The organism is Acidobacteriota bacterium (assembly GCA_016208495.1).
In the GTDB taxonomy this organism is placed as follows: domain Bacteria; phylum Acidobacteriota; class Blastocatellia; order Chloracidobacteriales; family Chloracidobacteriaceae; genus JACQXX01.
Genome location: JACQXX010000077.1, coordinates 1 through 57,671, shown reverse-complemented (window position 1 = coordinate 57,671; position 57,671 = coordinate 1). Strand labels below are relative to the sequence as shown.

Sequence of the window (57,671 nt, the reverse complement as noted above, 5' to 3'; positions counted from 1 at the left end):
TCAAGTGAAGAATGATGCGAAAGGTTGTACTCAATTGCTGGGCGATGCAATTGAGTTGAAGGCTGGATTTCCTGAGGACAACCTGGAAGCATGGGACTTCCAGGTAGCTTGAGACCGGTGGCAAGAACCAGAGTGAGGCAGAAGCACACCACATTCAAGACATTTAGCCAATTCATTCCTATCAATCCTTCGTCGAAAAAAACAATCAATGCAGCCACTTATGCCGATTTGGGCTGAAGAAAACGGGAACTTTGTCTTGAACCCATTGTCTTCAGCCCCGAGCCTTCGAGTCTTCAGCCCCAAGCCCTCAGCCCACATTCTTCAGCCCCAACTCATTTCACCAGCCCGTTATAGCGATAGCTCCCGGTAAAAATCCGCTGGATGCGCGGCCCCAGCCGGGCGAGTAGTTCATAGGCAATCGTTCCACAGGAATCGGCAATTGCTTCAGGCCGAAGGGAATACCCCGCATATTTCCCGTAAATCAGTACATCCGACCCCACAGCGGCATCCGCAATCTGACTCACATCCACAATCATTGAATCCATCGAAACTCGACCGACAATCGGCGCGCGTTGCCCATTGATCAAGACTGTGCCGCGATTGGACAAACTGACCGGAATGCCGTCGTGATACCCAATCGGGACGACCCCGGCGCGAAACTGGTCATGGGGAACTTCAAATGTTCCGCCGTATCCGATGCGGTGGCCTTTCGGGAGCGTGCGGACTTCCGCCAGCCGACTCACTAGCGATACCGCCAGATCCAGGTCAATTGCCTGTGCGACGGCTTCCGACGGATAGACGCCATAGAGCCCAAGTCCAATCCGAACCATATCAAAGTGGGCCTCGGGAAATCGGGCCGCGCCAGCCGTTGCTCCGGCGTGGCAAATCAGCCGGGTAAAGCCAGCATTTTTGAGTTGCGCGACAACCGATTTGAACTGACTGATTTGAAAGCGGGTAAAGTCATCTTTTTCAGGGTCTTCGGCACAGGCAAAATGCGTGAGAACGCCCGCCAGATGCAATCTCCCACTCTGGGCAATAGCCTGGGCAACCTCAAGTGCCTGTTCGGGTTGTACTCCAAGCCGGCCCATCCCGGTGTCAACTTCAAGGTGGACGTTGATGGTTTTTCCTTGAGTTTGAGCGGCAGTCGCCAGCGGTGTAATACCTTCAGGTGAATACACAATCGGAGTCAGCGCATAGCGCACCACTTTTTCGGCTTCATCCGGAGTACACAGAAAAACCAGAATCGGAATATCCACCCCGACTTTCCGTAGCGACACGCCTTCGTCGGCACTGGCCACCCCAACCGATTCAATCCCCATTTTTTGGAGTTCTTTGGCCAGTCGGGTTGCGTCGCTGCCATAGGCCAGCGCTTTGATCATGGCCAGGATTCGGGTGTTTGGCCCAACGTGGCGTTGAAAGCGGGTGATATTTTCGTTGATGGCTTCCAGATCAACAATAAACCGATTGGGCGCCATCGTTTCCGTGATTTCGCGGGCAATGTCGTTGATGTCGGTATTGCGCGGCCCTTTGACCAGAATCGTATCGCCCCACTTCAGACTGGGAAGCAACCGACTTTTGATTTCCTCAAAATTTCGACAGCGGAGCACCTGGCCGGCAGCCTTTTCACGAAACGCATCTTCAGTCTGATCCAGTTGCCGACTTCCAATCAAAACCAGCGTGTCCACATTGCTTTCGGCGGCGATATACCCGACCTGAGCGTGTTCGACAGCTTCAAGTGGTCCCAGTTCGCGCATCCCGCCGAAGACAAAAATGCGTTTACCCCGGTCATTGCTCATGGTGGCCAGTGTCCGCAGGGCAGAGCGAACGGAAATCGGGTCGGAACTGCACGAATCGTTGATCAGCGTCACGCCATTGGGAGATTTCCAGGTTTCCATGCGGGTTGAGCCAGGGTTATACCCGGTTAAAGCTTCAACAATCATGGCTTCCGGAACCGCAAGGAGGAATCCGGCGCAGGCCGCAATTTCAAGATCCGTCACAATTTCCAGCGATGGGGTGTCAACGAAAAATTCAAACGTCGAGTGGTCTGGAAAATGGAGCGTCAATAACTGGCCATCCTTGGAGGGGTGACGCTGTTCGACAAAGGGAAGATCAGGATTTTTCTGGCCAACCCGGTGGATGCGACATCGGAGCAGTGACAGAGAGGGCTCAAGCAACGGTTCATTTGCGGGCACCAACAGCCAGCCTTCAGGTGGGATATTGGCAAACAATTGCATTTTTTCCTGGGCGATGGCCTCCCGTGAACCAAATGAAGACAGGTGAGCCAGACCGATATTGGTCAAAATGCCAAAGTCAGGTCGGATCATCCGTTCGAGCACCGGCATATCGTTTTTTTCGGAAACGCCAGCTTCAACCAGTGCCAGTTCAACTTCCTGAGGGAATCGAAGGAGTGAGAGCGGCACGCCAAGTTGATTGTTATAGCTCCCTGGACTGGCCGAACATTCATACATCCCGCACAGCACCTGATGGAGCGCATCTTTCACAATCGTTTTCCCATTGCTGCCAGTGATGGCCAGGACTTTGCCTCGGAGTTCATTCCGCCACCACCCAGCCAGTTTTTGGAGGCTGGCCAGCGGGTCATCAACCAGGATCAGCCGTTCGGTGGCCAGTTCCGGATGTTGGGCCGCCCAGGACCGCCGGACGACAGCCGCCACGGCGCCGTTGCGGAGGGCATGACCGACAAAGGCGTGACCATCCACCTGGGAGCCTTTCAGCGCAAAAAACAGCGCATCCTGCTGCACCCGCCGCGAATCAGTGCAAATATTGGTAAATATATGATTTTGAATAATTTCAGTTGATAAATCAGCGTGAGTAATTGAAGCAAATTGGGCAAGGGAAAGGGAATTCATAGGGTTCAGGGTTTGGGGTTCAGGGTTCAGGGTTCAGGGATCAGGGTTCAGGGATCAGGGTTTTCGAACTTTTGTCCTTTCCTAATATCCTTTTCCTGGTATTTGTTTGATGACAGCCCCACGACTGAAAATGGATTGACGACTCGCTACTTGCTACTCGCTACTCGCTCTTCAGTCTTGCTACTCGCTACTCGCTCTTCAGTTTCGCTCTTCACTCTAATTCGTCAATTGCGAATCAAACTCGCCGGAATTGTCGAAAAACGAAGCCTGGGAGCGCTGACGAATGGCACGAATGGCACTGGCGGCCCAGCGGCGGGTGCCTTCACCAAATAAATCCAGCACCTCGTCCACCCCGTCTGGGCCAAGCATGTTCTTGATTCCGGCTTCGGTTGTTTCGTCCAGCATCAGGCTGGTTGGCCGCTGGTGGTCATCCACCAGGAGTTGAAGCGCTGGAATGGCTCGTTCGTCACCGCCGCGTTCTAACGCCCGAATGGACAGTTGGCGAATGTGCATATCCTGACTTTCCAGGAGCACGACCAGAACATCAATCGCCCCTGACGTCCCAAGCTCACCCAGGGCTTCAATGATCCAGCCGAACAATGCCTGATCAAAGGGTTGATCAAACAATTTGAGCAACACTTCGAGGGCGCGTTCGTCCTGGGTGTTGCCAAGACCCAGAATCAATCCTCGAAGCAAATTGGGGTTGTCCACCGACTGGTTGATCAATCTCAAAAGTGTTTCAAAGGCGTTGGTCGCCTTGAGTTTTCCCAGTGCGTGGGCGGCATTGGCTCGCAGGTGGTCAGGTCGCCAGGAATCTTTGAGTACTTCAAACAAAACCGGGATAGCGGAAATATGACCGATTTCAGCCAAATCATACGGAATCAGCGGATCATCAACTTCATTAAGGAGTTGAATGAGCGGAGCAATCGCCGGTTCGCCAAATTTCGGTAGGGAGTAGTGAGCGGCCTTCCAGTGGGTGTGATCAACCAGCGGTGGCTTGAGAAATCTCAGGCAGGGTTCTAGCCCTCGAAGGTCACCAATCTCCCCAAGGCAATAAATAATCTCCGTCGTCACAATTCCTGGGTAGAGAGCGATCAGTCGGTCAAGTTCAGCCAGCAGCGGTTCGACGGCACGTGGATCCCCGATTTTTCCAAGCGCTTCAACCGCCCGAAATTCGGGTTCAGACAGATCGTCTTCATCATCGTTGTCAGGGGAAAGAGGGTGATAGTCACTGAGTATTTCCAGCAGATGAACCACGGCACGCGGGTCACCAATCTGGCCAAGCGCACGAGCCACAACGTCCTGCACATAACGGTCAGGATCCCGCAGCTTTTCTATCAGGAGTTCAACGGCTGCTGGACCCAGCAGCGCCAGTGTTTTCGCCGCTTCATGGATCAATTGGTGATCATGAGCGCGGACCGTGTCGCAGGTTTGATCAATCTGTTCCTGAAGTTCGGCTGCTGAGAACATGGATGGTTTTTGAGAATGAGGCATGCCGCCTACCCTTTTGAGGAAATTCAATTCATCGTTCGGCTGGAGGGATATCCCGCAGTTGTTCGAGCCGCGTTTGGTGTTCTTCGAGGTTGACTGGTTTGAACACCCGTTGCTCAGAAGGCGGATATTTTGCAAGCAATCGGTGTGGGCGAATCGGACGTCGAACCAGGCCGCCGCCGCAATTTGGACACACATTGTGCAAAACAGTATCAACACAATCCACACAAAAAGTGCATTCAAAAGTGCAGATCATGGCGTCAATGGCATTGGGGGGAAGGTCTCGGTCACAGTGTTCGCAGTTGGGTCGAAGTTCAAGCATATAGATATTGAGAATGAAGAATTGAGAATGAAGAATTGAGAATGAAGAATTGAGAATTGAGAGTGAAGAATTGAGAATGAAGAAAGTGGTTAGTAGTTATTTGGTGCTTGGTGCTTAGAAATCAATATTTTCGAAGAAGAACCAAGAACCAAGAACCAAGAACCAAGAACCAAGAACCAAGAACCAAGAACCAAGAACCAAGAACCAAGAACCAGGCACCAACCACATTCTTCATTCTTCATTCACTCAGGAAAGCAGCAGTTCCAGGTCTTCGCGGCCCAGATCACGCAAGGTGGCGCTGTTTTCGCCCAGAATCGCATCCGCCAGATTGCGTTTGTTTTCCTGGAGTTTGAGCACTTTTTCCTCGACGGTATCGCGAGTGATCAGCCGATAGGCAAAGACTTGTTCAGTTTGTCCGATGCGATGCGTTCGGTCAATCGCCTGGGCTTCCACGGCTGGATTCCACCACGGATCAAGCAGAAAGACATATTCCGCGGCGGTGAGATTGAGGCCAAATCCTCCAGCTTTCAGACTGATCAAAAACAACTTGCTTTCTGGATCAGTCTGGAATTTTTCCACCAGTTCACCCCGGTTCTGGGTTTTCCCATCCAGGTACAAATAGGGGATCTTTTCTTTATCAAGCTGTTTGCGAACAATCGAAAGAAAGCTGGTAAATTGCGAGAAAATCAGAGCTTTGTGGCCTTCGTCAACAATTTCGGCAATGTAGGGCAGCAGCACATCCAGTTTGGCGCTTGGTTTGGAAGTCTGTTTGGAGTCAATGAGTCCTGGATGGCAGGCTGCCTGGCGCAACCGGAGCAACCCTTCGAGGATTTGCAGCTTGTTTTTTTGAATGCCTTCGGTTCCGATTTGTCCGAGCAACGTGGCCCGGTAATAGTCGCGCAGTTCCAGATAGTGTTTGCGCTGTTCGGGCTCCATTTCACAATAGATGGTTTGCTCGGTTTTGGTCGGCAAATCTTTGGCCACCTGTTGTTTGGTGCGCCGAAGCAAAAATGGCCGAACAGCTTTGGCCAGTAGCTGGCGCGACTCGACCTGGCGCAAATTGGGATCATCCACGAGTTGCTGAAACACCGAGGCCGTGCCCAAAATCCCTGGGTTCAAAAATTCAAACAGACTCCAAAACTCACCAAGGTGGTTTTCAATCGGTGTTCCGCTCATCGCCAGCCGCCGCCGTCCCTGGAGCAACCTGGCGGCTTTGGAGGTCTCGGTTGAAGCGTTTTTGATGGCCTGGGATTCATCCAAAATCACAAAGTCAAACTGAATGTCTTTGAGTTTGAGAATATCACGCAGCATGGTGCCATAGGTGGTCAAAATGATGTCAAATGCCTGAAATGAATCAAATTCCTGGTCACGACCGGTGCCGACATGCGTGAGTATCTGAAGTTGCGGAGTAAACCGACGGGCTTCTTCTGTCCAGTTAAACAGGAGCGATTTTGGCACCACCACCAGTGATGGGCGCGGGCGACCAGGGGCCGCTTCTTTTTGTTCTTTGGCCGCCTGGAGAAAAGCGAGCACCTGAACGGTTTTTCCCAGTCCCATATCGTCAGCCAGACAGCCGCCAAACCCAAACTGATCCAGAAAATGAAGCCAGCCAAGACCTTCCTGTTGATAAGGGCGAAGTTCCCCGATAAATCCAGGCGGTGGGAGTTGAGCCGCCACCTTATCAAACTGGTGCATCTGATCGCGGAGTTTGATAAATGGTTCATCCACGGCAATTTGAGGCTGGGCCGAGAGGAGCGCATCGAGCAATCCGGCCTGTGACCGCCGAAATTTGATCGTATCTCCTTCGGCCTGACCAACCCCGGTCAACAACCCATATTTGGTCAACCATTCTTCGGGAAGCATCCCAAACGAACCATCGCCAAGTTGCACAAACCGTTCACCACGCCGAAGGGCCGCCAGGAGTTTGGGCAGAGAGGCTACCTGGCCTTCAAAATCAACTTCGGCTTGCAATTCAAACCAGTCAAGGCCCGATTTGACCTGGATTGAAACCTGCCCTGGCGTCCGGTACAACTTTCCTTCGGCTTCCACTCGCCAACCCTGAGCCGTCAGTTTCGAGACCAGTCGGGGGAGTTCTTGAGGAGGGAATTGAAACGAGGTGCTTTTGCCTTTGTGGGTGTCGCGGAAGGTGTGCTCTTCAACTCCAGGGTGCTGGGCGAGAACTTGCACCGCTTGTTTTTCAGCCGTCCGATTCCGCCGGTAAAAATGTTTGGCTTGAGGGTCATAGTGTCCGCCTGAGGCATCATCCACTTTAAACCGGAGTTGATCATAGACAAACTCCAGGTCTCCCTTGAGGATGGCTGATGGGTGGTTTCGTCGAATTGAGAGAAACGGAAGCGGTTCCATTTGACTGATTTGAACCTGGTGTGATGCTGGAAGCTGGAGCGGCGGGGCTGACGGAAGCTGAGTCATTTCCTGGAGAAACGCATCGAGTTCGGTCTCAGGAATCACCAGGGGTTCTTCTCCTCGCAGATGGGCAACCAGCGGAAAGGCCCCATAATGATTAAATTTCGACACCTGGGTGCGGGTGAATAAATAGCCGTCGCTCAAAAGCAAAAGAACTTCTGACGGGGATATTTGTTTTTCCTCACGTTTGAGCAGCAACTGGGTCTCAAAGTCCGATGGCTTGTTCGTCACTCGATTGAGGCCAAGATGAAACTCCCAGGGTTTTTCATGTGGATCCCAGGTAAGCGGACCAATAAATTTTCGCTCACCTTTCGGTTCCTGGACGATAAAAAACCGATTGGTGGCACAGAGTAGAGGGAAGACACGTTCCAGATCATGGCCACCGATATAGTACTGAAGTGGTTTATAGGATTCCCGCCCCAGATATGCCTGGAGGCCGCTCAGGGAGAGGGTGTTGCTGCCCAGGGCATTCATCCCAGCCAGAGTGAGCAGCAACTGGCGGTCTTGTGGGTTCGGATGGACCAGGAAATGTTCTCGTTTCAAATGGGTTTGTTTGGCCTTGCCCCAATCGCCATTTTTCTTTCGCTCCTGATAATACAAGTCAACGGCAATGATTCCAGTTGATTTAATGGTTTCAATATCAAGGACATACAGGAGTTGCCAGTTTTCAGGCCAGATTGGCGTTTTATTGACCTGCTCCCGTGCGACCATCATTTCCTTGAGCGGTACAAAATAGTCTTTCCAGGTCGGTGGTGGCGGGGGAAGGTAGCGACTTTTGCTCTGGTGTGCCAGTTTCGAACCTGAAGACAGCCCCAACCTTTGTGAAAGTTCCCGAACCAGACCAGCGTCGCTGGTCTCATTGAAGAACAGGTCCTCATTCTCATCAAAAAAATCATCATCTTCGGTGTCGTCTTCAAAATCATCTTCAAAGAAGTCTGGGCGGAGTGATGCTGTCCGAATTTTTTGTTGAAGCGTGACTGGCAATGATTGATCAATGCCCATCATCAAGGCCCACAAATGCGCACAGGGGCCCTTTTGAAACTTGGGGCAGGAACACCGGGCAAAGGCCGAGAGTTCAGTTGGTTTTTTGACTTCAAACCTGAGGGTAACGGTCTCGGTTTCCCGGCCATCCTGGATGTCGGAAGCGTAATAATTTTCTTCTATCAGGTCAAAGTCAAAGTTGGGATTCCTGGTGAACTGCGCCCCTCGGGTTCGGATTGGCAATGAAAAATAAACGGTAAACAGTTCCGTAAGTTTAATTTGCATAATGAAGTGCCTGGGTGTGTGACTGGTATTAAGGTTTTAAAATCCAAACTGGTCATTCTAACCTAAAAAGACAAAAGAGGCAGCCAATCTTTGGCTGCCTCTTGAAAATCTGGGGCTGAAGAAAACGGGCTGAAGACTATCGGGCTGAAGACGTTCTTTCACGTGTCAGTTTTTGGTTTTGCACCGCGAAGCGTTGCAGTTCGGATAGCCGGTCGGTTGGCCGCTTTGGGCCTACCACCGGACCTCCAGGCTACTACCATTTTTCTTCCCCCGCATCATCCGCGCCCCCTTGGGGCGCGGATGATGCGGGGGAAGGTTGGGGGCGAACCTTTTTCCGGTGGTAGCTCCCAAAACCTCGCAACCACCGGCTATCCGAACTGCAGCCCTTCGGGATGCTCAATCCAATTCACTCCATGGCTTGTCCTGCAGAGCGCAATCAAGAATCTACACGGGAAAGGCTGAAAAATCGGGCTCAGGGTATGAAACCCGTTATTTTCAGCCCCAAGCCCTCAGCTCAATGTCTTTCGCCCGAAGCTAAACCCGCTTTTCCCCGCCGGCTGCCTGGTCGAGCAGTTCGGCGATGTCAAACACTTTGACCTGGGTGTTTTCATGGGCTTTGACGCCATCGGTGAGCATTGTCATACAGAATGGACAGGCCGAAGCGACAACATCCGGTTTGGTGTCCAGCGCCTGTTTGGCACGCTCGACGTTGACGCGGGTACCGACATTTTCTTCCATAAACATCCGGGCACCGCCGGCGCCACAGCACATTCCTTTATCGCGGGAGCGGTCCATTTCAACCAGTTTCATGCCTCCGATCTGGACCAGTGTCTGGCGCGGAGCTTCATAGACGTTGTTGGAGCGGCCCAAATAACATGAATCGTGATACACGGCGGTGGCTTCGATCTTTTGGGTCAATGTAATGCGGCCAGCCTTGACCAGTTCCGAAAGATACTGGCTGTGGTGCATGACTTCATAGTTGCCACCAAAGTCCGGATACTCGTTCTTGATGGTGTTAAAGCAATGTGGGCAGGAAGTCAGGACTTTTTTCACGCCGTAGCCATTCATGGTCTCGACGTTTTCCTGAATCAGCGATTGGGCGAGATATTCGTTTCCAGCGCGACGGGCCGGGTCACCGGTACATTTTTCTTCTTTGCCCAGAATGGCAAATTTGATATTGGCTTTCTGAAGGAGTCGGGCCACCGATTGGACTACCTTGCGGTAGCGGTCGTCGTAGGAACCAGCGCATCCGATCCAAAACAAAACCTCAATATCTTCGTTCTGGGCCTGGGCCATGGTCTTGATGTTCAGGCCCTCTGACCAGTCGGCCCGGGCGGCGTGACTAAACGCCCAGGGCGAATATTTGTTTTCGAGGTTGTTAAATAAGGTTTGCAGTTCCCCAGGGAAGTCGGCTTCGTTCATCACCAGGTTCCGGCGCATGTCCAGAATGGTTGGAACGTGCTCGATGTTGACCGGACATTCCTGCATACACGCCTGGCAGGTCGTGCAGGACCAGAGTTCTTCAGGGGTGATAAATTTTTCGCTGATGAGTTTTTCAGCCAGGATATCTTTGGCGGAATGTCCATTTTTGGACTCGCCATTCCCATTTTCAGCCGATGCCCCGCCCGCTTTTTTCAGATCAACCAGAATCGGGCCCTTTTCCATCAACCGGTCGCGGATATCCATCATGATTTTGCGCGGTGAAAGGGGCTTGCCGGTCAAATTGGCCGGGCACACCGAGGTGCAGCGCCCGCATTCGGTGCAGGTCAGGCTGTCGAAAAGTTGTTTCCAGGTGAAATGTTCAATGTCAGAAGCACCAAAGACCGGTTCTTCTTCGGCTTCCATCGCTTCAAAGTCCATTTTCTTCAGCGTGCCACGTGATTTGAGCGAGGTGAAGAACACATTGGGGACTGAGGTCAGCACGTGAAGGTGCTTTGAGAAGGGGAGATAATTCAAAAAGCCGAACACCGTGAAAATATGCACCCACCACGAAGCTTCAAACAGAATGTGAGTCGTGCTGGGTGACATTTTCGGCTCAATGACTTTAGCCAGTTGTTGCGAAACCGTGCGCCCCGAAATATCGCGGGTGATGCGTTTTTCTTCCGTTGGAGCAAACGAGTTGGCCAGAAACATCGAGACCATCAAGGTAATGATCATCAGAAGCACGATGGTGGCGTCCATCCGGCTGTCCGGCTTCATTTCAACACCACTAAATCGTTTTGGTGGAGCCACATACCGTCGAGCAAGCAACAAAACGGATGCCAGCAGCACGCAACCGCCAAATACTTCCTGGAGCCAGGTCAGCACATAAAACAGGTCGTTGCCCAAAACCAGCCGATAGGAAAACCGACTATAAAATCCTTCAAGGATAGCCTCGATGGTGCCAATGGTCAGAACCATAAAGCCCCAGAAAATCAGCAAGTGCAAAAATCCGGCCAGCGGATCGCGCAAAATTTTCTGTTGAGCGATGGCGATGCTGAGCATATTTTTGATGCGCTCGCCCGTGTTATCAAGACGATTACCAGGCTCAGGTTTGCCAAGTTGTAGAATCTCAAAGATTTTGCGACTGTTGAATAGAAACAGACCAACTGAAGCGAGAAAAACAGCAATGAAAATGAAGTTTCCTGCAGTCATGCGGGGTACTCCGTCCCTTCTCGAATTGGATTGGATTGGATTTTGTAGGTTCTTTGGTAGCTGAATGATGGTTCATTCATCCTACTATAAACCACCACTGCTCTTCCAGGGGCACTATTTGATTTTTTTCCGGAATTGAAACTGTCGGAGAGTTTTTGAAACGCGGCGCAACTATACATCAGCCCGCACTGGTTGTCATACCAATTATGAAGTATGAAGCATAAAGCATGAAGTATTGAACTCTCTGTTTTTGAAAGGGTTAGGTCATAATTTCTATTCGGAAAATATCTGGAAAAACACTGCCGGTTTGGTGCGATGTCGGCCTCGTCGCCCGGTTTTCCACTAGCTGCCAGCGGCAAACCCGGATTCGACTTGCCAGAAGCCCTTGCCACCCTGTACTTTAGCTCTTCTAAGTCAGTCGTCAGTCGTCAGTAGCCAAAACCCGGATAGCTGAATCCGTGGATTTCTTGAAAAGCATTGTTCCTAAATAACTCAAATAGAACCAAATCCACCTGGCAGACCTTCAAAATCCCAACATTTGACTACTGACGACTGATGCCAGTTAAGGGTTGAAGTGGTGGTTGGTCCTCATCCCCGTTGGGATGGAGCCAGGTGAGCCGGTGGTCAGCGTCGCTTTGGGCGCGCCACCACCGGATGCGGGTCAGTTCCAGATTGCCCCCGCCCGGCCAGCCGCCGCCTACGGCGGCTGGCCGGGCGGGGAAAAGGAGGGAAATGACCCGAATTCCCAGGGCTCGAAGACTCGCCCTGGGCTACGAGCCGGCGCCCACTTCGTGGGCTGAGAACCAAAACGGCTTCAACTCTTAACTGGCACTACTGACTACTGACTACTGACCACAATCTTTTTTCAGGAGGAATTCTATGTTTCGTGGCGTCAAAATGCTCGTGACAGCCTTTGGCCTGAGCCTGGCTGTTGTTTTGAGCACAGGAACTGCACTGGCGCAAAAGCAGCGACCAATGGAGTTTGGCGATATGTTGCGCCTCAAGCGCGTCGGCAGCCCGGCCCTGTCCCCCGATGGGAAGTGGCTGGCATTTTCGGTTTCAGCCATTGACCGAAAATCCCAAAGTTCAAATTCGGATATCTGGATTATGCCGGCGGGTGGCGGTCCGGCACGCCAATTAACAACATTCGAAAAAGCTGACAGCGAACCCTGCTGGTCACCTGATAGCCAGTCTATCGCGTTTGTCTCAACCCGTGGCGGTTCATCCCAAATCTGGATGCTCAGCCTGCAGGGCGGCGAGCCGCGCAAAGTAACCGATTTCTTCACCGATGTTTCCGGGTTAATCTGGTCACCAGATGGAAAATCAATGGCCTTCACGGCTGAGATTTATCCAGATTGTCCGCTCAATGATGCCGAATGCAACAAGAAGAAATATGAAGAGGCGGAAGAAAGCAAAGTCAAAGCCAAAACTGCCACGCAGTTGCTCTATCGGCACTGGACAAGCTGGAAAGAAGGCCGTCGCTCGCATATTTTTGTGGTTTCGGCTGATTCCGGTCAGGTCAAAGATGTGACGCCCGGCGATTTTGATTCACCACCGTTTAGCATCGGCGGCGCCGACTATGCCTTTTCAGCCGATGGCAAAGAACTTGCCTTTGCCCGCAACACTGATGGCCGTGAAGAAGCCTGGAGCACCAACAACGACATCTTCGTGGTGCCGGTCACTGGTGGCGAACCAAAGCGCATTTCAACCAGCAAAGGTTCAGACATTAACCCGCGCTACTCGCCAGACGGAAAATACCTGGCCTGGCTGTCACAGGCGACACCCAAGTTTGAAGCCGACAAACGCAATCTAGTGCTCTATGACCGGACCACGAAACAGGCACGAATGTTGACTGAGACCCTGGACCTTTCGGTTGATGAAATCAACTGGTCACCTGACAGTTCAAAAATCTACTTTGGCTGCGAAGAAAAAGGCCAGGGCCCGATTTATGTGGTGTCGGTGAAGGGAAATGACGCCAAACCGGTGTTTTCCAAGGGCTCAAACCATGAATTCAACATTTCGAATGACGGAAAAACGGTCTATTTCACCCACAACACGCTGACCAGCCCGTCAGAAATCTACAGCCTGAGTGCGGATGGCAGCGGCCAGCCAAAGAAACTGACCAGCTTTAATGACGAAGCCCTGGCCGAAATTGACTTCGGCAAGGTCGAAGAACTCTGGTCGGAAGGTGACGGTGGTGCGAAAGTCCACTCCTGGGTGGTCAAACCGCCGAAGTTTCGTGAGGGAAAGAAATACCCGACGATTTTCCTGATTCACGGCGGACCGCAAGGCGCCTGGAACAACGGCTGGAGCTACCGCTGGAATCCGCAATTGTTTGCTGCGCCCGGCTACGTTGTGGTCGCGATTAACCCACGTGGTTCAACCGGTTACGGCCAGCAATTCACCAATGAAATCAGCAAGGATTGGGGTGGTAAAGTTGTTACAGACATCAATGGCGCGATTGATGCGGCCATCAAACAGGGCTCTGTTGATCCTGACCGGATGGGCGCGGCTGGCGGAAGCTACGGCGGCTATATGGTCAACTGGTTGCTGGGTCATTCAAACCGCTTCAAAGCGCTGGTGTCGCACGCTGGCGTCTATAACCTCGAAAGCATGTATGGCGTGACCGAAGAACTCTGGTTTGCCGAATGGGAATTTAACGGCAACCCGTGGGACAATCCGGAACTGTTCGAAAAATGGTCGCCGCACAAATCAGCCAAAAACTTTAAGACCCCGACACTGGTTATCCACGGCGAACTTGACTATCGCGTGCCGATTGACCAGGGAATGCAGTTGTTTACCGCGCTCCAACGCCAGGGGGTTCCATCAAAGCTGGTCGTCTATCCGGATGAAGGCCACTGGATTTTAAAACCAGCCAACAGCCGATTCTGGTACAAAAACGTCCACGAATGGTTTGCAACCTACCTGAAACCGTAACCAACATCGAGGAGCAAATTTCGAACTGGGATTTGCTCCTCGTTTCCTTTTTGGAGTGCGTGAATTTGGAAAGGAAAAAGAGATGTCAAATTTTCACCCCCAACACGTTCCAATTGCTTTTCCCGATTTTCATGGAAAGGCAAAGATTCAAATTCCTATATCAAACAATCTATTTATTTTAAGCATCGTTTTTTGTCTAACGATTGGATGTGTTCACAGTGTATTTGGACAAACTTCGCCAGCAAGCAGTGCCAATTCAACAGGACAACCGGCTCTGTCGGATTCAGATGAAGCCAGTCAAAAGGCGACCAAACTGGTCGAAGAAGCCAAACAGATCCTTCAGGAACGGACGCGACCCAATTTAGAACGGGCGGTCACGCTGTTTCAGCAAGCCCTGACCCTCTGGCAAACCGCCAAAAACCGTGCCGAAGAGGCCCGAACACTCAATGAAATCGGATTGCTCCTTGACGAGTTAGGGAAAAAGCCCGAAGCCCTGGAGGTGTATGGACAGGCACTCCCCATCTGGCGTGAAACCGACAATGACCAGGGGCAGGCTGAGGTTCTGGCCAACTCAGGCAAGGTTTTTGATGATATTGGCCAGAAACAGAAGGCCATTGAAAACTATGAACTTGCCTTGCCGCTCTTTCGCAAAGTCGGTGATAAAACCGGTGAGGCCATTACCATCAATAACTTAGGCAAGGTTTACAACAATCTGGGCGAAAAAGTAAAAGCCCTGGAGTACTACACCCAGGCGCTTGAAGCCCTGCAACAACTTGGTGAATTGCAAACCGTGGCCGCCGTCAGCATCAACCTGGGCGTGATGTATCGCTCAGTTGGTGAATTTCAAAAATCGCTCGAATCCTATAACCGGGCACTGGCAATTTTGGAAAATACCAAAGGGTCGCGGCCCAAAGCCTTTGCACTTGACGCGAAAGGCTATCTCTTTGATGCACTTGGAGATAAAGAAAAAGCGTTTGAGTATTACGAAGATGCGCTGGGAATGTGGAAGGCAATTGGCAACAAACAGGGCGAAGGGGTGACGCTGGCACATATTGGGAATTACTACGCCAGCCAGGGATTTACGGCCCAGGCGCTTGATTACTACAAGCAATCACTGGCTTTGAGCGAGGGCGCCAAAGATCGCAAGTGGATTATGTTCACCTTGAATTTTATTGGCCAGGCTCTCCTGAAAGAGCAAAAAGCCCAGGAAGCGGTTTCCTATCACGAACAGGCACTCGGGATTGCGCGTGAAGTTCGGGACGTGAATTTGCAAGCCTTTTCTCTCAACCGGCTTGGAATTGCTTTGCTCACCCAGGGAAATCTGGAAAAAGCCGCCGAATCATTTCAAAAGGCGCTTGAACTCAGTCAACAAGTCGGTGACCGGGCGGAGCAATCTGATTCGCTGTTTGGGTTGGCAAAAGTGAACCTGCGACAGGGAAAACAGGAGGATGCTCGCACCAGACTTGAACAGGTCATTTCACTGGTCGAAAACACACGGGCCCAACTGACCCAGGAGTTTCGGACCAGCTACTTTGGGAAATCTCAACCATATTACCGGCTTTACATTGATGTGTTGATGCAACTTCACAAGGAAAACCCGAAAGTGGGCTATGACCGTCAGGCATTTCAAGTGAGCGAACAGTCGCGGGCGCGGAGTCTGCTGGAGTTGTTGTCGGAAAGCAATGTGAACATTCGCGAAGGTGTTGACCCAAAGCTGGTGACTCGGGAAACCGAACTCCGGCAACGGTTAACGGGCAAGTTTGAGCGGCTGGCACGATTGCTTACCACTCAGTTCACTCCTGAACAGGAAATCGCCGCCAAGAAAGAAATTGACGAAGTCACAGCAGAATACCGGCAGGTACAGGATCAGATTCGCGCTACAAGTCCCCGCTATGCCGCCTTAACTCAACCGCAAACCCTCAACGTTGAGGAGATTCAGGATTCATTGCTTGATTCTAAAACGGTGCTGGTCGAGTACGCACTGGCTGAGACCCGCAGTTACGCGTGGGTGATTACCCCAACCGAATTTCTGAGCTTTGAATTACCGAAACAGTCCGAGATCGAAGCGCTGGCCGAAGAAGTCTATCAACTCCTCCGCCGCCCAACAGCCGAACTGTCAGATTTCTTGCCTGATCGAAAACTTGTGTTGTCTGGCTCGACCCTTCACGTTCCAAAAGAGAAGCAAAATCTCAAAAAATACAGGGATGAGTTATCAATTGTGATGACTCAGGATTTGGAACAACTTGCCGGAATGGTGCTTCAGCCACTGGCGGGGAAGCTTGGTCGTGGACGGGTGCTGATTGTGCCGGATGGGGCGTTGCAATACATTCCGTTTGGCTGCCTGCCGGTGAAGAAAGCGTCGCGTTCCAGGCAAACTGCTTCCCGGTTGCTGGTGGCTCAGAACGAAATCGTGATGTTGCCATCGGCTTCCGCACTCTCAATTCTGAGAAAAGAAACAGCGGGAAGAGTCGCCCAACCGGTGTCGGTGGCTATCGTGGCCGATCCGGTCTTTGACCCACGGGATGAACGATTTCAAGGAAAGTCAGTGACTGACTCCCAGGCATCAGCCGAATCGGTGACGCTTTCAGCCCAAAAGCGCATCTACAATCGCATCTTGGAGCGCGAAAAAGAGACTGGTAAAGCCGAAGGGGCGCAAGGGGTTGTGAACCTGCAGATTCCCCGGTTGCCATTTACCAGGGTCGAAGCTGATCAAATCTCAAAGCTGGTCGGCGCCAAAAACAGCACCCGTCTGGTGAGCTTTGCCGCCAATCGTCAGGCAATTACCAGCGGAGAATTAAGTAAATATTCCTACATCCATCTGGCAACTCACGGGTTAATTGATGCTGATCGGCCTGATCTTTCAGCCCTGGTTTTTTCACTGATTGATGAAACTGGAAAGCCGGTGGACGGCTATTTACGGGCGCTTGATATCTATAACCTGTCGCTTCCAGCCGAACTGGTGGTGCTTTCCGCCTGTGAAACCGGGCTTGGGAAACAGATTAAGGGCGAAGGGATGGTTGGATTGACGCGTGGTTTTATGTACGCCGGTGCCAAACGGGTTATTGTGAGTCTCTGGAGCGTCAATGACGAAGCCACTGCCAGCTTGATGACCAGTTTTTATCGAAAAATGATCAACCAGAAACAATCTCCGGCAGCGGCTTTGCGAGCGGCTCAACTGGAAATGCTTAAAAATCCAAAGTGGAAAGCCCCGTTTTACTGGGCGCCGTTTATGATTCAGGGGGAATTCAGATAAGTCAGTACCACTTGTGTCAGCGAGTGGGTTGAGAAAAAATCCCCACCCGCTCACGCAGGCGGTACTGACTTTTTGAGAAGGGGAATAGCAGCGATGGCACCGACTGCCGCGAGCCAGAATGGCGCGTTAGGGCTGATGTAATCCCACAGAATTCCAGCGACCAGACTGGCAACGAGCGTCCCAAAGCTGGCAAGCATGGTTTGCAGTCCAATCGCTTTGCCACGGTCTTCGTTCGGTACAAGATCTGCCATCCAGGCTTTGGCAATTCCTTCAGTTGCTGCCGCATACAGACCATAGAAGGCAAAGAGCACCCAGGCGTGCCAGGATTGGGTCAACAAGGCGAAGCCGGCATACACCACGGCGTAGAGAACCAGTCCACTCACCAGCACGCGTCGTTTTCCAAATGAATCCGCCAGTACGCCCAGTGGATAAGCCGCCAGTGCATACACCAGATTATAAAAGACATACCCGCCAATCGCCGCTGCCGTCGAAAATCCAACTTTTCCAGCTTTCAAAATCAAAAACACGTCGCTGCTGTTGACGAAGGCAAAGAGCGTCAGGCCAATGACGATGCGTTTATAGGCCGCCGGTGACGCTGACCAGTAGGAAAAAACCGCAAACGGAGCAAAAGGTTTGGTGTCGGATTTGGGAGTGAAGGGAACTTCGGAGACAAAAAAGGTGGCGATTACCGCCAGAATCGAGGGGATAAACGCCAGCAGGTACAATTCACGAAAGGCGTTTGGATACAGGACTAGAAACCCAAGCGCCAGAAGCGGTCCAAGTGCGGCGCCCAGCGTATCCATTGCCCGATGAAATCCAAAGACGGCGCCTTGAGATTTCTTCCCTCCATAGCTGGCCAGCAGTGCATCCCTTGGCGCCGAGCGCATCCCTTTTCCAAGCCGGTCAGTGATTCTTCCGGTGACGACACCTCCAACTGTTGTCCAGATGCCTGGAAGCGGCTTGGCCAGTGCCGACAGGGCATATCCAGCCCGGACAAATCCGGCCCGCGACCCTTTACGGTCTGAAAGTGCGCCGAAATAGCCTTTCAAAAGCCCGGAGATAAATTCAACAAACCCTTCCAATGCACCAATTAAGACTGTTGAAGCACCAAGACTTTTCAAAAAAAGCGGTGCCACCGGATAGAGCATCTCACTGGCAATGTCAGTAAAGAGGCTCACCAGTCCGAGAATCAGGATGGGTTTGGTGATGTGGGGAAAGTATTTGCGCACAATGAAAAACCCATTGGGCTGAAGAACGGGGCTGAGGGTATAGGGCCATAAGCGCCAGGATAAGGGTTTGAGGCCCGAAGGGTCGTCGTTTAATAGCCGTGGTGCGAAGCCCACGGTCCCGGTCAGATCGAGATCCAAGCCCTGCAAGGGCGACATAAAAGACAAACGGATGGTTCAAATTTTCCTTATCCTGGCGTTTATGGGGTATAGGGCTGAGGGCTAAAGGCACCGGGCTGAAGAAATCGGGCTGAAGCATTGGTTTTATTTCATCCCTCATCCTTCATCCCTCATCCCTTCAATTGCCCCAAGTCTGCTATTCGCTGCCAAGCTTCTCAATTCCCATCAGATCCAGCATGCGTTCGTCATTGCGCCAGTGTGGTTGAACTTTGACAAAGAGTTCGAGGAAGATTCGGGTGTCGAGCATTGCCTCAATGTTTTTGCGAGCCGCAATGGCGATTTTTTTCATATTGGCACCGCCTTTGCCGAGCACAATGGCGCGTTGGGATTCGCGTTCGACATAGATCACACAGGCCAGATGAACCACGCCATTTGGGCGGGTTTCCCATTGTTCGGTCATCACGGCAATCGAGAAGGGAAGTTCCTGTGAGAGCGCCCGCAGGGCCTGCTCGCGAATCAATTCGGCCACCAGCATGCGGTCGGTCTGGTCGGTCAGCGCATCTTCTTCAAACAAGTGCGGCCCAACTGGCAGGTATTCAAGGATTTTCTGGGTCAGGAGTTTGGTATTGTCGCCTTTGAGACCTGAAAGTGGAATGAATTCCGCAAATTCGTATTCATTTCGGTAGAACTCCATCAACTTCAAAAGGGCGGTTTTATCAACAACCTTGTCAATTTTGTTGAGCAGCAAAAATGTCGGTTTGCCAGCCTCTTTGACCATTTCCAGGACAAACTTATCGCCATTGCCGGTTGAAACCGACGCATCACGCAGCAGGAGCAAAAGGTCAACGGTTTGAATGGTATCAAGCACTGCCTGCATCATTCGTTTGTTGAGTTTATAGCCTGGTTTGTGAACGCCGGGCGTGTCCACAAACACAATTTGACCTTCATCAGGCAAGGTCACAATGCCCTGGATTCGCGTTCGGGTGGTTTGGGGTTTATCGGAAACAGCGGCGATTTTTTCACCGACCAGGTGGTTGATCAGCGTTGATTTACCAGCGTTTGGGCGGCCAAGAATGCCAACAAAGCCAGATCGAAATGAAGCCGGAGTGGTCTCCTCATCCTCATCCATTTCAACTTCTGAGGGTTCATCTTCATCTTCGAGATCCTCAGCCTCAGCCTCATCAGCGTCATCGGCCTCAACTTCAATTTCCTCGGTTTGGTCGGGTTCAACTTCGAGTTCAACTGCTGGTTCGGTGTCAGTGAGTTCGACTTCGGGTGAATCATTCGGTTGTGGAGGGTTCGTCATGGATTTCCTGGGAAACTGATTCAAAGACTTCGTTGAATCGGGTTGAGGCTGTAACCGGGGTCGGCGGTACCATTTCGGCTGGAATTGCAGTTCGGCTGCCAGCCGCTTTGGCGTCAGCGTTAAGTTCATAAAACATTTCAATCACCCGACTCCAGCACGCCTGGGCAAACCGATCAGCCGTCGGATAGTCGGCACATCGCATGGGGGGATCCAGCTTGATGCGGACATCACTGGTCAAGTCGGTGAGCACATTTTTTGAGCCATGAATGGCCATGGGAATCACATCAACCTTCTCCGTCCAGGCCGCTGCCATCATCGAGAGGTACGGTTCAGCTTTGGGAATTCCGGTTTTGCTGCGGGTGCCTTCAGGGAAAATATAAATCGAATTTACATTTTTGATTCGCCGGAGGGTTTCATAGACTACCTTTTTGCGGGCAATCGGGTCTGATCGATCAAACGACACATTTCCCGACATCCAACCCGCCCAGCCAATGATCGGCACCTTCATGACTTCTTTTTTTGCCACAAACGGAAGTGGGTACACCGTGACCAGAATCGGGATATCCGCCATGCTCAGGTGGTTGCAAATATAGAGGTGATGTTGTTCATACTCGCCTCCGATATATTCGCGACCCGTAACCTGAACCGTGGCTCCAAAAAGCAGCTTTAATGAATTGGCAAATCCAAACCACGGGTAAAACATGACTTTGCGCCGCCCTTTAGGCGAAAGAGGCAGGGCAATCACCAGTGGAATCGAAAAGAAGATGGCCGAGAGCACCATCATAACCGCGAGTCGGATGGCAGTAATGAATTTCATGTGATTCCCCCTGTATGACAAAGTGACAAGGTGACAAGGTGACAAGGTGACAAGGTGACCAGGTGATTTGTTCTGGCTCTTTGATTGACTACTCGCTACTCGCTACTCGCTATTTCGCTATTTCGCTCAATTTAGTCAAGTTCCGGCGTAATGTCGCCCCAATGCCTGAGTTTGGCCAGTGCCTGATGATCGGTCAAATCATTGCGAAGCGGCGTGATTGAAATAAAGCCCTCGTGAATGGCTTCAAAGTCAACGCCAGGCACTTCGTGCCAGGATACACTGTCTTCCCCAATCCAAAAATATTTCATCCCACGCGGGTCACGACCTTCAACAATCGCGGTGGCGGCGATTTTGCTGCCGGTTGGGGTGATTTTCACGCCTTTGATGTCACCAGGTGGAATGTTGACATTGAGCAGGGTGCCTTTGGGTAAGCCTTCGGTCAGGACTTTTTGGGCAATCTGGCGGGCAAATTTGGCGGCCTTTTCAAAATTGAATTTCTCACGCCCAACCTGTGAGATGGCAATGCTGGGGAGGCCGTAAATCGAACCTTCAAGGGCACCCGCCACCGTGCCAGAATAGGTCACGTTGTCACCCAGATTGGCGCCCCGGTTGATTCCCGACACCACCAAATCCGGCCAGGGCTGGTCTTTCAAAACTTGATTGAGGGCTAAAACGACACAGTCCGTGGGAGTGCCGTCCACCCGATACCAGTTGGGGCGAACTTCAATAATCCGGAGTGGCCGGATCAAGGTCAGCGAATGCGAGGCGGCGCTCATTTCAGAAGAAGGCGCCACCACCATGACGTCTCCGAGTTGTTCCAGTTCCTGAGCCAACCGGACAATGCCTTCAGAAAAAATCCCATCGTCATTGGTAACCAGAATGCGAGTCATCGAACACCCTTTGAAAGTAAAAAAGGTGAGCCGCGCGAAGAATTGCCCGTAGCTCACCTCAAGAAAACTACCACTGTTGTGTGTGCAAATTTGATGGTCGGGACGACTGGATTCGAACCAGCGACCTCACGCACCCCAAGCGTGCGCGCTACCAGGCTGCGCCACGTCCCGACAAGGAAAATCCAGGATGACAAAGAGAACTTTGGCTTATAGCACTCCTACCTCAGCAATGTCAATAAAGCTTCCAGTTCGGTCCGAATCTTGCGTAATGCGGCTTTTTGTTCTACCGAGAACTGGCCTGGGGGTGTTTCCTCAAATTCCGACCCTACAATCGTGAGTGTTTCCAATTCAGCCGGAGGTGTGGGCAAGGGAGGTTCACTGGCGATTTCAGCGACTGGTCCCGCCATTTCAATCGTCACTGGCGGTGGCGGCTCAACTGGCGGTGCCGGGCGGGCAACTTCTGTTGGGCGCTCCATTGGGACGACCTTCAGTTTTGAGCCAGACCGCATTTCCTGCGCCAGCCGTTTTTTCGCGCCGGCGATGGTAAAGCCTTCTTCTTCGCGCAATGCCTTGATTCGCATGGCGATTTCGACATCACGCCGCCGATAGACCCGTTGTCCGGCCTGATTTTTTTGTGGTGTGAGTTGCGGAAACTCCTGTTCCCAATAGCGGAGCACGTGTGGTTCAACCTCAACCAACTCGCACACTTCGCCGATTTTGAAAAACAGTTTGTCCGGAATCTGCTTATTGATTTGCACTTTGGGTTGCGTCATGTCGCACCTGTGTTGGATGGTGAATATGATGAGGGATAAGTGATGACCCCTTGTACGACATAAGGCTAAATCTGGCAGGATGTTACGGAGAGTGATAAAAAATGTCAATGGGGACTTGGGATTGATCTTCCCCTGTCTTTCAGCAAAGATACCTGGCTCCCCGGTTTTACGTGTATGGTGGTAAGAGTTTCTTATGTGGAGTATGTGTTTAGATAAGGAGTATTTATGAATTTTCCGGTATATCTGTATCGTGCCGAATTGACTCTGGAGGTTGAAACGATACGAACTTTTTTTCAAAACCAGGCGATTCGCTTCACTGAAGTTGATGTCCGCGAAGACAAAAACGCTCAGGCCAATGTCGAGCGCTGGACCGAAGGCCAAAGCGATGTTTTCCCACTGGTTCGAGTCGGTGAAAAAATCCTGGCACTTTTTCTGCAGCCAGCACCAGATGTATTGTCGCGGATGTTTGAGCGGGGAAGCCTGGTTGAAGACAGCGACATTGACCGGCTACCGATCACGGTTTTTAGCGCCGGATGGTGCCCGGACTGCCGATTTTTAGAAAGCTATTTGCAACGGGCTGGAAAATCGTTTGCCAAGGTGGATATTGAATCAACACCAGGAGCGCCAGAAAAAATCATTCAATGGAGCGGTGGCCGGCGGGTCATTCCAACCGTTCGGCTAGGGGAGAAAATCCTCTTCTTTAATCCTGGGACCCAGATTTTTGGGAATTTCCTGGGGATGAGATAGAAGGCGAATGAAGAATGTGGTTGGTGGTTGGTGGTTAGTGGTTGGTGGTTGGTGGTTGGTGGTTAGTGGTTAGTGGTTAGTGATTCGTTTTTGGTTCCTGGTTTTTCTTCGAAATTATTGATTTCTAACCACTAACCACTAACCACTAACCACTTTTTTCATTCTTTAGTGAACATGGCCTTCGTCGTGGGCGCCGGTCATTCCAGAGCGCTCTTCATCGAGTTCGCGCAAGACATCCAGAATCAAGTTGGTGTTGCTCATGGCATTGATGTTTTGCTTAAACTCGACGGCGGACTTTTCGACTTCAAACATTCCTTCGTTGACGTCAACAAATTTTCGGAAGGCGTCAATTCCACGCAGGTTTCCGGTATCTGCATCGGCAATTTGACCGCTATTGAAGTAAATGCGTCCCACCACCTGAGGTGAGTGAAGTCCAAGGATACCTGTAATTCGGCTGTTTTCAATCACTTGAACCACATCAAAAAGGCTGACGCTGCTCAGGTCGCCAGAAATAACCTTCACGCTTGGCCGGCCATACATCCCAGCCATGGGAATGGGAGCGGCGTATCCAGGCATCACCAGTCCGGGTTGGGGGTGTTGAGGCATCATTTGACGAGGACGGGGATTTTCAGCTTCCTTAATGGCGTTGAGTCGGGCGGTAATAGACAGTTGCGGGTTGAGCCGTTTGGCCTGCATCAGAACATAATTCGCTCGATCCAGTTTTCCGCCTTCCAAATAGAGGGAAGAAAGCGCCAGCAAGTGCTCAATCGCCTTTTCTTTCAGCCCCTGGTCCACACAGATTTCACAGAGTTTTTCGCGTAAAGGGATACTCCGAGGCAAATCGGCCAATGCACCCTCAAGCGTTGTCAGGGCACGATCAAACATTCGGTATTTCAGAAGGAGTTCAGCATCAAGAATGACTCCTTCGGCATCTGGGCGATTGGGTTGCATGAAAGTTAATCCTCTTCTCGTCTTTTATTGCTTTCTCAGCGTGCAGCGGGGCAAAAACAGATCAAGCTTAAAAAAGTTGACTCATGAAGCGAATGACTGGTGGTTCAGCCGTCATTGATTATTGCCCAGATGGGTCAGTTGCGCTCAATTTGGAGGTGTCCCCAGACTGAGGTGTGACCGATGTAATCACCCAATCGGCATAACCTTGAAATACCTGACTTACCGGAAAAGCCAGAATTTCTGGCGTGGTGTAAGGATGGTTTGCGCGGACCGCGACTTCAAGTTGTGGAAACACCTGAGCCGTGGTTTTGGCGATGAGCAGAACCTCGGGGTCCCGGTGGAGCGATCCTTCCCAAAAATAAATTGATTCAATGGCGGGAATGATATTGACACAGGCGGCAAGATGATTGGAAACAAGGTGTTCTGCCAGTATGCGTCCTGCTTCAACTGAATCAATGGTGATAAAAACAAGTCGTAATTCGTGAAGTTCCATTTGAAGTGTATGTTCATTTCCGGGATAGTGGTTTCACGCTGGTGCCTGGCGACTGGAACTGATTCAAATTGAACTGGGTCCGACGATTGAAGGCCCAGGAGGGCCAGTTTTGGCACAGTGAAAGGGCCTGATGACCAGGGTGACCGTACACTGTTCAACTGTGATTGACCAGAGGAGCGGGTGCTCAATTGCCGGGTTGCCGGTTACAAAGAACAGCCAATCGCAACTCAGTAAGGAATCTGATTGCTTTGTGAAAATTCGCCGTACACAATTTTGATAAAAATTTGGATCCGCAGGAGACAAACTGAGCAAACGCATTTTAACAATGAAATCACGCTGAAGCACGAAAGAAAAGCAGTAAAAACAAATCTCGCCGCATTAAAAAACAACATTCGTATGACGCAAGATTTTTCTAGTTATGATGAAAAAGGAAGTGCGTCCAGCCTGGATGCCCGTTCCGGTTTAAATCCGGTACAAGTCCTTATCGAGCAACTCAATCGGGTTGGAGCCGAATTGAACCGGCCAGGCTGTTCACGAGCACGGCTCAATCGGGTTTTAGGGCAATCAACTCAAACATTGCTAGCGATACCTGAATTTGCTTCCTGTCGAAGTGGACAGGTGAAGCGCAATTTACTCTGGGGCGCCCTTGAAACACTAACTGACCAGACTCCAACCAGAAATTCTGGATCCCAAACGACTGCAGCTACTTATGAGGAAATTGAATCCAAAATCAAGCAGTTTTTTCCAGGTCGGCAATTGAGGGGTACAAAGAGGTTAACGGATATGGAACCCGGAACCCGGAACCCGGAACCCGGAACCCCATCGTTGTGGGTTGTCTCCGGAATTCCAGGCAGCGGCAAAAGCACCTGGATCTCAACCTTTACCGCAACAGCCACTTCACCGATTGTGATTGTTTCAACTGATGATTTGCGGGCGGAACTCCTCGGAGATGCCACTGACCAGGGTGCTAATCTCAAAATCTTCAAGACCGCCCACTCACGAGTTCGGAGGGCGCTTCGTGCCGGGATATCAGTCATCTTTGACGCGACCAACCTTTTGAAAAAGCACCGGTCACAAGTCTGGCGAATTGGGCGTACCTGTGGCGCCAGGTCAATTGCCGTGGTTTTGGCTACGCCATTCTCTGAAGCGCTTCGCCGCAACCAGACCCGAAGTCGTCAGGTTCCCGAAGCGGTCATCGCACGATTTTTCCTTCAGTGGCAACGTCCCACTCTCTCTGAAGCCGATGAGCGATGGGTGGTTGAAACCTAGGGCTGAAGACTCGCAGGCTCGGAGCACAGAAAGGGATGAGGGATGAAGGATGAAGGATGAAATAAAACCAATGTCTTCAGCCCTCAGCCCCAAGCCCGTGTTTTCTCAGCCCCAACCAAAGAAAAACCGCCAGTAACTGCGTGCAACCAATCGCAATTACTGGCGGTTTTCGAAAAACTTACTGCAAAGGCACAAACGTCTGATTTCGTCGTTCCTGGTTGAGTTATCCCAACTTACTTGAGGGGACATCCAGGTGCTTGTTAATCATACGGGCAATATTATCTTTTGATGTCGCTCCGACCAGTCGTTCCTGTTCAACACCAGCTTTGAAAAGAATCAGGGTTGGAATCCCTTGAACTTTATAATTTCCTGGTGTGATGTTGTTTTCATCAACATTCATTTTTCCGACGACGGCGCGGCCTTGATAATCATCCGCGAGAGCTTCGATAGTTGGGGACAGCATCCGACAAGGCGCACACCACGGCGCCCAGAAGTCCACCAACACCGGAATATCTGAGGCTAACACTTCATTTTTAAAGGTGCCGTCAGTAAGTTCTACAATGCTACCACTCATGGTTCATCCTCCTAATATTGTTCAAATCCAAATTGATTGCGAATTGCTCACCTGCCGTTCAAAAGCTGTGCCGTAACCCTGGAATCCAGATCATTTGCGAAATTCAAACATGGATTTGAATTCGGGAAAACGCAGTTGGAAAGGATTTCGACCCAGCTCAACCTTTCCAGGCTTTTTCAATAGCGGTTGTGCATGATGTTGCATACAAGATTTAAGGAATGAACGCAAGAACTGCACGCAGGCGTTACATGCGTTCACGAATCGTGTGTTTCAAGATCCGATAGACATCCAAATACTCATGAGCCGCCACTTCCCAGGAGTGATTGGCTTTCATCCCATTGAGCATAATTGACTTCCAGAGATCCTGATCGTTATAGAGCAGCAAGGCTTCGTAAATTTTTTCAATCAGCCGATCTGCCCGGTACGCACGGAATTTAAACCCGTTTCCAGTCCGGGTTATTCGGTCAAAATCCTGAATGGTGTCATCAAGCCCGCCAGTTGCACGCACAATCGGGATGGTGCCATATTTAAGACTATAAATCTGGTTGAGGCCACAGGGTTCAAACCAGGACGGCATCAAAAAGATATCCGCGCCCGCTTCGATCCGATGCGCCAGCTCATTGTTGAAGCCAAAATAGACCCCAACGCGGTGTGGAGCAAAGTCCCGCAGGCGTTGGAAGAAGTTCTCATATTGGGAATCCCCCGACCCCAGCAGTACAAAGAAGGCCCCAGCCTGCAGCATTCGACCAGAAACATCCCGGATTAAATCAAACCCTTTCTGATCACTAATGCGCGATACCACCGCAATCAATGGGCGATCCAGTTCGTGGGGCAGGTGAAAGTGGCTTAACAGATCAGCTTTGCACATCCGTTTGCCTGACAGGTCTCCCATCGAGTAATTGGCGGCGATGTTTTTGTCGGTGGCTGGGTTCCAGACGTCATAATCCACGCCATTGAGAATGCCAATCAGGTCATGGCGGCGGGCATGGAGCAGTCCTTCCATTTTAAAGCCGTATTCAGAGGTCTGGATTTCCTGGGCATATTTCTTGCTCACGGTTGAGATGGCGTCAGTTGCCACCAGCCCACCTTTCAGCATGCTGGCCGTGCCCCGGAATTCAAGGCCGCCATCCGTGGTGTTGAGTTCCATTGACAGACCAAACCTGGGTAACTGTGATGGGCTAAACAGTCCCTGAAACGCGAGGTTGTGGATGCTGAGCAGTGTGGCCGTCCCGGCAAAGTATGGATCCGTGGCATATACCGTCCGCAAATACACCGGGATCAGGCCCGTCATCCAGTCATTGCAATGAATGATATCAGGCGGGGTTCCAAGCCAGCGGGCAACCTCAAGAACGGCGCGACAGAAGAAAGCAAATCGTTCCGGATCATCCGATTCACCATAAATGGCTTTTCCGCGTGAGAAATACTCTGGGGTATCAATCCAGTAAATGGTGGCTTTGCCAAGGCTTTCCCGAAAAAGGCGGATGTGTTTGATGGTGTGGGCAAATGGCACCGGCAGGTTATACCAGACTTCTTCGCCGGTATGGATGAATCCATAGCGAGGCATGACCACCGTGACCTGTTCACCCAGAGCGGCCAGCGCTTTGGGCAATGCTGAGGCAACATCAGCCAGTCCACCAGTTTTTGCATAGGGAGCAACTTCAGAAACCGCAAGTAAAATGTGCATAGGTGGTGTTTTGTACCTGGTACGTGGAGCTTAGGAACCAATATTTGCGAAGAACAAAGAACAAAGAACCAGTTTTAGGTATTCATTGAAGCCAGAAATTCAGTGTTGCTCTTCGTCCGTTCAAGTCGTTCGGTGATCAGTTCCATTGATTCGACACTTGAAAGCGGGCTGAGCACCCGACGCATCACAAAGATTCGGTTCAGATCTTCCTTCGGAATCAGCAGTTCTTCCTTACGGGTTGCCGACTTGTTGATGTCAATCGCCGGGAAGATGCGTTTTTCAACCAGTTTGCGATCCAAGTGGATTTCCATATTGCCCGTCCCTTTGAATTCTTCAAAGATGACGTCGTCCATTCGGGATCCAGTGTCAATCAGGGCCGTGGCAATAATGGTCAGGCTGCCACCTTCTTCGAGGTTTCGGGCGGCACCAAAAAACCGTTTGGGCCGTTGCAGGGCGTTTGAGTCAACGCCGCCGGAGAGGATTTTTCCTGATGGTGGGACGGTGGCATTATGGGCGCGGGCCAGGCGGGTAATGGAATCAAGCAAAATCACCACATCGCGACCGTGTTCGACCAGGCGTTTGGCCTTTTCAATCACCATATCCGCCACCTGAACGTGACGGGTTGCCGGTTCATCAAAGGTTGAACTGATGACCTCTCCCTGGACGCTGCGCTGCATGTCCGTCACTTCTTCGGGACGCTCGTCAATCAACAACACAATCAGCATAACTTCTGGGTGATTTCGAGTGATCGAATTGGCAATGGTTTGGAGCAACATCGTCTTCCCGGTTCGAGGTGGTGCCACGATGAGTCCACGCTGCCCACGGCCAATCGGGGTGATCAAATCCAGCACCCGAGCCGACAGGTTATCGGGGCTGGTTTCCATCACCAGTCGCTGGTGGGGATAGAGTGGAGTCAGGTTGTCGAAAAAGATCTTTTCGCGCCTGACTTCTGGTGGTTCAAAGTTAATTGCCTCAACCTTGATCAGCGCAAAATAGCGTTCGCCTTCTTTTGGGGGGCGGATTTGTCCAGAAATGGTGTCTCCGGTCCGCAAATCAAATTTCCGGATTTGCGAGGGTGAGACATAAATATCATCCGGCCCCGGCAGGTAGTTGTAATCCGGGGCACGGAGAAAGCCAAATCCGTCCGGCAAGCATTCCAGCACACCTTCTGAAAAGATCAATCCGGATTTTTCAGTCTGCGCCTGCAAAATCTTAAAAATCAGCTCTTGCTTGCGCATCCCGGTGGCGCCGGGAATGTCATACTCCTGGGCAATTTTGGTCAACTGGGAGATGTTCATCTCCTTGAGCGTTGCGATATCCATTAGCCCGTTGGTAGATGTGTCAATGGGTTCATCCATATACAATTCAAGCCCTTGAACAATTAATTTGGTAAATGGTTTCAGATTGCAGGTTTCAAGACTGAAATCGTGCGAAGTGGAACTTGGTATTCAGGCAGGTCACAAGTTCAAACAAGGTAGGCGAGGTTACTGATGCCTTTGACGTTAACGTGAGATGGTCTGCGTTTTACGGACGCATAAACAATGGTGTTGGGAGATCACAAATCGAATTCCGCGAGCAGCACATGGGGTGCCAGTTGAGTGGTCTGGGTATCAGGTGCAAACGGTCTGGTGCTTTAACTGGTGGCGGTGATGACTGCGGGTGGTTTTGGTTCGCCCGCCTGTCGAATCATCCGCCAAACTTCATCGGCGCCCTTTCGGGTTAAAGCAGAGTATGGGATGACGGATTGGCCAAATGTCTCTCGGAGTACTTTTAACTGAGTCGCCATCTGGTTGTTTGAGAGCTTATCCGCTTTGGTTGCCACCACGCACAGTGGAACGTGTTGGGCATCCAACCATTCAACCATTTGCCGATCCAGATCCATTGGTTTCAACCGACTGTCAACAATCACAATTCCCAGCGCCAGTGGGGCCCGGTCAATGAGATATTTTTCAATCATCGGTGCCCATTGTTGCCGAATTTCGGTGGGAACACGGGCATATCCGTACCCAGGCAGATCGACAAAATACAATGCGTTGTTAATGCGAAAGAAGTTGATGAGCTGTGTTCGGCCTGGGGTGCTGCTGGTGCGAGCCAGTCCTTTGACCCGAAGCAGGGAATTGATCAGGCTTGATTTGCCAACGTTTGAGCGTCCAAGAAATGCAATTTCAGGAAGTCTGTCTGTAGGGTATTGGTGCGGAGAAACGGCGCTACACACAAACTGCGCAACAACTGGTTTCATAACCTTTTTATTTTGAGTGGTGTGGGGAGTCAACGGCAGTTGGGAAGCGGATTCTCGACGCAAATGTACTCTGCACTCGAAAATTTTTCAAGGAGGAAGGCAGAAGTGCGTGAATTTTGCCACGCACTTCTGTCGTGAAGTTATTCAACCGGCGGGGGTGAAATTTGATTGCTTTCCGTCACACTGGGATTCCACAAGGGTGACACTTCGGCGGTTTCATTTTTGGTCTTACCTGGTTTTAAGGCCAGTCGCAGGACCTGATCAACGTGGTCAACCAGATGAATGGTCAGCAGTTCCAGGATTTCCTTGGGCACCTCAACCAGGTCTTTCTGATTTTCACGTGGGATGATCACCGTTCGAATGCCAATCCGGTGGGCGGCCAGCAGTTTTTCTTTCAAGCCACCGATGGGGAGCACCTTGCCACGCAGGGTGATTTCACCGGTCATCGCCACATCCTTGCGGATGGGGGTATCGGTCAAAATTGACACAATTGACGTTGCCATTGTGATTCCGGCGGATGGTCCATCTTTTGGAATGGCGCCCTCCGGAATGTGGATGTGCAGGTCATAACGTTTGTAAAAATTGGGGGAGATGCCAAGCTGATTGGCCCGCGAGCGAACATAACTGATGGCGGCTCGGGCTGATTCCTGCATCACTTCGCCCAATTTTCCAGTCAGTGTGAGTTGTCCCCGGCCCGGCATCAGGGTGGTTTCAATATGCAGCACTTCACCACCGACTTCAGTCCAGGCCAAACCGGTTGCCAGCCCAACTTCACTTTCTTCTTCAATCATTTGGGATCGGAATCGGATCGGACCTAGATAGTTGAGGATGGCTTCAGAGGTGACTGTTTCGTGAAAGGCTGCTTTTTCCGGCGTCACCACAACTTTTCGGGCGACCTTGCGGCAGACTGAAGATAACTCACGCTCCAGGCTTCGCACCCCCGCTTCACGAGTGTAGTTCTCGATGACGGTGGTGATGGCGCCTTCGCTGAAGTCAATCATATCCGACTTCAACCCGGTGGCTTCCCGTTGTTTGGGCACCAGATAGCGTTTGGCAATCTCAATTTTTTCGCGTTCGGTATACCCTGAGAGTCGAATGATTTCCAGGCGATCCTGCAAGGCGGCAGGAATGGTGTGCAGGACGTTGGCCGTGCCGATAAACATCACCTTGGACAGATCATATTCGACATCGAGGTAGTGATCCTGGAACGAGTTATTTTGTTCTGGGTCAAGGACTTCAAGGAGGGCTGATGACGGGTCGCCACGGAAATCCATGCCGAGCTTGTCGATTTCATCAAGCAAAATCAACGGGTTGACGGTGCCGGCTTTCTTCATCATCTGAATGATTTGGCCGGGCAGAGCGCCGATATAGGTTCGACGGTGGCCGCGGATTTCGGCTTCGTCACGCACGCCGCCCAGCGACAGGCGCACAAACTTGCGGCCAGTGGCACGGGCAATTGAGCGACCCAGACTGGTCTTTCCAACGCCTGGAGGGCCAACGAAGCACAAAATGGAACCTTTAGGATTTTCAATCAACTGGCGGACGGCCAGGAATTCAAGAATGCGTTCCTTGACCTTTTCCAACCCATAATGGTCGCTTTCGAGTATTTCTTCGGCAAATTTCAGGTCGGTCACTTCTTCCGAACGCTCTTTCCAGGGCACGGCCAGCAGCCATTCCAGGTAGTTGCGCGACACGGCGGATTCAGCCGACATTGGGGGCATTTGCTCAAGACGGCGCAGTTCCGTCATGGCTTTGTTGTAGGCGTCAGTGCTCATGCCAGCCGAGTCAATTTTCTTTTTGAGTTCTTCGAGTTCGGCTTTTTCGTCCTTGCGCCCGAGTTCCTTGTTGATGGCCTTGATCTTTTCGTTCAGGTAATACTCTTTCTGGGCCCGCTCCATCTGCTTTTTCACTCGATTTTGAACCGAACGATCAACCTGAATTTTTTCCAGTTCGATGTCCAGGATTTCAATCAACCGGTTGAGTCGGTCCGAGAGCGAAAACAGTTCCAGGACGCTTTGTTTTTCCTCGACACTGATCTTGAGGTGATTGGCAATGGCATCAGCCAGGCGTGACGGATCCTCGATCTGAAGATCCGCGTGCAGGTTTTCCGGATTTTCCGGATTTTGGCGGGCATACTGATCAACCAGGGAGGTGAGCTTGCTCATCAGGGCGTTGACTCGCGGGCTCCGGTCAACCATTGCCGGTGAGCGTCTGACGGTTGCCACCCAATAGCCATCCGGATGCTCTTCAAAGCGGACTGACTTGGCCCGTTCAAGCCCTTCGAACTGGACCTTGATGTTGCCATCGGCCAGTTGGAGGTGATGTGAAATACGAGCCAGTGTTCCGATCTTGAAGACCTGCTCCATGCTAGGTTCTTCGATGGTCGCATCGTGTTGAGTGGCGAGAAAGATAATGCGATCCCCTTTCAGGGCCTGCACCATGGCGTTGACTGAGGGTGGCCGACCAATCTTGAACCGGACGACTGTATGCGGGAAAACCACCACATCCCGAATTGGCACCATGGGGTACAGGGCCACATCTTCCGGCGTACTGTCATGATATTCTTCCATAAATCTCTCTATCAATTTTTTTTCTAATAGTTCTTCCACATCAGGCAGACACGGTGTGTGATTGACAACAGCAGGTGTTTGGCCCGAATGGATCTGTCAAAGAAAGCAAGTGAGTGCTTGATTGATATGTACCAGTCGGCACGGATGCGCCTTCCCTTATTATCCAGCTTTTTCAAGCAAGGGTAAGGTAATGCGCCGGGTTTCCACCATTTCACGGGTGATGGTAAATTCCTTGATTTTTTTCTGGCTCGGCAGGCTATACATCAAGTCGAGCATCAACTCTTCGAGGATCATCCGCAAGCCACGGGCGCCGACTTTGCGTTCACACGCCATGCGGGCAATGGTTTGCAAGGCTTCCTCGGTAAACCGGAGTTTGACGTTATCCCATTCAAACTGCTTTTGATACTGCTTGATCAACGCATTCTTGGGTTTGGTCAGGATATCAACCATGGCGGCTTCATCCAGTTCGTGGAGCGTGCCCATGACGGGAAGGCGTCCGACGAATTCCGGAATCAATCCATACTTAATCAAGTCTTCCGGTTGCGTGAGTTCCAAAATCTGAGAGTTGCGGTGAAACCGTTTGTACTCCAGTTTGGCATTGAATCCCAGCGATTTCTTCCCGACCCGGCGTTCGACGACCTTTTCGATGCCCACAAACGCCCCACCGCAAATAAACAGGATGTTTGACGTATCAACCGGATAAAACTCCTGATGTGGGTGTTTGCGTCCGCCCTGGGGTGGAACGTTGGCAATGGTGCCTTCCAGAATTTTCAACAGTGCCTGCTGGACCCCTTCGCCCGAGACATCGCGAGTAATGGAGGGGTTTTCATCTTTGCGGCAGATTTTATCAACTTCATCAATATAGATGATCCCTTGTTGAGCTCGTTCGATATCGCCATTGGCCGCCTGCAACAGTTTCAAGATGATGTTTTCGACATCTTCACCCACGTACCCGGCTTCGGTCAGCGTGGTGGCATCAACGATGGTAAAGGGCACGTTGAGCATCCGGGCCAGGGTTTGGGCGAGCAATGTTTTGCCCGTGCCGGTCGGTCCAATGAGCAAGATGTTGCTTTTTTGGATTTCAACATCGCCCGAGGTCCGGCGCTTGAGCATATCCATCCGCTTGTAGTGCTGATAGACGGCCACTGCCAGTTTTTTCTTGGTTTCATCCTGCCCAATCACATAATCATCGAGAAAGGCTTTGACCTCGACCGGTTTGGGAAGCTGGGGACGCTGGGCGGTGGCTTCCTGATGGGCGTCATCAGAGATGATTTCGTTGCAGATATCAATACATTCATTGCAGATATAGACGGTGGGCCCGGCGATGAGTTTTTTGACTTCATTCTGGGTTTTTCCACAAAAAGAACAGCGGAGTGTCTCTTCTCTTCTCACACGTAGCTCCAGGGGGAAGAATAATAATTAATGAACCGTGAAAGTCGGGTTTAGCGTCAAAACGCCCACCCGAATGGCCCCCGGCTGGCAATCAACCAGGGACCGCGGGGGCAAGCCAGGGTTGACTATTCGCGATGGGCTAAGACCTGATCAATCAAACCGTATTCTTTCGCCTGGACGGCTGACATAATCCGGTCGCGTTCAACGTCGCGTTCAATCACATCGAAGGGCTGTCCGGTGTGCTTGGACAAAATGTTGGAGGTGAGTTCCCGCATGCGCAGGATTTCTTCGGCCTGAATCCGGATGTCGGTGGCCTGGCCCTGGGCGCCGCCGGATGGCTGGTGGATCAGGATGCGCGAATTGGGCAGGGCAAAGCGTTTGCCTTTCGTTCCGGCAGCCAGCAGCAACGCACCCATCGAGGCGCACTGGCCAACGCAAATCGTGGTCACATCAGGCCGGATAAACTGCATGGTATCGTAAATAGCCATTCCAGCGGTGATGGAGCCGCCAGGGCTGTTGATATAGAGCGAAATGTCCTTGTCCGGATCCTCGGCTTCCAAAAACAAAAGTTGCGCAACCACCAGATTGGCGATCATGTCGTCAATTGGGGTGCCGATGAAGATAATGTTGTCTTTCAACAACCGGGAGTAAATGTCATATGCACGTTCACCACGACCGGTTTGCTCAATGACCATGGGAACGAGGGTTTGTACAGGGGTGATCATGGACGTCTACCTAAATCAAAAGTGAGTGGAGTGGAGAACCAAAATAAGTGAAAGAATGCAGAATGAAGAGGCTATCCCATTGAAGGAAAAATGGTTTGCTGATTCATAATTCTCATTCATTCCACATAATTTCAAAAAATGTTCAATGGGCGTTGGCCCCATCATACATAATATTTTGGTTCCCTTGTAGGTTATTCGGCGGATGCGGAGTGGGCGTCTGCCGGGCTGGATTCTTCGGCAGATACGGGCTGGTCGTCAGCCGAGCTGGCTTCTGTGGCGGGAGTGATCGTTTCGGTGGTTACCTGGGCCTGATCGTAGAGGAGCCGCAGGGCTTTTTGATGACGCAGGACCTGACGGAGCCCATCCAGTTCGCCCTCTTTGACCAGGCGCTGTTTGGCCTGAGCCGGGGTTTCACCGGAATGTTCGGCCATGTGATGGATCTCATGGTCAACTTCCTTGTCAGTTGCTTCGATTTGCTCTAAGTCGGCAATCTTGGCGATCAGCAGCGTGTGTTTGATGTCACGGGCGGCTGGTTCGGCCTGATCTTTGGCGAAATGATCCCAATCAAGCTTGAGGTTTCGAGGGTCAACTCCCTGGGAGACCAGGTTTTGAACAAAGGATTGGGCGCGTTCCTGAACCCGCTTCTGAATCAGAAACTCGGGAACTTCAATGCCGGTTTGTTCAACCAGTTGATCCAGCAAAGCCTCTTGCGCCTGTTCGGTGGCTTTTCGATCAGCGTTTTTCTCAAACTGCTCACGCATCTTTTGGCGCAATTCCTCAAGGCCGGCAAATTCACCGGGCAAGCCTTGAGCAAAGGCATCATCCAATTCAGGCAATTCCCGGGCGCGAAGTGCCAGCAGTTCGATCTTACAGAAAACACGTTTGCCGCGAATTGACGTCGAGAGCTGGGGGTTGTTTTCCATCTCAGTCGCAAATTCACGGGTTTCCTCGGGTTTGAGGCCGCGCAGGTTCTCGCTAAAGACCGGCAACACGTTTGGTTCACCAATCTGGATTTCCTGAACCTGGCGATCAAACACGGGCGAGGCGTTTTCCGCAGGGGTGTCCTGACCTTCAGCCAGGTTGAAGATGGTCAGAGCAAATTCGGCGAAATCACCATCCTGGGCCGGGCGGTCTTCCTCGATTGGCATCAGCGATGCCTGGGACTCACGCATGCGGTTCAGCGTTGACTCGATCATGTCATCGGTCACCGCCTGAACTTTCTTGGTGACTGCCATTCCGCGATAGTCTTTGACTTCAAACTCAGGCAGCACTTCCACCTGAAGCTGGATTTTCAATGGCTGCCCATCAGACAGCACCAGTTGATCAATCACTGGTTCGCCCACGACGGCGAGTTTTTGTTCGACGAATGCGTCCTGCACCACGCGTGGGAGCAGGGTGCGCATGACTTCGTCGCGCGCCTCTTTGCCATATCGGTTCCGGATCACGCTCTGGGGAGCGCGCCCAGGGCGAAACCCTGGAACCGTCACTTTGCGGGCAAATTGCGCATAGGTTTGGTTGAATGCACGTGAAACTTCCTCAGCCGGAAGCTCAATGTGTACCTGTTTTTTGCAAGCGGATGTAGAACTGACTTCGACTCTCAACGATTTTCCTCTATTTATTGAAACGGATTAAAAGTAGGTAAGTGCCTGGCATTATAGGCACAGCCGTTTGCACTCTGCAAACCCCAACTCCGCAGTTTGGGGTATAAATCGGGGAAAATAGGGTTCGGGGTTCGGGGTTCGGGGTTCGGGGCAGAAAGGGACAAAAAGGACGAAAAGGACAAAAAGGACGAAAAGGACATAAGTTCGAAAACCCTGAACCCTGAACCCTGATCTCTAAACCCCGGACAAGATGACAAGGGGACAAGGGGATTTTTTTCATCCCTCATCCCTTGAAAGAACCCTGAACCCGGTTCTTCAGGATCGAATCGCGGTTGCCATAAAGGGCGTGTTTTGGTGGGCAATGGCATTTCCCTGATGGTCAATGGCAATTAAACCAGCAAAGCTGGCCAGTTCATCAACTTCAGCCAGGACCATCTGGCCTGCCGTCTCAAGCGATTTTCCGTCCTTCACCAGATCACTCAACCGCTTGGCCGAGAGCAGGACCATAATCCGTTCGCCAACCCCGGTCAGTGACACCCCAACCTGTGGGGTGCAATAGGTTCCAGCACCAATGATGGATGTATCGCCAATTCGTCCAGGGTAGCACTGACCCGTACCACCAGTTGATGTTCCGGCGGCCAGGCGGCCTTCTGTGTCGAGAGCAACACAGCCGACCGTGCCCAGGCGTGGGTTTTCAGATTTCCAGTTATCAGCCATTTTCTGGTAGTCAAGCCGTATGTTGTGTTCGGTCAAATGCTCCCGCCAGTAGGTAATTTTGGCTTCGGTGGCCACCACCGCCGGGTCAAACCCCAGGCGCAGGGCCAGATTCAGGGCTTCCTGGCCACAAAGCATGACGTGGGCATCCTGCTCTAATAAATACCGTGCCAGGCGAATTGGATTTTTGAGCCCTGGAATCTGGGCCACTGACCCGGCTCGACCATCGCTTGCCATCAAACTGGCGTCCATGCGGGCGACGCCGTCAGCCTGCAAATAACTACCAGTACCAGCGTTTAACAGTGGTTCGTCTTCAAGCTGGCGGATAGCGATCTCAACGGCTTCAATCGCACTCCCGCCCTGACGTAACACCTGCCATCCGGCATCAGCCGCCCGTTCGCAGGCATCCATACGTGGTTTTTCTTCTTCCGGAGGTGGCGTTCCACAGCCACCGTGAACAATGAGAACTGGCTTCATGAGATTCTCCTTCGTCTATGATGATGATGACACCATCTTCAAATCACCGCCCTGGATGAGCAAAAGGCTGAATGATTGAACAATTTATTTTTCCCTGAGCCCGGAGCCCCAGGCCCCGAGCCCGAAACAAGATGAGTCCTGGTCGTGGATGAATTTTCATCGCCTGCTCACCGTCAACCACCGGTAATCAAGTTTTTTCCCTTTGATTTCAATGGATTCCCCTTGATTGCCCCAGATTGCCAGCACCTGAATAATTTATCTTGACAGTAAGACAAAAGTTTCTATACTTGTAATGAACATTACGGAATATAGCTCAAGCGTAATGTTTAATTCAAGTATTGATACAGACTTTTCTCAGTCCTCCAAGACTCATCTTTCACTCCATCTTTCTTTTCGGGAAGTGTCCCATGAAATCCTTTCGGTTGTGGCCGTTGGTTGCCGTTTTCTGGTGTTTTGTGTGTTGCCTGATGCTGGTGGCGTCTCCCTGTGTGCTGGCCGGCGAACGGCTGGTCCTGGTTGGTGGTGGAAAGCGACCAGCCCAGGCCGTGGCCCGGTTTGTGGAATGGGCTGGTGGCCCCCAGGCCCGGATTGTGATTATCCCCTGGGCAAGCGGCGAGCCGCAGGAAAGTTATGATGCGCTGGCTAAAGAAATCAATGAGCACCATCCAGCCGTGGTTGAATGTGCCCCCTTTGCACCGCTCACCGCCGAGTCAAAAGCCCGATTCCTGGCTCAGTTGAAAACGGCTGGTGGTGTGTTTTTCACTGGCGGCGACCAGAGCCGAATTATGGACGTGCTCACGGACGCAACATTACTGGCCGAACTGCGCCACCGTTACACCGAGGGCACGGTTTTTGGCGGTACCAGCGCTGGGACTGCCATTATGTCGCGCATTATGTTGACCGGTGATGGTGATTTCGAAGTGATTGACGGTGGCAAGGTCGTGACTCGCGAAGGATTGGGACTGCTGCCCAACACGATTGTGGATCAACACTTTATCAAACGGCAGCGTGAGAATCGGCTCTTTGGGCTGGTGCTTCAACATCCGGAAGCCCTTGGAATTGGGGTGGACGAAGACAATGCGCTCCTGGTCATGGAAAACCGTTATGCCGAAGCCATTGGCCCAACCCAGGTGATGATGGTGGATGGGAAAGCCCGGCGTGGGGCGCTGACAGTCTATCTGGTACACTCAGGGGAAAAATTTGATCTGGTCAAACGCCAGCCAGTCAGAAGTTTTCCGACATCGCTGGTGAAAAAGACCGCTGGAGGCGCGAAATAACCCATGCTTGCCAATATTCCCCTGATGCTTTCACTGCTGGTGATTCTCCTCGTTGTGGGAGGGTTCCTGTTTCGATCAACCGCACCGGACGCTCCCAGATTTTGGGGGTTTCCCAATACCTATGTGCTGATTTTTTCAGTGCTGGTGGTCACGGCGATGGCCACCTGGGTGATTCCCAGCGGCAAATACGAACGCGCCAAAGACAAAGAAGGCCGTGAAATTGTGGTGGCTGGTTCGTTTCATCGGGTCGAACAAACCCCGCAGGGTGTGGACAAGCTCCTGCAAGCGCCGATCAAAGGGATTGCCCAGGCCATTCCAATCATAAGCTTTATTTTTATCATCGGCGGTGCCTTCGCAGTCTTAAACAAGACCGGAACCATTGATGTCAGCATTTACTGGGTGGTCGAGCGGCTCAAGGACCGGGGCGAACTTCTGATTCCGATTGTGATGGGACTGTTTTCACTGGGCGGCGCCATTATCGGGATGAGCGAAGAAACCATTCCCTTTGTCCTGGTTTTTATTCCGCTCGCGATGGCGCTTGGCTATGACTCGATTGTTGGTGTCTCAATGTGTTTTGTCGGTGCGGGCCTTGGCTTTGCCGGCGCCATGCTCAACCCGTTCACCGTTGGAATCGCTCAGGGAATTTGTGAACTCAAGCCATTTTCAGGTATGGGCTATCGAACAATTGTCTATTTTGTGATTGTGATTGTCGGCATCAGCTATGTGATGTGGTATGCCCGGCGGATTAAGGCCAATCCCGAGTTGAGCCCGGTCTTCTATATTGATGAAGAACGTCGCCGGGAAGCCAAAACGGTTGAAATCGGTCCCCAGCAATTTGAAACCTCGCACTTTCTGGTGCTGGTTACATTTTTGTCAGCGCTGGTGATTCTGGTGTTGGGTGTGATCAAGTTTCACTGGTACATCCCGGAAATGGCCGCCATCTTTTTGGGAACCGGCATTTTGGTCGGGATTTTGGGCAAAATGCCCGCCAATGAGATTGCGGAAAGTTATGTGGCGGGTGTGAAAGACATTGCCGGTGCCGCGCTGGTGGTTGGCCTCTCACGCAGCATCCTGGTGATTGCCCAGGACGGCAATATTCTCGACACGATTTTGTATTCGCTCTCCGGTTTGATTGGCTCTGGGTCGCCACTCTTTGCCGCCCAGATGCAGTTTGTGGTTCAAACCCTGTTGAATCTTCTGGTTCCATCTGGGAGCGGGCACGCCGCACTGACGATGCCGTTGATGGGGCCGCTGTCTGATCTGGTGGGCGTTACCCGGCAAACTTCAGTGCTGGCGTTTCAATTTGGCGAAGGGTTTACGACGCTGGTGGTGCCGACTTCCGGCGTGACCATGAGTGTTTTGTCGCTGGCGAAAATCCCCTGGAAAGACTGGTTTAAGTTTATGTGGCCGTTGCAAGTCATCCTGGCCATCTGCGGGAGTCTGCTTTTGATTTGGCCAGTTCTCACCAACTGGCAATAGTCTTTGAACTTATGAATTATGAATTATGAATTATGAGTGAGTTAAATAGTTTGAGAAGAATCATTTAACTCAGTGATGGCCTGCTGGGGTCAGAAGATCAATCGGACATTACAATGCAAAAGAAAGATTGCCTGACGGCAGTCGAGCGGAAGCTTTGCCCTGAACGAAATGACGACGTCCAGAGAAAGCGGAGTCTGATTTTTTCATAATTCATAATTTGGCTCATGGCGATCAAACATTAACATTTTTAAGACTTTAGGGAGAAAGACCATGTTGTATCTCACCCCCCTCATTCAACTGGCGAAGCAGCTTGTTCGAACCGGCGCCCTGGGGCTGCTGGCCATCGCACTGGTTGGGGTTGTTTCGATGAATTCGTTGGCCCAGACCGCACGTGGACGTCTGGTTGGTGCTGTCACCGACGCTCAGAATCTGGCGCTGGCTGGTGCCACCGTGACGGCCACTAACATGGCGACCAATTTTTCACGAACGGCTACAACCAGTGAGAGTGGTGATTTCACGATTGTGGAATTACCGCCTGGGACCTATACCGTGACCGTCGAAGTTGAAGGCTTTAAAAAGGCCACGCAAACCGTAGAGATCAATATTGCCCGTGACACGCGCACGGAAATTGCGCTCGAAGTCGGTGCCTCCTCTGATGTGGTGACCGTTGAAGCCGGGTCACCCTTGATCAATACCACCAACACCGATCTGGGTGGAACACTCGACAATAAACAATTGATCGAATTGCCGCTCAACGGTCGTGATTTCCAGGACCTGATTGGGCTGCGCCCTGGATTTCAGCGTCAGCCGGGCGGCGGGTTTGGCACAACCAACGTCAACGGGTCGCGCAATACCTCAAACAACTTCCAGTTGGATGGGATCAGCAACAACGATAACTATTCCGGAACAGTTGCGCAGGGACAGGAAGGCGTCAACGTCAAGTCGGGCGGGTTTTTGCCGGTGGATGCAGTTGAGGAATTCACGCTGACTTATGCGCCGTCAGCCCAGTATGGGTCGAAAGCTGGTGGGGTGGTCAACGTGGCGATCAAGTCGGGCACCAACGAGTTCCACGGTTCGCTCTATGAATTCTTCCGCAATGACAAACTCGATGCCCGGGCCTTTTTTAATGCCACTCGCGATTCAAACACGGGGGCGCCGCTGGCCAAAAACCCCCTTCGGATGAACCAGTTTGGCTTTACCCTTGGTGGTCCGATTGTCAAAGACAAGCTGTTCTTTTTTGGCAACTACGAAGGCCAGCGCGTGCGTCAGGCCGAAAGTTTGACCGTGTTTTCACCCGGTGCGGCTTCAATTGCCCGGGCGACCCCAAATGGTGGTATCAACCCATTAAGCGCCCGGTTGCTGTCACTGTTTCCGCTGGGTGATGCCAATGACAGCGCGGTGGTAACATTTCCATCGTTTAGCGATATTGACAACTACATTGTCAAACTCGACTACAACATCAACGCCAATAACACGATCAACGGCAAATACCTGTTGGGCAACACCAGCCAGTCTGAAGTGGATAACTTTTATCTGCGCCCGGAAGACATTGCGTCCAATGATCAGCGGTCACAGAGTCTGGGGCTGAGCTACACATCGGTCATCAAACCGGAAATCGTCAACGAAGTTCGGTTTGGCTACACCCGGTTGTTCCAGGAAATCGCTCCGCTCAATAAAGACTTCAATCCAGCAGACATCGGATTTGTGACCGGGATTACCGATCCAACCCGTGGTGGGATGCCGCGGATTCGAATCAGCGGGTTTGATACCTTTGGTGGACGTGCCACCAATCTGATTTCCGATCCAAGCGAAACCTATTCAATTCTGGACAACATTACCTGGACGCGTGGTCGTCATTCGTTCAAGTTCGGTGGTGATTTCCGCTATGACCGGGCGGTCAATACCCGTGACCTGGCGGCGCGTGGTGAATTTCGCTTCCGCTCGCTGAGTGATTTTCTGGCCGGTCGGGTGGACCGGGCGTCAGTTCTGACCGGGAGCACCCTGCGTGAAGTGAGCCAGACGAGCTGGTCATTGTTTGCCCAGGATGATTTCAAAATCCGTCCAAACCTGACCCTGAACTTTGGGGTGCGCTATGAATTCTTCGGCGTGCTCAACGAAGCCAACAACCTGCTGGCCAATTTCATTCCAGGTGTCGGTTTGCAACAGGTTGGGGCTGATCTCGACAAGCCGTATGAAAATGATTTGAACAACTTTGCGCCACGCCTTGGGATTGCCTGGGATGTGAAGGGCACTGGCCGGACCGTGGTTCGCGCCAACTGGGGGATGTACTATGATCCGCCGGCACTCTCGGCCTTCATCGGTCAAACCGGCACGGTCAATGCGGTTTCCCCAACCCTGGGTCTAAACTTCAACCCGGTGGGTTCCATCAACAGCTACATTGTGCGTCCACGTGGTTCGAGCCTGAACTGGAGACTGGGCGAGCAAATCTTCCCATCGCTGGAAATTCCAGATAGTTTCCTGGACGTGCTCGGAATTGATCAGAACATCCGCACGCCGTTTACCCACAGCTACAGCCTCAACATCCAGCAGAAACTCTGGGATAATGCTTCACTCGAAGTGGCCTACGTTGGCAACCGTGGGACGCGGCTCTATTCGCTGTCAGACATCAACCAGATTTTCGACGTCGAAAACGAACTTCGTCCGTTTGACAATCAGTTGCTCAACGCCGATGGTGACCCGCTATTCCAGTATGTCAACTTCCTGACCTCAACAGGAAATTCAAATTACAACGCCCTGCAGACCACCTTTACCCAGCGCAACTGGCGCGGGGTGACAGCCCTGGTTGGGTATACCTATGCCAAATCAATGGATACGGCATCGTCAAATCGCCCGGTCAACCCACAGAATTCAAACAACATCCGCGCCGAACGCGCCCGCTCGGACTTTGACGTCAAACACCGCTTTACCGGCAGCGTGTCATATGAAATTCCAACCATGACGTTCTTGCCGACAGTGGTTGGCAAAGGCTGGACCGTCAACACATTGATGACGTTCCAGACTGGTCGTCCGGTGGATGTGTTCTATGGCGATGATTTCTCAGGGTTCTTTGAATTCAATGACCGTCCAAACATCATCGGCGATTTGAGCCTGATCAAATTCCGACCAGGTCAACGGCTGGATCGCAATATTCTGAACCAGGTGTTTGCCGCCCCCGATTTTGGAACCTTTGGCAATGCTGGTCGCAATATTCTGACGGCACCAGGCTTCACGATTGTGGATTTTTCGGTGACCAAGAACACTCAAATCACTGAGCGGTTGCGATTGCAGTTCCGGGCAGAGTTCTTCAATATTGCCAACAATCCAGAATTTGCCCAGCCACGCGGCGACTTGCTGAACTCGCAGTTCGGTCGTCTGGGCGACACGGCTGATCGCGGCAACCCGCTGTCATCAGGCGGTCCGCGTCGGATTCAGTTTGCCTTGAAGTTGACGTTTTAAAAACCGGGGCTGAGAAAACCAGGGCTTGGGGCTGAAGAAGGTGGGCTGAGAAAACCAGGGCTTGGGGCTTGGGGCTGAAGACAACGGGTTTAAATACCCTCAGCCCGAAAGTCTTCAGCCCTCTCCCGTGAGGGCAATCGAATGGATTTTTCGACTTATTATGATTGATCGTGATAGTTTTTATGACTCAATGGACGTTGCCGTTACGCTATTTCCATTGTGTCATTTTAAGTCATTCAAATCATTGCGCCTTTTCGAAACTCCCATACCCCGAACCCCGAACCCCGAACCCTGCAACCCTCAAAATTATGGAACACACCCTTCGCACTCGGATACTCACCCGCTATGACCAGCTCACTGACAACTTTAAGAAGCTGGCTGACTTTCTGCTCAATTCACCAACTGAAGTGCCGTTGCTCTCAAGCGCGGCACTGGGGAATCGGGTCGGGGTCAGCAATGCCACGGTCGTGCGGTTTGCCCAGATGCTGGGCTACGAAGGATATCCCGACCTGAAAACTGACCTGCTCCGTGACTTGCGTGAGGAACTCAAACCCGAAGAGCGCTTTAAGCTGGCCAGCAAACGCGGGCAGGAAGACACGCTGATCCGGGTGGCCAAGCAGGATGTGTACAACATCAATCACACGATTGCGCGGATTCACAGTGAGGAATTTCGCGAAATCGTTGACTGCATTGCCCGTTCGCGCAAAGTGTTGATTCTGGGCGTTGGATTGTCGGCATCCCTGGCACGGCTGGCGTCTTATTTACTCCAGCAGGTTGGGGTCGAAGCGATTTCCTCTGATGCCGAGGTGACGCCCATCGAAGAAAAAATCCTGCGACTCAAGCGCCAGGATCTGGTGATTGGATTTTCGTTTCCGCCCTATTCAGTCACCACGCTGCAATTTGCCGAACTGGCCCGGCGTGAAAATATCCCGTTGATGACGATTACCGATAAAGCCACGTCTCCGATGGCATTGATTGCCGAATACAAGCTGTTTATTACTAACGAGAATATTTTGTTTACCAATTCTTTCGCGGCGTTTGCGGTTGTGATCAATGCCATTGCGACTGAAATCGGCCTGCGCAACCACAAACAACTGGTTCGCGAAAATGAACGCATCGTCCAGACACTCGAGCAGTTTTACCAGAAAAAATGAGAGAAAGCCCCGACCTCAACCGCGAAGCGGTAGGGCGGGGATGAATTGAAAAAATTGTATTTTCCTTAGCCCGATACCCTCAGCCCAAAATGATATTACCTGACCCTGCCCTCAATGATATTGACACTCCCCTACGGTGTTGGAGGAGGTGAAACTTGGAAATCACCACTCGCATTCAACTTGTTCAAAGCCTTCCCGGCGTGGAACATGGTTAGGGCAGCCAAAGAAATTTACCGGCCAGATGGCCGTTCAGATATTTTCTTCGGACAACGGCGGCAAATCCTGGTCACCTGGCGTCCAGACCATCGCGGGTGAATTTGACGGCACGAAAATGGCAATTCATCCGTCACAATCGAAAGTTTATTTCGCGGCTGCTAAATTTACTGAAGATATGAAGGTTGATGTTTTTCTCACGACCTGTGGGAAAGGTGACGGGATTGGCCGTTCGACCGTGATTGACAGTCAGGGAAAAATGAGGAGCTTTACGCAACCGGTCGTCTTGAGCAATGGCACCCTGGTCGTGCCAATGGCTGGGGAAAGCGGCGAAGCCTGGGTGTATGTTTCAACCACCGAAGGCCAGACGTTTTCCGGACCGTTTCCAGTGACAAAGAAATTGGGCCGGGCAAAAGGGTACTTCCAACTGGTTGTGGATCAGAGCCAGTCGCCAACCAGGGATCGCGTCTACTTTATTCGTGCGGCGGGGCCCGCCGGGCAATATGATGGCATTTGGGTGAATGCTTCGAGTGACGGTGGACAAACCTGGTCGAGTGACATCCGGGTTGATTCGGTGGCGTCTCAACCTCAAGGCCAGGCGATTGTGCCTTCTGCCGCCGTGAATAACGCCGGAGTCCTGTGTGTATCGTGGGTTGACCGCCGGCATGATCCCCGGAAAAATGACCTGTATGCCACGCTCTCCCTGGATGGTGGAAAGACTTTTATCGCACCTGTGCGCGTCACTGATATCAGCAGTGACCCGGCAACGCCAGGGAATGCGGACGTCGCCAATAAGTTTCCTGGTGGTGGGCATTACCTTGCGATGGCGGCCAAACCCGATGGGAGCTTTCAACTGGTGTGGTCCGATAGTCGAACGGGTGTTTTCCAACTTCAGACCTGTACGCTCAAGCCTGAAAAATCTGAAAAATAGTCATCTGTCTTCCGGTTTCTGGCTATAGCCTTTCAGGTAAAAGGTTCAGAGTATCGTCTTTAGACGAGAGCGTTTTTTGGCGTCCTACTCGTCATGTCTCCTGCCTGAAGACGTTACTCTGAACCGAAATCATTTTCTGAAACGCTATCACATCTGGATGACTGAAATTTTCTGCCCTAAACCAGATTTTTCTTGACTTTACCCAAATGAAAAAAGTATGGTCAGCCTCAGTTTTGAACATTCTAAAAATTCTCAACCAGTTCAACGAAGCCTCCTTTGTTTCAAGCCAATGCCTTAAAGCTGATTGGTTATTGCTTTAGACGTAACCCCAATTGCGTTTCAGGAGGGAAGCCAAGCCCCCTTATCTTTCGCTTCCATTCCTTATTTATTTTGTTGTTCATCCAATCAAACCAATTCAGTGTGGTGATCTCTTTCTAACTTCACCACCACTTAAAAGGTGTCGTCTTTCCTGGTACCCGCGAACCGGGATTTTTCTATAGCACGGCCAACTCAGTTATCTTGCCCATGTGGGCAGTGACGGGGCTGTGTTTTTGTTGCCCTAAAACAACAAGTGGAAATTCCAGTGCTTCCCCAATCAGCCAGACTGATTATGAGAAAACTCACAGAAGGAATTACCGGAAATGTTGCAGGTTGTCTCAAACTCCAATGTAAAGCTGGAGTTACCCCCAGGAGAAAATACCATGTCGAATCCTTCCCCCCATTCCAGGCATTTCACTTTGAATCTCAAGCGTGTAAAAGGTTTATATCTGGTACTGGTTACCACCCTGGCGCTTGGCACTGCCTTTTTGACTGACCAGAGATTGCACCTGACCCCCCCGGTTTATTCAGCCACCTTATGTGTTAATCCTGGCGGAACCAGTGGGTGTTTTGCTTCGATTCAGGCAGCAATTACGGCAGCCAATCCAGGTGACATTATCAATGTGGCTCCCGGCACATACACGGAAAACATCGTTCTCAACAAAAGTGTCACCCTCAACGGCGCGCAAGCCGGTGTGGATGCCCGAGGACGTGTCGTCGGTGCCCCCAACCCGGCGGTTGAATCTATTATCACTGCCGGGAGCGGCACTCTGATCCAACTTCAAACCGGAGCTGCCGGCGCCATCATCAATGGATTTGCTTTTCAGGGTGGAAATCGGGCTGTTGAGTCTAGCTCAGGGCCGATTGATCGCATTCGCCTCCTCAACAACCACGTTGCTGGTTTTACCGGCAACGGGATTTTTCTCAACGATACCGGCATTGACATTACTGTGAACCAGAATGTGATTGATGGGACATCAAAGACCGGGAGTGGCGGGTTGTTTCATCTCGACACGGATAATTTCGATGGCTTCCGCTTTACCAGTAACATCATCCGAACTGGTCCCACGGCGACGGGGTTCTTTGTGGATGGCAATCACAATGTCGGTCTGAGCGCCACCCGGTCACCATTGATTGGTGGAAATTTGATCACGGATATTCAAACGGGGATGAATTTGGGCAGTCGGGCATTTGAGTTCGGGACTATTCGTGGGAACACGTTTCAGAATAGTGGATTCGACGGCTTACAGGGCGGCATTCAAAACACCCTGATTACCGGCAACGTGTTTCATAACAATGGCCGGAGCGGCCTGGCGTTGACTTCATTTGGAAATATGGGGGCAGATCGTGGCGCCCAGAACTGCACCATTACCTGCAACACTTTTACAAATAACGGCTTTACCCAAAATTCGGGCGATACGGCTGGTGGTGGCATTACTTTTAGTGCCACTCAAGTCGTCGGCTCCATTGCCACCAACCATACCAACACCAACAATATCTCAGGCAATTTTGCCGGTGCCCGCTACACCGGTGTCGAACTCATTGATGTTGAAAATAACTGGTGGGGAAATGCCACCGGGCCGACGGTGGCCGGGAATCCAGGTGGGACGGGAGATCGGATCGCCGGGGTGGGCGCGGCCAACCTTGATTTTGCGCCATTCCAGACAACGGCGCTGGCCGACACCGATAGCGATGGCTTGCTTGATGCCTGTGAACCGCTCTGCACACCAGCACCTGCAAATTTAGTGAGCTGGTTTCCCGGTGATGGCAATGCTGGCGATATTGAAGATGGCAACCCTGGCAGCGTGCAGAATGGCGCTGGTTTTGCCCCTGGCTTTGTCGGCCAGGCATTTAGCCTCGATGGGGTTGATGATTTCGTCAACGTACCTGATGCGGCCAATCTTGATTTTAGCCCAACCGGTCCGATTACGGTTGATATGTGGGTCTTTCGAACGGCGGCCAATCCGGTGATGTATCTGCTTGGAAAACAAACGGCTTGTGGCAGCATCAACTATCAACTTGGTCAGGACGCCACCCGCGGTTTGTACTTTGCCGGAGATACCGGATCTGGAGTCAATACCAATGTCAGCTTGCCGCTTGATACCTGGACGCATCTGGCAGCCACGTTTGATGGAACGACCTGGCGCTTTTATATCAATGGCACCGAAGCCGCCAACACCAACGCTGGCGGTACGCTGGGGCCAACCAATGCCGCTCCGCTTGAAATCGGGGCCTCGGGCACCTGTGGGAATACTTTCCCTGGATTGATTGATGAAGTTGAAATCTTTAACCGGGCGCTGGGTGCTTCAGAAATTCAGGCCATTTTTAATGCCGGCACTGGGGGCAAGTGTAAGGTTCCCGAGCTTGTCGCCGCCGGCGCCACCATTGTCACCGAAGGCTGTAACCCAGGAAACGGCGCCATTGACCCCGGTGAGACGGTGACCGTCAGTTTGTGTATTCAAAATATCGGAAGCGCAAATACCTCAGCGCTGATGGGCACGTTACAGGCCACGGGCGGCGTGACCGATATTCAGGCGCCAAATCCACAACTCTATGGAGTGGTTATTGCCGGAGGCTCTGCCGTTTGTGCTGAGTTTACTTTTACAGCAACAGGGACCTGCGGCGATATGCTGACCGCCTCGCTCCAATGTCAGGATAGCACCACTGATTTGGGAACGCTGACCTACGACTTCACACTGGGGACACCGGGACCAACCTGTTGCATCACACCCTGCACCACCTGCCCCAGCCTGTATGTCGCCGACACCAGTAATAACCGGGTTCAAATGTTTGATGGCATGGTCTGGTCCCTTGTTGGAGTTGGGACGGTGGGTTCTGGAAATGGTCAGTTCCGATTGCCCGAAGCCGTCACTTTTGACGTGAATAACCGGATCTATGTCGCCGACACCGGCAATAACCGCATTCAATGGTCAACCGACAGCGGAATGACCTGGGCCAATTTTGCCACGATTGGGTCAGGATCAAATCAGGTGCGGTCACCACAGGGGCTGGTCATTGACGCTGATGGAAATCTGTATGTTTCAGACACCGGCAATGGGCGAGTGATGCGGTTTGATGGAGGGCTACCTGGAAATGCAGTGATCATCGCCTCCAACGGGGCCGCCAGCGGTCAGGTTGGTAGCCCGCGTGGTCTGGCCGTGGATGCCACGTTCCGGCTGTTTGTCACCGATGAATCCAACAGTCGTATTTTGCGCATCAACAACGCCAACACGGTGATAACTTCGACCTCAGGTGTCATCATTGCCACGATTGGATCAGCCTCGAACAAAGTCAGAAATCCGCAGGGAGTGGCCCTTGATGAAGATGGCAACCTCTATGTGGCTGATACTGGGAATTCCCGAATCTTGCGGTGGATCAACGCCAATCCGAATAACAGCACGACGCTGGCGCTGACTGGTTCAGGTTTGGGTCAGGTCAACCGGCCTGAAGGTGTTACGGTGAGTGAATTTACCACCGGACCATTTTCCGGTGGACCGTTGCTGGTGGTGGGCGATACCTCAAATAACCGCATCCAGGGACGGTTTGTCCCGACTGGCGGTTGGATGCTGGTCGGTGCTCCCAACGGTGTCGGCTCTGGGGTGGGCCAGTTCCGAGCACCGTCCAAAATCCGGTAGGAGCATTTGTTCCTTCACGGATGACGGATGCGTGCAAAATGCCGAACCCATTTATTTGCCGTGAATAAACCATTGCCACAAAATTCGGGCGACTTGTTCACGCATTTTGTCGGATCCGGCATAGTTTCCAACTTGCTCATTAATGGCTTCTCTGGCCTGTTGCATGCGAAGACGCATTCTATCGACTATTTCCTTACAGCCTGCTTCGGAATCCGGAATGGTGACTTTTCCACGGATTCCTTCATGAGCCAGACCAAAAAGCAATTCCACTTCCGCCCGACTTTTGCATTCCAGCCGGACAACCGGCTTTTTCCCAAAAGAAAGCGTGGTTGATTCCAGAAAATTATCTGCGGGTGGCAACCGGACGGCTCCAGTGGGAAGTTCGACTGTTTTTGCGGTAGGGTTGGCACGTTGGATCCATTGAGCCAGCGGAGTTTGAAAATCCACGTCAAGCTGCTTCCAGGCTTCTTCCGCCAAATCGTTGGCAGAAACATTGGTCCGTCCTCCACCTTTGCGCTGCTCCATTTTTTGGACTTCGACAATGCGAACGGCACGGAAAAAGCGTGTTACTTCTTCATAGAGTTTGTCCAGCAATTGACGGCGACGGGAAGCATCGGCAACCCCAAGCAGTTCAAAAACGGCATCATCCAATTCACGCCGGTCCGGATGTTGAAGCTCAAGCGGAAGACCAAGGGGAAGTTGCGCTATTTCGCGAATGGCGGTCGCGTTTTTACAATTGCGGAAAGTTTCTTCCAGCAAATGGGTTACTTCACGTTTTTGCATTCGTGCGAATGCCGATTTCAGACGTTGTGTGATGGCTTGCGTGGTACAGTGAGGGTCCGGGATTTCCAGCAAGACAACATCCACCACTTCAGTCTTCAAATTGCCTTCCGTTCCGGCATACCGACCATAGAACGTTTTGAAAAATGCAACCAACGTTGAGTTCAGAATTGCCATTAACGCTTGTGCTGTCTGAAGTTCAAGATTTGGTGCGTGCAAATCAAATAAATTGTGATTGCAAACCAATTGAAATGGATTCGCTGGGATGATGTGTCTATATTGTTGTGCCATCGGCCAAAACCCGATTCCTGGTTTTAGTCCAGTTACATCGTACCAAAGTGATCGCCCCGCACAGGTTGCGCGTTCCGGAACAGGAACCGCTTTTGATTTGCTTGAAGCGAATGTTTGCGTGCTTCCCCAAGTAATGAATTGGTGGACAAGCGTATCTTTCAATTCTTCCAATGGTTGATTGACCCACAACACAACCCGGTCAAGTTGCTCGGGCGTTACGATTGGACGGTCAATTCTCATCAGGTTATGCACTTCAGGGCGAACAAACTGCGCCTCAATCGGATGCCAGGTGCCGTCGCCGCATTCGACAATGACCACTTTTCCATTCTCAACATCGGTTCGCTGGCAGCCCTGCATCAGTGGGGCGTTGTTCCAGCCCGAGTCGGTCGGATACTGCTCCAGCACTTTGGCGCTCACATTGCGCGGCATAAAGAAATCATCACAGCCGCTTTTAATGCCAAACCGGATGGTAGCCACGTCTCCCAAACGGACAAACCGGCTTCCGAATTCGCGCATGAGGTCAAAATACAAATCGGGTGCCCGCAGGTAGCGTCCCCATTTCCCGCCTCCATAAGCCCGCGATGAGGTTCCGTCACCTTCAGGCGAGGTTGGGGGAAGAGAGGCGGAACCCGGCGCTTTGCGGCCTTTACGGAGTTTCACAGGGTTTTCCGGTTCATTGTCCTCTTCAAGTTCCGCGCCGCTGTGTTTGAGGCGCTCAAACATTTCAGCCACCGAAAGGCCGTCCGTCCACAAATCACCCTGTTTTTTGAGCAGGATGCGCATTCGTTCGGTATGGGTATCCTTTTTGGTTTGTAAAATCGAGTCGCGCAAGGCTTCGGCGGCTTTTTGGCGTTGCACTTCATCGGCGCGAGGCCCAAGCAGTTCCGCAATCGGTTTCGTCAGGCGGACAAATCGAACCAGATTGTCGTCCCGTTTTTTCGGGTCTTTGCACCGTTGCAAAATGGTGACGCAGGTTTTGACACGTGCATCCTCAAACCAGGGTTCATTGGTGCTTTCCAAAATCGCTACAATCCGAAAATGTTGAAGTATCCAGCTTTGAAGGGCAAATCCATACCGGACATCCAGCCAGCTTGAAGAGGTTAAAAATCCGAACCACCCGTCTTCCCGCAAATACTGGGCAGCGACCGGCCAAAAGTAGACATGCAAATCGCTTTGTTTGGAAAAGTCGCCCGGAAGCCGTGATTTGGCCGCCACCTGGTGAATATAGTTTTTGGTTTGGTCTACAAACTTTGTGGCTCCCGATTGGGGAATGGCTTCGTGTCGAACATAGGGAGGATTTCCGACCACGGCATCCAAAAGAGGAATTTTGATTGATTGGTATTCGGGTTTTTTGTCGGCATCGGTGAACCCGGTTGGAAGCCGGCAGAAATCGGCATCGGTTGGAACGGCAAAAAAATTCTTCCGGGCGATTCGGGGATAATTTTGTTCGTTCGAAATGTGGCGGGCCGCCAGATTGAGCGTTGCCAAATGTGCCGGAAAAGGATTGATGTCGCATCCGTAGAGACCTTCCAACAAAATCTGGTTGCCGAGGGTCGGGTTTAAATGGTTTTTGCGATAGTAGGCGCGAACCAGAAAGCTGCCGCTCCCGCAGGCCGGGTCAAAGACGATATCTTCGGCCTTGCGGATACAGAAGGCATTGATGACATCCACAATATCTTCATCGGTGTAATGCTGGCCGAACTTATGCCGCTCTTCCGGACTGATGAGCTTTTGGAAGACTCCACCGAGAATATCGCTGGGAATCTCCTTGAAATTGAACTTTTCAACCGCTGTAATGAAGCTGTTCCAGGCTTCAAGCGAATGTGTGCCGGAAAGCGCCGTCAGAGCCGCCCATTCCCTCTGTTCCTCCGTTTCAAGACGACTGTCGTTCGGAAAAAATACCGGTTCGTAGTCGCCGGTCACTTCAACCGCTTCCCGGAATCGTTTGCACAAATAGCGAAGCGCTTTTAAGGACGTATCGGCAGTTGACGGAAAATGCAGTTCGGGCAATGCATTTCTGGCTCGTACCGCCTGGTAAAAGAGGATCCGGTTGCTCAGTACATACGCCATGGTTCGCGCGGCACGGTCAACCGCTTCGCGCCATGAATTTAAGTCGTTGCGGTCAAAGTTCCATTGTTGCTCGCTCGTCATCCATTCCCGCAATCGGGAATCGAAAGCCGAATCGCTGTCAGCTCGCAGACTCAAGTAGTCTCTCAACTCGCGAACCGGACCCAAGGGACCGGCAATATGTGTCTCCAGAACCGAAATGTAAAAATCCGATGGCGGCAGGGCAAAATTTTCACGGCGTCCGGTCAATATTTCCGCAAAGTCAGTCAGAAATTTCGGCAGGAATTCATCACGCAGTTTGGCAACCACCTCTGCTCGTGTAACCTGTTCCGAGCGGTCCAGTTGCAGGCCCAGTTTCCACTCGCCGATACATCGTTCGTGCAAAGGTTTGTCCCATAACGAACAATCAAAGAGGGCGAGGTGTTCGATGTTCCAGGTGAAAAAATAACGACATCCAACCCTGGTCGCTTTCCCAAAGGCATCTTCAAGGAGGCTTGGGAAGAAAGGTGATTTGCCTTGAATGGTACCGGGGAGTTTGACTTCGCCGCAGAGAGCGAGTCGCCCGCGTTCTTCAGTACCCTGACCGCGTTCGTAAAAACGCAAATCCTGCCGTTGCAGGCTGCCTTGTCCATATTCTTCAATCGAGGCATCTCCAAATGGGAGTGCCGGGTGTCGGGCAAACAACCCAACCGCCCATTTCGTGACAGTATTGCAAAAGGTGACTTCGTGCTGACGTTCCGAAGAAGCTGTTTTTCGTGACAAAATGGTTACTCCCTTGGATTGATTGAACTTGCGGATTATACCCTTCTTTCCCTTTGTCACAAGGAGATGCATTGACTTTATCGATCACAACTCTCAACTTGTCAGGGTGGGACGAATACATTCCATCGCAGTTTTGGGCAATTTGTTCGGGCACAGGTCGTTTATAGCCCGGCGACCAACGGAAACGCCACTGGGACTGATTGTCGATTTGACCTTCCGGCTCTTTGTCACCGATGCCGGAGACAGCCGGGTGTTGCGGATTGCCAACGTAGCAACGGCGGGAACGGCGTTCACAAGGTCAGTGCTCCGCAGGGGATTAAGATTGACGCTGCTGGAAGGCTCTATGTAGCCGACACCGGAAATAATCGGATTCTCCAGTTTGCCGGGGGCAATGCCGGGCTGGCCATAACATATGGTGGAACCGGGTCGGGCATTGGAGGACTCGCCGGGCAATTTCGGAATCCGGAAGGAGTGGTATTTGCAGGGTTTACCACCGGAATGTTTGCCGGAGGAATGACTCTGGTGGTGGGCGACACGGCCAACAACCGGGTTCAGGCCAGGAAATTGCCGGGAGGGGCATGGACATTGGTTGCCGGTACACCGAACCCACCCCAATCAGCAACCACCGGATCTGGGGTAGGCCAGGGGTCCGGGCACCATCAAGATCAGATGACAAGGTGACAAGGTGACAGGGTGACAGGGTGACAAGGTGACAAGGTGACAGGGTGACAAGGTGACAAAGTGATGAATTCTCAAATTGTCACCTTTCTCAACTGTTATAAGTACCTTGTCATAAGTTTCCCGAAGATATTGGGTTTGGTAAGTGTTTGATCTTTTTCGTGTTTTTCGTGTTTTTCGTGGTTAAAATGTCTGGAAATTTTCGGTAAGGTACTTACCAATTTGCAATGAGACCTTTGTATTAGAAAACAGTCAAATAGTTCAATCAAATAAACTTAGTGAATTACTGACTACTGACTACTGACTACAAACTGGTATTACAATCCAAGCTCGCAAAGTTTGTTCGCCCCAGGGGGTTTCCACCTGCCTGGAGCAAGCATATCAGCCATTCGAGCAGGGTTTTTGATGTGCTGCCCAGTCATCCATTCTTCCGACTGCTGAATCAACGCGCTCCCCTCTTCACCGCCAAGTAACTCACCTCGTCTGCGGCTTGCAGCAGCGGCATAGAGCTTCATATCGGCCCCGGCCAATTTTGTCTCTGCCAAATGTAAATGGTTGATAGCAGCAGTGGTTCTCCCTCGGGTAGCCTCAACCCCGGCGAAAATCAACTCTGCCCAGCCATCGCCATAGGCGATTTTTTCCCGCTTTATTCGTCTGGCATTCGTCTGGGCAATCTTGAGAAAACCGCTGGCATGTCGTTGATGTTGTGCCAGCGACAGGGCCAGGCGTGCCTGAAAATGTAATGTCTCGATAAATATCAATTGAATAGATCGGATTCCCCAACGCAGAATATGAGGCCATCTGGTATTCATTTCTGCCCAGGCTGGGCCTGGATTTGAGCAATAAAGCCCAATTTCAGACTGTCCAAGTAGTTTCCAGTAGTCGTGGAGGTGAAAGCTGTGTTGACTCCACAAATTACTGGTGTGCTCTAATTCATTCAGGGCTTTTTCCGGTTTGTCTTCAGCCAAATAATTCAGATAGACAACATAAGTGCCTAAATTTGTCAGCATCAATAAATTGTCCCTGGCTTTTCCACTGACAAGATACTGTGGGAGCTTTTCCAGTAATTGATTCACATTTCCCTGATAATAAAGGGATCTTAGTCCCCAGGTCACAATGTTTTCTATTCCGCGTATGGCGGATCCATTATCTTCTCCGATACATTCTTTTTGGGTAATTTCTTCTCCGACACGAAAGGAATGCCATGCCTCTTTCCAGTTGCCCTGAGAAAATGAAGTCATACACCTTCCAAAATGAACCATGGCACATAATTCTGAGTTCGCTATCCGTTGAGCTAACTCCTCAGCCATTTCGATAAATTTTAATGATGTTTTGTTCTTTCGTGTTCCGCTAAAGGCTAAAAATATGCTTTCGTACATCAAGGCTTTGGTCAATCGGTAGGGTTCACCTGCTTTTAATGCCAGTAAAAAATGTTTCGTCTGCAAATCATATGCCTGGAGTGGATTGACACCTACCAGGGAATCAATGGCAGTAAAGAGTGCGGTGATATGCAGTAATTCCTGATGTGCGATTTCTGATTCAGATCTTTCCCGGTAATTTATCCCTCTCAACCACAGTTTTGTCCGTGCGATTCCAATTGATACCAGGCTTTGCAAGGTATTCTTTGAGAGCTTTTCACCTACTTTCTCCAATACTTGATTGAGGATCTCCAGCCCGTGCTCAATCTGACCGGCGTTAAGAAACTGTTCGGCTGCTTTACGCTGTAACTGCAATTGTTCTGCTCCATTACAATGAGCTACAGTTGATAGATATACCCTGGCTGCTTCAGCACCTCTCCCGGCATTTGCCAACGCATTTGCCATCCCGATTTGGATCTCCTTCATTTGCACCGGCTCAATGGTCACTTTTAAGCTTGAGAGCTGCCGATAAAGCTCGACTGCCCGCTCAAATGCCAGCGATTTTTCGGCCTGTTTGGCCGCCCGAATCGTGTACTCAAAGGCTTTTTCCAGTTCTTCGGCGAGCCTGAAATGTTTTGCCAGACGCTCCAAATCAACCTCTATGGCGCCTTCCAACGCTTGACCCAAACTGTGATGATAGGTTTTGACTAATCCTGGTTCTAAATGGCCTGTGACAACCTCGCGAATTTTATCGTGATAGGTGTCAATCTCCTGAGAGCCGCTTTGGCCGGTGGAGCGAAGTAAATGACTGTTGCGCAAATAAGAAAACAGATTTTCAATGCTTTCCAAATGACTGGACTCTTTGGCAACTTGATGGGTAACTGGTTGGCCGGCTACGGCAACGACTTCCAGTAACGTGCGTGCAGAGGCTGACAAACTCTCGACCTGCGAGCGAATAACCCGCTCAAGCGTCATTTTTTCATTTTCAGCTTCCGGTCGATTGAGCAGGTTTTTCTCCATCAGATATTTGGTAAGTTCACTGATAAAGAACGGACTGCCATCTGATTCCTGGGCAATTTTTTCAACCTGGTGTTCACTGCTTTCCTTTCCGAGCAGGAGTGTCGTTAGTTGCTTAGCTTCAACCCTGGACAATCGTTGTAAATCAATTTCCCAATATGGAAATTGCCTGTCCAATACCGTTTGAGTTGAAAAGAAACCCTGGAGAAACTGGCTGCTTTCAACCTCTTCACTTCGATAGGCCCCGATAAACAACATTCCAGGAGCATCCGGCGGCTGTAGAATGTCTTTTAACAATCCCACACTATCCAGGTCTCCCCACTGCAAATCATCAATAAAGAGAACCATCCCTCGAACTGGTTGCGAGTTTTAAGCCTTACAAAACTCCCGTAAGTTGATGAGGGTAAAGGCCAGAAGTTTGAAGCCTAAATGACGTTGGGCATAGCGCTCAAAGCGAAGAAGAACACGCCTGAATTTGTCTTCCCAGGCAAAG

Annotated in this window: 37 protein-coding genes and 1 tRNA gene (1 of these 38 running past the window's edge); 13 read left to right on the top strand and 25 right to left on the bottom strand. The window is 51.4% G+C overall.

The window, feature by feature from the left end:
* The 6 genes from HY774_15105 to HY774_15080 all read right to left on the bottom strand — a co-directional run.
* Nucleotides 1-92, bottom strand: partial view of a PD40 domain-containing protein gene (locus tag HY774_15105; protein ID MBI4749813.1) — the start only. 769 nt of this gene lie to the left of the window's left edge; the window shows 92 of its 861 coding nt (coding positions 1-92); its start codon is at nucleotides 90-92; its stop codon lies off the left edge, out of view.
* Between the two features lie 240 nt (nucleotides 93-332).
* A complete protein-coding gene (alr, locus tag HY774_15100; protein ID MBI4749812.1) occupies nucleotides 333-2,867 on the bottom strand; it encodes an alanine racemase in 2,535 nt (844 codons plus the stop codon).
* Nucleotides 2,868-3,083: 216 nt separating this feature from the next.
* Entirely contained in the window at nucleotides 3,084-4,361 is a 1,278-nt protein-coding gene (locus HY774_15095; protein ID MBI4749811.1) for a HEAT repeat domain-containing protein, read from the bottom strand.
* A gap of 28 nt (nucleotides 4,362-4,389) precedes the next feature.
* Nucleotides 4,390-4,680 (bottom strand): DUF1272 domain-containing protein, encoded by a 291-nt coding sequence (locus HY774_15090; GenBank protein MBI4749810.1) that lies wholly within the window; start codon nucleotides 4,678-4,680, stop codon nucleotides 4,390-4,392.
* 246 nt (nucleotides 4,681-4,926) lie between these two features.
* Nucleotides 4,927-8,370, bottom strand: a complete 3,444-nt coding sequence (locus HY774_15085) for an SNF2 helicase associated domain-containing protein (GenBank protein MBI4749809.1) — start codon at nucleotides 8,368-8,370, stop codon at nucleotides 4,927-4,929.
* 534 nt (nucleotides 8,371-8,904) lie between these two features.
* Nucleotides 8,905-11,004, bottom strand: coding sequence for a (Fe-S)-binding protein (locus HY774_15080; protein ID MBI4749808.1), 2,100 nt, complete (start codon nucleotides 11,002-11,004; stop codon nucleotides 8,905-8,907).
* A gap of 569 nt (nucleotides 11,005-11,573) precedes the next feature.
* On the opposite strand from HY774_15080, the gene HY774_15075 reads away from it, so the two are divergent.
* The 3 genes from HY774_15075 to HY774_15065 all read left to right on the top strand — a co-directional run bounded on the left by HY774_15075 (nucleotide 11,574) and on the right by HY774_15065 (nucleotide 17,194).
* Nucleotides 11,574-11,804: a hypothetical protein gene (locus tag HY774_15075; GenBank protein ID MBI4749807.1), complete on the top strand. Its 231-nt coding sequence runs from the start codon at nucleotides 11,574-11,576 to the stop codon at nucleotides 11,802-11,804.
* 97 nt (nucleotides 11,805-11,901) lie between these two features.
* On the top strand, nucleotides 11,902-13,941 hold the full coding sequence (locus HY774_15070) for a S9 family peptidase (GenBank protein MBI4749806.1): 2,040 nt from the start codon (nucleotides 11,902-11,904) through the stop codon (nucleotides 13,939-13,941).
* Nucleotides 13,942-14,023: 82 nt separating this feature from the next.
* Nucleotides 14,024-17,194, top strand: coding sequence for a CHAT domain-containing protein (locus HY774_15065; GenBank protein MBI4749805.1), 3,171 nt, complete (start codon nucleotides 14,024-14,026; stop codon nucleotides 17,192-17,194).
* A 50-nt stretch (nucleotides 17,195-17,244) separates the two neighbouring features.
* On the opposite strand, the gene HY774_15060 is transcribed toward HY774_15065, so the two are convergent.
* From HY774_15060 to HY774_15035, 6 genes are all read right to left on the bottom strand, one after another.
* Nucleotides 17,245-18,579: an MFS transporter gene (locus HY774_15060; GenBank protein ID MBI4749804.1), complete on the bottom strand. Its 1,335-nt coding sequence runs from the start codon at nucleotides 18,577-18,579 to the stop codon at nucleotides 17,245-17,247.
* A 157-nt stretch (nucleotides 18,580-18,736) separates the two neighbouring features.
* Complete coding sequence (era, locus tag HY774_15055) at nucleotides 18,737-19,669, bottom strand: GTPase Era (GenBank protein MBI4749803.1); 933 nt, start codon at nucleotides 19,667-19,669, stop codon at nucleotides 18,737-18,739.
* Between the two features lie 151 nt (nucleotides 19,670-19,820).
* Entirely contained in the window at nucleotides 19,821-20,663 is an 843-nt protein-coding gene (locus tag HY774_15050; protein MBI4749802.1) for a 1-acyl-sn-glycerol-3-phosphate acyltransferase, read from the bottom strand.
* Nucleotides 20,664-20,794: 131 nt separating this feature from the next.
* A complete protein-coding gene (gene surE / locus HY774_15045; GenBank protein ID MBI4749801.1) occupies nucleotides 20,795-21,553 on the bottom strand; it encodes a 5'/3'-nucleotidase SurE in 759 nt (252 codons plus the stop codon).
* Between the two features lie 94 nt (nucleotides 21,554-21,647).
* A tRNA-Pro gene (locus tag HY774_15040) sits at nucleotides 21,648-21,724 on the bottom strand.
* Nucleotides 21,725-21,771: 47 nt separating this feature from the next.
* Entirely contained in the window at nucleotides 21,772-22,326 is a 555-nt protein-coding gene (locus HY774_15035; GenBank protein MBI4749800.1) for a MerR family transcriptional regulator, read from the bottom strand.
* A gap of 225 nt (nucleotides 22,327-22,551) precedes the next feature.
* On the opposite strand from HY774_15035, the gene HY774_15030 reads away from it, so the two are divergent.
* Complete coding sequence (locus HY774_15030; protein ID MBI4749799.1) at nucleotides 22,552-23,073, top strand: hypothetical protein; 522 nt, start codon at nucleotides 22,552-22,554, stop codon at nucleotides 23,071-23,073.
* A gap of 165 nt (nucleotides 23,074-23,238) precedes the next feature.
* Here the strand turns inward: HY774_15030 and HY774_15025 are convergent, their stop codons facing one another.
* Both HY774_15025 and HY774_15020 read right to left on the bottom strand, forming a co-directional pair.
* Nucleotides 23,239-24,024 carry a DUF4388 domain-containing protein gene (locus HY774_15025; GenBank protein MBI4749798.1) on the bottom strand — a complete coding sequence of 262 codons (786 nt, stop codon included), beginning with the start codon at nucleotides 24,022-24,024 and terminating at the stop codon, nucleotides 23,239-23,241.
* 118 nt (nucleotides 24,025-24,142) lie between these two features.
* Nucleotides 24,143-24,517, bottom strand: coding sequence for a divalent-cation tolerance protein CutA (locus tag HY774_15020; protein ID MBI4749797.1), 375 nt, complete (start codon nucleotides 24,515-24,517; stop codon nucleotides 24,143-24,145).
* 396 nt (nucleotides 24,518-24,913) lie between these two features.
* On the opposite strand from HY774_15020, the gene HY774_15015 reads away from it, so the two are divergent.
* Nucleotides 24,914-25,786 carry an AAA family ATPase gene (locus HY774_15015; protein ID MBI4749796.1) on the top strand — a complete coding sequence of 291 codons (873 nt, stop codon included), beginning with the start codon at nucleotides 24,914-24,916 and terminating at the stop codon, nucleotides 25,784-25,786.
* Nucleotides 25,787-26,009: 223 nt separating this feature from the next.
* On the opposite strand, the gene trxA is transcribed toward HY774_15015, so the two are convergent.
* From trxA to HY774_14970, 9 genes are all read right to left on the bottom strand, one after another.
* On the bottom strand, nucleotides 26,010-26,360 hold the full coding sequence (trxA, locus tag HY774_15010) for a thioredoxin (GenBank protein MBI4749795.1): 351 nt from the start codon (nucleotides 26,358-26,360) through the stop codon (nucleotides 26,010-26,012).
* Between the two features lie 244 nt (nucleotides 26,361-26,604).
* Nucleotides 26,605-28,044 (bottom strand): glycogen synthase GlgA, encoded by a 1,440-nt coding sequence (gene glgA, locus HY774_15005; GenBank protein MBI4749794.1) that lies wholly within the window; start codon nucleotides 28,042-28,044, stop codon nucleotides 26,605-26,607.
* Nucleotides 28,045-28,118: 74 nt separating this feature from the next.
* The gene (rho, locus tag HY774_15000; GenBank protein MBI4749793.1) at nucleotides 28,119-29,366 is read right to left on the bottom strand and encodes a transcription termination factor Rho; all 1,248 of its coding nucleotides are present in this window, start codon (nucleotides 29,364-29,366) and stop codon (nucleotides 28,119-28,121) included.
* Between the two features lie 311 nt (nucleotides 29,367-29,677).
* A complete protein-coding gene (locus tag HY774_14995; protein MBI4749792.1) occupies nucleotides 29,678-30,283 on the bottom strand; it encodes a YihA family ribosome biogenesis GTP-binding protein in 606 nt (201 codons plus the stop codon).
* A 140-nt stretch (nucleotides 30,284-30,423) separates the two neighbouring features.
* The gene (gene lon, locus HY774_14990) at nucleotides 30,424-32,853 is read right to left on the bottom strand and encodes an endopeptidase La (GenBank protein MBI4749791.1); all 2,430 of its coding nucleotides are present in this window, start codon (nucleotides 32,851-32,853) and stop codon (nucleotides 30,424-30,426) included.
* Nucleotides 32,854-33,012: 159 nt separating this feature from the next.
* Entirely contained in the window at nucleotides 33,013-34,245 is a 1,233-nt protein-coding gene (gene clpX / locus HY774_14985) for an ATP-dependent Clp protease ATP-binding subunit ClpX (GenBank protein ID MBI4749790.1), read from the bottom strand.
* A gap of 125 nt (nucleotides 34,246-34,370) precedes the next feature.
* On the bottom strand, nucleotides 34,371-34,970 hold the full coding sequence (gene clpP, locus HY774_14980) for an ATP-dependent Clp endopeptidase proteolytic subunit ClpP (GenBank protein MBI4749789.1): 600 nt from the start codon (nucleotides 34,968-34,970) through the stop codon (nucleotides 34,371-34,373).
* A 191-nt stretch (nucleotides 34,971-35,161) separates the two neighbouring features.
* On the bottom strand, nucleotides 35,162-36,571 hold the full coding sequence (gene tig, locus HY774_14975) for a trigger factor (protein ID MBI4749788.1): 1,410 nt from the start codon (nucleotides 36,569-36,571) through the stop codon (nucleotides 35,162-35,164).
* Nucleotides 36,572-36,886: 315 nt separating this feature from the next.
* Nucleotides 36,887-37,762: an isoaspartyl peptidase/L-asparaginase gene (locus tag HY774_14970; protein MBI4749787.1), complete on the bottom strand. Its 876-nt coding sequence runs from the start codon at nucleotides 37,760-37,762 to the stop codon at nucleotides 36,887-36,889.
* A gap of 407 nt (nucleotides 37,763-38,169) precedes the next feature.
* On the opposite strand from HY774_14970, the gene HY774_14965 reads away from it, so the two are divergent.
* The 6 genes from HY774_14965 (at nucleotide 38,170) to HY774_14940 (ending at nucleotide 50,225) form a co-directional block, all read left to right on the top strand.
* Entirely contained in the window at nucleotides 38,170-39,039 is an 870-nt protein-coding gene (locus HY774_14965; protein MBI4749786.1) for a cyanophycinase, read from the top strand.
* A 24-nt stretch (nucleotides 39,040-39,063) separates the two neighbouring features.
* The gene (yfcC, locus tag HY774_14960) at nucleotides 39,064-40,518 is read left to right on the top strand and encodes a putative basic amino acid antiporter YfcC (protein MBI4749785.1); all 1,455 of its coding nucleotides are present in this window, start codon (nucleotides 39,064-39,066) and stop codon (nucleotides 40,516-40,518) included.
* 270 nt (nucleotides 40,519-40,788) lie between these two features.
* Nucleotides 40,789-43,974, top strand: coding sequence for a TonB-dependent receptor (locus tag HY774_14955; GenBank protein ID MBI4749784.1), 3,186 nt, complete (start codon nucleotides 40,789-40,791; stop codon nucleotides 43,972-43,974).
* Between the two features lie 308 nt (nucleotides 43,975-44,282).
* Nucleotides 44,283-45,128, top strand: a complete 846-nt coding sequence (locus HY774_14950) for a MurR/RpiR family transcriptional regulator (GenBank protein MBI4749783.1) — start codon at nucleotides 44,283-44,285, stop codon at nucleotides 45,126-45,128.
* A 241-nt stretch (nucleotides 45,129-45,369) separates the two neighbouring features.
* Nucleotides 45,370-46,272 (top strand): exo-alpha-sialidase, encoded by a 903-nt coding sequence (locus tag HY774_14945; protein MBI4749782.1) that lies wholly within the window; start codon nucleotides 45,370-45,372, stop codon nucleotides 46,270-46,272.
* 701 nt (nucleotides 46,273-46,973) lie between these two features.
* Complete coding sequence (locus HY774_14940) at nucleotides 46,974-50,225, top strand: right-handed parallel beta-helix repeat-containing protein (protein MBI4749781.1); 3,252 nt, start codon at nucleotides 46,974-46,976, stop codon at nucleotides 50,223-50,225.
* Nucleotides 50,226-50,276: 51 nt separating this feature from the next.
* On the opposite strand, the gene HY774_14935 is transcribed toward HY774_14940, so the two are convergent.
* A complete protein-coding gene (locus tag HY774_14935) occupies nucleotides 50,277-54,125 on the bottom strand; it encodes an SAM-dependent DNA methyltransferase (protein MBI4749780.1) in 3,849 nt (1,282 codons plus the stop codon).
* A 106-nt stretch (nucleotides 54,126-54,231) separates the two neighbouring features.
* Between HY774_14935 and HY774_14930 the strand changes: the two genes are divergently transcribed.
* Nucleotides 54,232-54,474, top strand: coding sequence for a hypothetical protein (locus HY774_14930; GenBank protein MBI4749779.1), 243 nt, complete (start codon nucleotides 54,232-54,234; stop codon nucleotides 54,472-54,474).
* On the top strand, nucleotides 54,441-54,806 hold the full coding sequence (locus HY774_14925) for a hypothetical protein (GenBank protein MBI4749778.1): 366 nt from the start codon (nucleotides 54,441-54,443) through the stop codon (nucleotides 54,804-54,806). Before HY774_14930 ends, HY774_14925 begins: the two co-directional genes overlap by 34 nt.
* A gap of 314 nt (nucleotides 54,807-55,120) precedes the next feature.
* Here the strand turns inward: HY774_14925 and HY774_14920 are convergent, their stop codons facing one another.
* Complete coding sequence (locus tag HY774_14920; protein MBI4749777.1) at nucleotides 55,121-57,433, bottom strand: hypothetical protein; 2,313 nt, start codon at nucleotides 57,431-57,433, stop codon at nucleotides 55,121-55,123.
* Nucleotides 57,434-57,671: the final 238 nt, after the last annotated feature.

Excerpts from the sequence above, each read along its gene's own strand:
- alr (MBI4749812.1), bottom strand. The coding sequence starts at position 2,867 with ATGAATTCCCTTTCCCTTGCCCAATTTGCTTCAATTACTCACGCTGAT.
- HY774_15095 (MBI4749811.1), bottom strand. The coding sequence starts at position 4,361 with ATGCCTCATTCTCAAAAACCATCCATGTTCTCAGCAGCCGAACTTCAG.
- HY774_15090 (MBI4749810.1), bottom strand. The coding sequence starts at position 4,680 with ATGCTTGAACTTCGACCCAACTGCGAACACTGTGACCGAGACCTTCCC.
- HY774_15085 (MBI4749809.1), bottom strand. The coding sequence starts at position 8,370 with ATGCAAATTAAACTTACGGAACTGTTTACCGTTTATTTTTCATTGCCA.
- HY774_15080 (MBI4749808.1), bottom strand. The coding sequence starts at position 11,004 with ATGACTGCAGGAAACTTCATTTTCATTGCTGTTTTTCTCGCTTCAGTT.
- HY774_15070 (MBI4749806.1), top strand. The coding sequence starts at position 11,902 with ATGCTCGTGACAGCCTTTGGCCTGAGCCTGGCTGTTGTTTTGAGCACA.
- HY774_15065 (MBI4749805.1), top strand. The coding sequence starts at position 14,024 with ATGTCAAATTTTCACCCCCAACACGTTCCAATTGCTTTTCCCGATTTT.
- HY774_15060 (MBI4749804.1), bottom strand. The coding sequence starts at position 18,579 with ATGTCGCCCTTGCAGGGCTTGGATCTCGATCTGACCGGGACCGTGGGC.
- era (MBI4749803.1), bottom strand. The coding sequence starts at position 19,669 with ATGGATGAGGATGAGGAGACCACTCCGGCTTCATTTCGATCTGGCTTT.
- HY774_15050 (MBI4749802.1), bottom strand. The coding sequence starts at position 20,663 with ATGAAATTCATTACTGCCATCCGACTCGCGGTTATGATGGTGCTCTCG.
- surE (MBI4749801.1), bottom strand. The coding sequence starts at position 21,553 with ATGACTCGCATTCTGGTTACCAATGACGATGGGATTTTTTCTGAAGGC.
- HY774_15035 (MBI4749800.1), bottom strand. The coding sequence starts at position 22,326 with ATGACGCAACCCAAAGTGCAAATCAATAAGCAGATTCCGGACAAACTG.
- HY774_15030 (MBI4749799.1), top strand. The coding sequence starts at position 22,552 with ATGAATTTTCCGGTATATCTGTATCGTGCCGAATTGACTCTGGAGGTT.
- HY774_15025 (MBI4749798.1), bottom strand. The coding sequence starts at position 24,024 with ATGCAACCCAATCGCCCAGATGCCGAAGGAGTCATTCTTGATGCTGAA.
- HY774_15020 (MBI4749797.1), bottom strand. The coding sequence starts at position 24,517 with ATGGAACTTCACGAATTACGACTTGTTTTTATCACCATTGATTCAGTT.
- HY774_15015 (MBI4749796.1), top strand. The coding sequence starts at position 24,914 with ATGACGCAAGATTTTTCTAGTTATGATGAAAAAGGAAGTGCGTCCAGC.
- trxA (MBI4749795.1), bottom strand. The coding sequence starts at position 26,360 with ATGAGTGGTAGCATTGTAGAACTTACTGACGGCACCTTTAAAAATGAA.
- glgA (MBI4749794.1), bottom strand. The coding sequence starts at position 28,044 with ATGCACATTTTACTTGCGGTTTCTGAAGTTGCTCCCTATGCAAAAACT.
- rho (MBI4749793.1), bottom strand. The coding sequence starts at position 29,366 with ATGGATATCGCAACGCTCAAGGAGATGAACATCTCCCAGTTGACCAAA.
- HY774_14995 (MBI4749792.1), bottom strand. The coding sequence starts at position 30,283 with ATGAAACCAGTTGTTGCGCAGTTTGTGTGTAGCGCCGTTTCTCCGCAC.
- lon (MBI4749791.1), bottom strand. The coding sequence starts at position 32,853 with ATGGAAGAATATCATGACAGTACGCCGGAAGATGTGGCCCTGTACCCC.
- clpP (MBI4749789.1), bottom strand. The coding sequence starts at position 34,970 with ATGATCACCCCTGTACAAACCCTCGTTCCCATGGTCATTGAGCAAACC.
- HY774_14970 (MBI4749787.1), bottom strand. The coding sequence starts at position 37,762 with ATGAAGCCAGTTCTCATTGTTCACGGTGGCTGTGGAACGCCACCTCCG.
- HY774_14965 (MBI4749786.1), top strand. The coding sequence starts at position 38,170 with ATGAAATCCTTTCGGTTGTGGCCGTTGGTTGCCGTTTTCTGGTGTTTT.
- yfcC (MBI4749785.1), top strand. The coding sequence starts at position 39,064 with ATGCTTTCACTGCTGGTGATTCTCCTCGTTGTGGGAGGGTTCCTGTTT.
- HY774_14955 (MBI4749784.1), top strand. The coding sequence starts at position 40,789 with ATGTTGTATCTCACCCCCCTCATTCAACTGGCGAAGCAGCTTGTTCGA.
- HY774_14950 (MBI4749783.1), top strand. The coding sequence starts at position 44,283 with ATGGAACACACCCTTCGCACTCGGATACTCACCCGCTATGACCAGCTC.
- HY774_14945 (MBI4749782.1), top strand. The coding sequence starts at position 45,370 with ATGGCCGTTCAGATATTTTCTTCGGACAACGGCGGCAAATCCTGGTCA.
- HY774_14940 (MBI4749781.1), top strand. The coding sequence starts at position 46,974 with ATGTCGAATCCTTCCCCCCATTCCAGGCATTTCACTTTGAATCTCAAG.